The organism is Mesorhizobium sp. NZP2234, from assembly GCF_013170765.1.
GTDB lineage: Bacteria > Pseudomonadota > Alphaproteobacteria > Rhizobiales > Rhizobiaceae > Mesorhizobium > Mesorhizobium loti_D.
In genome coordinates, this window is record NZ_CP033364.1 from 3,794,972 (window position 1) to 3,849,794 (window position 54,823).

59 protein-coding genes, 2 tRNA genes and 2 pseudogenes (2 of these 63 cut by a window edge) are annotated in these 54,823 nt (G+C 62.7%); 35 read left to right on the plus strand and 28 right to left on the minus strand.

Translation table 11 applies throughout. The features are described from left to right. Nucleotides 1-306, minus strand: the start of a protein-coding gene (locus EB230_RS18720) for an ATP-binding protein (protein WP_056572356.1). It extends 585 nt beyond the left edge of the window; 306 of the gene's 891 nt are visible here — the first part of the coding sequence; its start codon is at nt 304-306; the stop codon falls past the left edge of the window. A 290-nt stretch (nt 307-596) separates the two neighbouring features. Here EB230_RS18720 and yajC point away from each other — a divergent pair, with 290 nt between their 5' ends. The 6 genes from yajC (at nt 597) to EB230_RS18750 (ending at nt 6,279) form a co-directional block, all read left to right on the plus strand. After that, nucleotides 597-938 (plus strand): preprotein translocase subunit YajC, encoded by a 342-nt coding sequence (gene yajC / locus EB230_RS18725; protein ID WP_056572354.1) that lies wholly within the window; start codon nt 597-599, stop codon nt 936-938. A 51-nt stretch (nt 939-989) separates the two neighbouring features. Further along, nucleotides 990-3,539 carry a protein translocase subunit SecDF gene (gene secDF / locus EB230_RS18730; RefSeq protein WP_056572352.1) on the plus strand — a complete coding sequence of 850 codons (2,550 nt, stop codon included), beginning with the start codon at nt 990-992 and terminating at the stop codon, nt 3,537-3,539. A 25-nt stretch (nt 3,540-3,564) separates the two neighbouring features. Then, the gene (locus tag EB230_RS18735; protein WP_172373546.1) at nt 3,565-3,960 is read left to right on the plus strand and encodes an Mth938-like domain-containing protein; all 396 of its coding nucleotides are present in this window, start codon (nt 3,565-3,567) and stop codon (nt 3,958-3,960) included. A 1-nt stretch (nt 3,961) separates the two neighbouring features. Next, nucleotides 3,962-4,813 carry a phytoene/squalene synthase family protein gene (locus EB230_RS18740; RefSeq protein WP_056572348.1) on the plus strand — a complete coding sequence of 284 codons (852 nt, stop codon included), beginning with the start codon at nt 3,962-3,964 and terminating at the stop codon, nt 4,811-4,813. Between the two features lie 81 nt (nt 4,814-4,894). Next, nucleotides 4,895-5,329 carry a hypothetical protein gene (locus tag EB230_RS18745; RefSeq protein ID WP_172373548.1) on the plus strand — a complete coding sequence of 145 codons (435 nt, stop codon included), beginning with the start codon at nt 4,895-4,897 and terminating at the stop codon, nt 5,327-5,329. Continuing rightward, entirely contained in the window at nt 5,329-6,279 is a 951-nt protein-coding gene (locus EB230_RS18750; protein WP_172373550.1) for a sterol desaturase family protein, read from the plus strand. The genes EB230_RS18745 and EB230_RS18750 overlap by 1 nt, the downstream gene beginning before the upstream one ends. Before the next feature lie 11 nt (nt 6,280-6,290). Here EB230_RS18750 and EB230_RS18755 read toward each other — a convergent pair whose 3' ends face one another. The 5 genes from EB230_RS18755 to EB230_RS18775 all read right to left on the minus strand — a co-directional run bounded on the left by EB230_RS18755 (nt 6,291) and on the right by EB230_RS18775 (nt 9,272). Then, nucleotides 6,291-6,572 carry a type II toxin-antitoxin system RelE/ParE family toxin gene (locus EB230_RS18755; RefSeq protein WP_320412013.1) on the minus strand — a complete coding sequence of 94 codons (282 nt, stop codon included), beginning with the start codon at nt 6,570-6,572 and terminating at the stop codon, nt 6,291-6,293. Nucleotides 6,573-6,604: 32 nt separating this feature from the next. Continuing rightward, entirely contained in the window at nt 6,605-6,895 is a 291-nt protein-coding gene (locus EB230_RS18760; protein ID WP_056572344.1) for a type II toxin-antitoxin system ParD family antitoxin, read from the minus strand. A gap of 64 nt (nt 6,896-6,959) precedes the next feature. Beyond that, the gene (trmFO, locus tag EB230_RS18765) at nt 6,960-8,372 is read right to left on the minus strand and encodes a methylenetetrahydrofolate--tRNA-(uracil(54)-C(5))-methyltransferase (FADH(2)-oxidizing) TrmFO (protein WP_056572343.1); all 1,413 of its coding nucleotides are present in this window, start codon (nt 8,370-8,372) and stop codon (nt 6,960-6,962) included. Between the two features lie 568 nt (nt 8,373-8,940). Then, nucleotides 8,941-9,081 carry a DUF1127 domain-containing protein gene (locus tag EB230_RS18770; RefSeq protein WP_065005581.1) on the minus strand — a complete coding sequence of 47 codons (141 nt, stop codon included), beginning with the start codon at nt 9,079-9,081 and terminating at the stop codon, nt 8,941-8,943. A gap of 50 nt (nt 9,082-9,131) precedes the next feature. Beyond that, nucleotides 9,132-9,272 (minus strand): DUF1127 domain-containing protein, encoded by a 141-nt coding sequence (locus EB230_RS18775; RefSeq protein WP_013531315.1) that lies wholly within the window; start codon nt 9,270-9,272, stop codon nt 9,132-9,134. A 235-nt stretch (nt 9,273-9,507) separates the two neighbouring features. Between EB230_RS18775 and EB230_RS18780 the strand changes: the two genes are divergently transcribed. Both EB230_RS18780 and EB230_RS18785 read left to right on the plus strand, forming a co-directional pair. Then, entirely contained in the window at nt 9,508-10,626 is a 1,119-nt protein-coding gene (locus tag EB230_RS18780; protein ID WP_056572342.1) for a DUF2157 domain-containing protein, read from the plus strand. Beyond that, entirely contained in the window at nt 10,623-11,207 is a 585-nt protein-coding gene (locus tag EB230_RS18785) for a GDYXXLXY domain-containing protein (RefSeq protein WP_056572339.1), read from the plus strand. The genes EB230_RS18780 and EB230_RS18785 overlap by 4 nt, the downstream gene beginning before the upstream one ends. A 20-nt stretch (nt 11,208-11,227) precedes the next feature. On the opposite strand, the gene EB230_RS18790 is transcribed toward EB230_RS18785, so the two are convergent. Beyond that, nucleotides 11,228-11,310: transfer RNA gene (locus tag EB230_RS18790), tRNA-Leu, on the minus strand. 358 nt (nt 11,311-11,668) lie between these two features. On the opposite strand from EB230_RS18790, the gene tig reads away from it, so the two are divergent. From tig to EB230_RS18805, 3 genes and pseudogenes are all read left to right on the plus strand, one after another. Then, on the plus strand, nt 11,669-13,153 hold the full coding sequence (gene tig / locus EB230_RS18795) for a trigger factor (RefSeq protein ID WP_056572338.1): 1,485 nt from the start codon (nt 11,669-11,671) through the stop codon (nt 13,151-13,153). A 165-nt stretch (nt 13,154-13,318) separates the two neighbouring features. Then, a complete protein-coding gene (locus EB230_RS18800) occupies nt 13,319-13,843 on the plus strand; it encodes a hypothetical protein (protein WP_056572336.1) in 525 nt (174 codons plus the stop codon). 114 nt (nt 13,844-13,957) lie between these two features. Further along, nucleotides 13,958-14,095: pseudogene (locus EB230_RS18805) on the plus strand (UbiA family prenyltransferase); the annotation flags it as partial. A 74-nt stretch (nt 14,096-14,169) separates the two neighbouring features. Here EB230_RS18805 and EB230_RS18810 read toward each other — a convergent pair. The 10 genes from EB230_RS18810 to map form a co-directional block, all read right to left on the minus strand. Then, entirely contained in the window at nt 14,170-15,489 is a 1,320-nt protein-coding gene (locus tag EB230_RS18810) for an ArgE/DapE family deacylase (protein WP_246738814.1), read from the minus strand. Beyond that, on the minus strand, nt 15,486-16,445 hold the full coding sequence (locus EB230_RS18815) for an ABC transporter permease (protein ID WP_056572334.1): 960 nt from the start codon (nt 16,443-16,445) through the stop codon (nt 15,486-15,488). Before EB230_RS18815 ends, EB230_RS18810 begins: the two co-directional genes overlap by 4 nt. Next, nucleotides 16,442-17,428, minus strand: a complete 987-nt coding sequence (locus tag EB230_RS18820; protein WP_081295110.1) for an ABC transporter permease — start codon at nt 17,426-17,428, stop codon at nt 16,442-16,444. The genes EB230_RS18815 and EB230_RS18820 overlap by 4 nt, the downstream gene beginning before the upstream one ends. A gap of 7 nt (nt 17,429-17,435) precedes the next feature. Next, nucleotides 17,436-18,422, minus strand: coding sequence for an autoinducer 2 ABC transporter substrate-binding protein (locus tag EB230_RS18825; RefSeq protein WP_172373552.1), 987 nt, complete (start codon nt 18,420-18,422; stop codon nt 17,436-17,438). Nucleotides 18,423-18,456: 34 nt separating this feature from the next. Further along, nucleotides 18,457-19,227: an ATP-binding cassette domain-containing protein gene (locus tag EB230_RS18830; protein ID WP_172373554.1), complete on the minus strand. Its 771-nt coding sequence runs from the start codon at nt 19,225-19,227 to the stop codon at nt 18,457-18,459. Between the two features lie 36 nt (nt 19,228-19,263). Then, complete coding sequence (locus EB230_RS18835) at nt 19,264-20,040, minus strand: glutamine amidotransferase (protein WP_172373556.1); 777 nt, start codon at nt 20,038-20,040, stop codon at nt 19,264-19,266. Between the two features lie 60 nt (nt 20,041-20,100). After that, the gene (locus EB230_RS18840) at nt 20,101-21,282 is read right to left on the minus strand and encodes a PfkB family carbohydrate kinase (protein ID WP_056572325.1); all 1,182 of its coding nucleotides are present in this window, start codon (nt 21,280-21,282) and stop codon (nt 20,101-20,103) included. Between the two features lie 355 nt (nt 21,283-21,637). Then, complete coding sequence (locus EB230_RS32465; RefSeq protein WP_210261321.1) at nt 21,638-22,450, minus strand: hypothetical protein; 813 nt, start codon at nt 22,448-22,450, stop codon at nt 21,638-21,640. Nucleotides 22,451-22,805: 355 nt separating this feature from the next. After that, on the minus strand, nt 22,806-23,570 hold the full coding sequence (gene radC, locus EB230_RS18855) for a DNA repair protein RadC (RefSeq protein ID WP_056572322.1): 765 nt from the start codon (nt 23,568-23,570) through the stop codon (nt 22,806-22,808). A 55-nt stretch (nt 23,571-23,625) separates the two neighbouring features. Next, complete coding sequence (gene map / locus EB230_RS18860; protein ID WP_056573408.1) at nt 23,626-24,453, minus strand: type I methionyl aminopeptidase; 828 nt, start codon at nt 24,451-24,453, stop codon at nt 23,626-23,628. Nucleotides 24,454-24,653: 200 nt separating this feature from the next. On the opposite strand from map, the gene EB230_RS18865 reads away from it, so the two are divergent. The 7 genes from EB230_RS18865 to EB230_RS18895 all read left to right on the plus strand — a co-directional run bounded on the left by EB230_RS18865 (nt 24,654) and on the right by EB230_RS18895 (nt 28,647). Further along, on the plus strand, nt 24,654-25,070 hold the full coding sequence (locus tag EB230_RS18865; protein WP_172373560.1) for a hypothetical protein: 417 nt from the start codon (nt 24,654-24,656) through the stop codon (nt 25,068-25,070). A 109-nt stretch (nt 25,071-25,179) separates the two neighbouring features. Next, complete coding sequence (locus EB230_RS18870; RefSeq protein ID WP_172373562.1) at nt 25,180-25,419, plus strand: hypothetical protein; 240 nt, start codon at nt 25,180-25,182, stop codon at nt 25,417-25,419. A 180-nt stretch (nt 25,420-25,599) separates the two neighbouring features. Continuing rightward, nucleotides 25,600-25,896: a DUF982 domain-containing protein gene (locus EB230_RS18875; protein WP_172373564.1), complete on the plus strand. Its 297-nt coding sequence runs from the start codon at nt 25,600-25,602 to the stop codon at nt 25,894-25,896. A 162-nt stretch (nt 25,897-26,058) separates the two neighbouring features. Beyond that, nucleotides 26,059-26,322 (plus strand): DUF6074 family protein, encoded by a 264-nt coding sequence (locus EB230_RS18880; RefSeq protein WP_056573404.1) that lies wholly within the window; start codon nt 26,059-26,061, stop codon nt 26,320-26,322. A gap of 257 nt (nt 26,323-26,579) precedes the next feature. Then, complete coding sequence (locus EB230_RS18885) at nt 26,580-27,806, plus strand: pilus assembly protein TadG-related protein (RefSeq protein WP_172373566.1); 1,227 nt, start codon at nt 26,580-26,582, stop codon at nt 27,804-27,806. A 6-nt stretch (nt 27,807-27,812) separates the two neighbouring features. Next, nucleotides 27,813-28,253, plus strand: coding sequence for a TadE/TadG family type IV pilus assembly protein (locus EB230_RS18890; protein WP_056572312.1), 441 nt, complete (start codon nt 27,813-27,815; stop codon nt 28,251-28,253). After that, nucleotides 28,243-28,647, plus strand: a complete 405-nt coding sequence (locus EB230_RS18895; protein WP_056572310.1) for a TadE/TadG family type IV pilus assembly protein — start codon at nt 28,243-28,245, stop codon at nt 28,645-28,647. The genes EB230_RS18890 and EB230_RS18895 overlap by 11 nt, the downstream gene beginning before the upstream one ends. Nucleotides 28,648-29,593: 946 nt before the next feature. On the opposite strand, the gene EB230_RS18900 is transcribed toward EB230_RS18895, so the two are convergent. From EB230_RS18900 to phaC, 4 genes are all read right to left on the minus strand, one after another. Beyond that, complete coding sequence (locus EB230_RS18900) at nt 29,594-29,788, minus strand: hypothetical protein (RefSeq protein ID WP_056572302.1); 195 nt, start codon at nt 29,786-29,788, stop codon at nt 29,594-29,596. A gap of 1,502 nt (nt 29,789-31,290) precedes the next feature. Then, nucleotides 31,291-31,365: transfer RNA gene (locus EB230_RS18905), tRNA-Glu, on the minus strand. Nucleotides 31,366-31,787: 422 nt separating this feature from the next. Beyond that, nucleotides 31,788-33,032, minus strand: a complete 1,245-nt coding sequence (locus EB230_RS18910; protein WP_081295120.1) for a YcbK family protein — start codon at nt 33,030-33,032, stop codon at nt 31,788-31,790. 216 nt (nt 33,033-33,248) lie between these two features. Next, nucleotides 33,249-35,084, minus strand: a complete 1,836-nt coding sequence (gene phaC / locus EB230_RS18915) for a class I poly(R)-hydroxyalkanoic acid synthase (protein WP_172373568.1) — start codon at nt 35,082-35,084, stop codon at nt 33,249-33,251. 98 nt (nt 35,085-35,182) lie between these two features. Here phaC and EB230_RS18920 point away from each other — a divergent pair, with 98 nt between their 5' ends. The 8 genes from EB230_RS18920 to recJ all read left to right on the plus strand — a co-directional run bounded on the left by EB230_RS18920 (nt 35,183) and on the right by recJ (nt 42,390). Then, entirely contained in the window at nt 35,183-35,575 is a 393-nt protein-coding gene (locus EB230_RS18920) for a hypothetical protein (protein ID WP_081295121.1), read from the plus strand. 44 nt (nt 35,576-35,619) lie between these two features. Then, on the plus strand, nt 35,620-36,837 hold the full coding sequence (locus EB230_RS18925; RefSeq protein ID WP_056572292.1) for an LL-diaminopimelate aminotransferase: 1,218 nt from the start codon (nt 35,620-35,622) through the stop codon (nt 36,835-36,837). 36 nt (nt 36,838-36,873) lie between these two features. Then, nucleotides 36,874-38,187: a homoserine dehydrogenase gene (locus EB230_RS18930; protein ID WP_172373570.1), complete on the plus strand. Its 1,314-nt coding sequence runs from the start codon at nt 36,874-36,876 to the stop codon at nt 38,185-38,187. Between the two features lie 89 nt (nt 38,188-38,276). Then, nucleotides 38,277-38,636 carry a hypothetical protein gene (locus tag EB230_RS18935; RefSeq protein ID WP_056572288.1) on the plus strand — a complete coding sequence of 120 codons (360 nt, stop codon included), beginning with the start codon at nt 38,277-38,279 and terminating at the stop codon, nt 38,634-38,636. 71 nt (nt 38,637-38,707) lie between these two features. Further along, the gene (locus EB230_RS18940) at nt 38,708-38,875 is read left to right on the plus strand and encodes a Thivi_2564 family membrane protein (protein ID WP_081295122.1); all 168 of its coding nucleotides are present in this window, start codon (nt 38,708-38,710) and stop codon (nt 38,873-38,875) included. Nucleotides 38,876-39,077: 202 nt separating this feature from the next. After that, nucleotides 39,078-40,061: a class II fructose-bisphosphatase gene (glpX, locus tag EB230_RS18945; protein WP_056572286.1), complete on the plus strand. Its 984-nt coding sequence runs from the start codon at nt 39,078-39,080 to the stop codon at nt 40,059-40,061. Nucleotides 40,062-40,192: 131 nt separating this feature from the next. Further along, nucleotides 40,193-40,417, plus strand: a complete 225-nt coding sequence (locus tag EB230_RS18950) for a DUF6434 domain-containing protein (RefSeq protein ID WP_172373572.1) — start codon at nt 40,193-40,195, stop codon at nt 40,415-40,417. 191 nt (nt 40,418-40,608) lie between these two features. Continuing rightward, on the plus strand, nt 40,609-42,390 hold the full coding sequence (gene recJ / locus EB230_RS18955; protein WP_056573399.1) for a single-stranded-DNA-specific exonuclease RecJ: 1,782 nt from the start codon (nt 40,609-40,611) through the stop codon (nt 42,388-42,390). A 10-nt stretch (nt 42,391-42,400) separates the two neighbouring features. Here recJ and EB230_RS18960 read toward each other — a convergent pair whose 3' ends face one another. The 3 genes from EB230_RS18960 to folE form a co-directional block, all read right to left on the minus strand. Beyond that, on the minus strand, nt 42,401-43,372 hold the full coding sequence (locus tag EB230_RS18960; RefSeq protein ID WP_172375119.1) for a patatin family protein: 972 nt from the start codon (nt 43,370-43,372) through the stop codon (nt 42,401-42,403). Between the two features lie 84 nt (nt 43,373-43,456). After that, nucleotides 43,457-43,915, minus strand: coding sequence for a phosphoribosyl-AMP cyclohydrolase (hisI, locus tag EB230_RS18965; RefSeq protein ID WP_172375121.1), 459 nt, complete (start codon nt 43,913-43,915; stop codon nt 43,457-43,459). Between the two features lie 105 nt (nt 43,916-44,020). Beyond that, complete coding sequence (folE, locus tag EB230_RS18970; protein WP_172373574.1) at nt 44,021-44,656, minus strand: GTP cyclohydrolase I FolE; 636 nt, start codon at nt 44,654-44,656, stop codon at nt 44,021-44,023. Nucleotides 44,657-44,896: 240 nt separating this feature from the next. Here folE and EB230_RS18975 point away from each other — a divergent pair, with 240 nt between their 5' ends. Then, on the plus strand, nt 44,897-45,343 hold the full coding sequence (locus EB230_RS18975; RefSeq protein ID WP_056572283.1) for an iron-sulfur cluster assembly scaffold protein: 447 nt from the start codon (nt 44,897-44,899) through the stop codon (nt 45,341-45,343). Here EB230_RS18975 and EB230_RS18980 read toward each other — a convergent pair. Then, complete coding sequence (locus tag EB230_RS18980) at nt 45,340-46,257, minus strand: LysR substrate-binding domain-containing protein (RefSeq protein WP_172373577.1); 918 nt, start codon at nt 46,255-46,257, stop codon at nt 45,340-45,342. The two genes, EB230_RS18975 and EB230_RS18980, sit on opposite strands and share 4 nt — an antisense overlap. Nucleotides 46,258-46,347: 90 nt before the next feature. Here EB230_RS18980 and EB230_RS18985 point away from each other — a divergent pair, with 90 nt between their 5' ends. From EB230_RS18985 to EB230_RS19005, 5 genes are all read left to right on the plus strand, one after another. Then, a complete protein-coding gene (locus EB230_RS18985) occupies nt 46,348-46,506 on the plus strand; it encodes a hypothetical protein (protein ID WP_081295123.1) in 159 nt (52 codons plus the stop codon). A gap of 76 nt (nt 46,507-46,582) precedes the next feature. Further along, complete coding sequence (gene yidD, locus EB230_RS18990) at nt 46,583-46,957, plus strand: membrane protein insertion efficiency factor YidD (protein WP_056572280.1); 375 nt, start codon at nt 46,583-46,585, stop codon at nt 46,955-46,957. 148 nt (nt 46,958-47,105) lie between these two features. Next, the gene (gene blaOXA / locus EB230_RS18995) at nt 47,106-47,924 is read left to right on the plus strand and encodes a class D beta-lactamase (RefSeq protein WP_056572277.1); all 819 of its coding nucleotides are present in this window, start codon (nt 47,106-47,108) and stop codon (nt 47,922-47,924) included. 149 nt (nt 47,925-48,073) lie between these two features. Further along, a complete protein-coding gene (gene thrS, locus EB230_RS19000) occupies nt 48,074-50,050 on the plus strand; it encodes a threonine--tRNA ligase (RefSeq protein WP_056573390.1) in 1,977 nt (658 codons plus the stop codon). An 85-nt stretch (nt 50,051-50,135) separates the two neighbouring features. Then, nucleotides 50,136-51,080, plus strand: coding sequence for a GNAT family N-acetyltransferase (locus EB230_RS19005; RefSeq protein WP_056572275.1), 945 nt, complete (start codon nt 50,136-50,138; stop codon nt 51,078-51,080). 24 nt (nt 51,081-51,104) lie between these two features. On the opposite strand, the gene EB230_RS19010 is transcribed toward EB230_RS19005, so the two are convergent. Beyond that, nucleotides 51,105-52,067, minus strand: coding sequence for a hypothetical protein (locus tag EB230_RS19010; RefSeq protein WP_056572273.1), 963 nt, complete (start codon nt 52,065-52,067; stop codon nt 51,105-51,107). A gap of 154 nt (nt 52,068-52,221) precedes the next feature. Here EB230_RS19010 and EB230_RS19015 point away from each other — a divergent pair, with 154 nt between their 5' ends. Both EB230_RS19015 and EB230_RS19020 read left to right on the plus strand, forming a co-directional pair. Continuing rightward, nucleotides 52,222-52,806 (plus strand): nitroreductase, encoded by a 585-nt coding sequence (locus EB230_RS19015; RefSeq protein WP_056572271.1) that lies wholly within the window; start codon nt 52,222-52,224, stop codon nt 52,804-52,806. Then, nucleotides 52,807-53,267, plus strand: a pseudogene (locus tag EB230_RS19020) (flavin reductase family protein); the annotation flags it as partial. Here EB230_RS19020 and EB230_RS19025 read toward each other — a convergent pair. Further along, nucleotides 53,266-54,147: a CoA ester lyase gene (locus EB230_RS19025; RefSeq protein WP_172373579.1), complete on the minus strand. Its 882-nt coding sequence runs from the start codon at nt 54,145-54,147 to the stop codon at nt 53,266-53,268. The pseudogene EB230_RS19020 and the gene EB230_RS19025 sit on opposite strands and share 2 nt — an antisense overlap. After that, on the minus strand, nt 54,147-54,599 hold the full coding sequence (locus tag EB230_RS19030) for a MaoC family dehydratase (protein WP_056572267.1): 453 nt from the start codon (nt 54,597-54,599) through the stop codon (nt 54,147-54,149). The genes EB230_RS19025 and EB230_RS19030 overlap by 1 nt, the downstream gene beginning before the upstream one ends. Nucleotides 54,600-54,751: 152 nt before the next feature. On the opposite strand from EB230_RS19030, the gene EB230_RS19035 reads away from it, so the two are divergent. Then, a protein-coding gene (locus tag EB230_RS19035) for a DUF2336 domain-containing protein (protein WP_056572265.1) crosses the window boundary here: on the plus strand, nt 54,752-54,823 show its 5' end (the start). 1,053 nt of this gene lie beyond the right edge of the window; only the first 72 of its 1,125 coding nucleotides appear in the window; its start codon is at nt 54,752-54,754; its stop codon lies beyond the right edge, outside the window.

The window sequence follows — 54,823 nt, forward strand, 5'->3', positions numbered from 1 at the left end:
GACCAGCGACGATTTGCCCATGCCGCGCGCGCCCCACAACAGCACGTTGTTGGCCGGATGGCCGGCGGCGAAGCGCTCGGTGTTGTCGACAAGGATGTCGCGGACACGGTCGACGCCCCGGATCAGGCCGATATCGACGCGGTTGACCTTGCGCACCGGCTCCAGATAGCCCGGCTCCGCCTGCCAGACGAAGCAATCGGCCTCACCAAGGTCGGTTTCGGGCACGGGCGGCGGGGCGAGGCGGCTGACGGCCTCGATCAGGCGGTCAAGTTTCTTGTTGAGGGCGTCGATGGTGCTGTCGGTCATTTCAGGTCTTTTGGTTCGTTTCCTTGGGGCGGGCAGGTAAGACCCGTTCGATTCCGTCAGGTTCGAAACCGGTTCCAACCTTTTGTTCGAGCGTGATCTTTTCCGAAAACCGGCTCGCGCTTTTCGCGATCATGCTCTAACACGGCCCGGCAGGCCGGAAAAGCAGCCGATTTGCCCGGCCGCGCAGTTGCATTGACAACTTTACCGACTATATTCCGGCCAAATTTCAAGGGGCCGCCAAACTCCGCAGAACGGTTGGCGGCTGTTTTCAAAATTCAGGAGTACTCTCGATGTTCGTGACACCGGCATACGCCCAAGGCATCGGCGGCACCTCTCCCGATATGCTCATCAGCATTTTGCCGTTTGTCCTGATTTTCGTGATCATGTATTTTCTGATCATCCGCCCGCAGCGCACGCAGCTGAAGAAGCGCGGCGAGATGCTGGCGGCGGTCCGTCGCGGCGATACTGTCGTCACCGGTGGCGGTTTCGTCGGCAAGGTGACGAAGGTGATCGACGACAATGAGCTCGAGATCGACCTAGGCGGCGGCACCAAGGTGACGGCGCTGCGCTCGACGATCGCCGACGTACGCGTCAAGGGCGAACCCGTGGCGAACCAGAACGCCAAGAAATAACCTAATTCCAGGCGGAGCGATCCGCGGACACGCTCTGACGGACGACGCCATATGCTGTATTTTTCGCGCTTCAAGATGATCCTGATCTGGGTGGCCGTGGCCATCACAGTGATCCTCGCCGCGCCCAATCTGTTCTCCGCCAGCACGCTGGCCCAGCTGCCGAGCTGGGTGCCGAAGCGGCAGATGACGCTCGGCCTCGATTTGCAGGGCGGTTCACACATCCTGCTCGAGATGAACCAGAACGATCTGATCAAGGATCGGCTGGAGACGACGCGTGACGAAATCCGCACGCTGCTGCGTGACGCAAAGATCGGCTATACCGGCCTTGGCGGCACGGGGCGTACCTTGCAGGTTCGCATCACGGATCCGGCGCAACTCGATGCCGCCAAGAAGGCGTTGAAGACCTTGACCGATCCGGTCGCGGCCGGCCTGTTCACCGGCGGGTCGATCCAGGAAATGTCGCTGGACGATTCCGAGCCGGGCCTGCTCAAGTTCACCGTCACCGACGCCGGAATCAAGTACCGCACGTCGACCGCCTTGGCGCAATCGATCGAAGTGGTTGAGCGCCGCGTGAACGAACTCGGCACCACCGAGCCTATCGTGCAGCGGCAAGGCGACGACCGCATCCTTGTCCAGGTGCCTGGCCTGCAGGATCCGCAGCGGCTGAAGGAAATCCTCGGTCAGACCGCGAAGCTGACCTTCCAGATGGTCGACCAGTCGATGCCGGTGCAGGACGCGCTCAAGGGTCGCCCGCCCGCCGGCTCCTCGGTGCTCTATTCCCAGGACGATCCGCCGGTTCCGTATCTGATTGAAAACCGTGTCATCGTTTCGGGCGAAAACCTCGTCGATGCGCAAGCGACGTACAATTCGCAGAACAACGAGCCGGTGGTTTCATTCCGCTTCGATTCCAAGGGGGCCGCGCGCTTCGGCCAGGCGACGTCGCAGAATGTCGGCAAGCTGTTCGCCATCATCCTCGACAACCAGGTGATTTCGGCGCCGCAGATCCGTGAGCCGATCCTCGGCGGCACCGGCCAGATTTCAGGCAATTTCACCGCCCAGAGCGCCAACGATCTCGCCGTGCTTTTGCGAGCCGGTGCGCTGCCGGCGACGCTGACGGTGATCGAGGAACGCACTGTCGGTCCGGGCCTTGGCCAGGATTCGATCCATGCCGGCAAGGTCGCCGGCATCATCGGTTCGATCCTCGTCGTTGCCTTCATGTTCGTCGCCTACGGCTTCCTCGGCTTCCTCGCCAACATCGCGCTGGCGGTGCACGTGGCGATGATCGTCGGACTGTTGTCGCTGCTTGGGGCGACGCTGACCCTGCCCGGTATTGCCGGTATCGTGCTGACCATAGGCATGGCCGTCGATTCCAACGTGCTGATCTACGAACGTATCCGTGAGGAGCGACGAGCTGGCCGCTCAGTGATCCAGGCGATCGACACCGGCTTCTCGAAGGCGCTGGCGACCATCGTCGATTCCAACGTCACGTCGCTGATCGCCACCGTGGTGCTGTTTTATCTCGGCACCGGTCCGGTGAAGGGCTTTGCCATCACTTACGCCATCGGCATCCTGACCACGGTCTTCACCGCTTTCACCTTCACGCGCCTGCTGGTATCGATCTGGCTGCGCCGCGCTCGCCCGAAGGAGCTGCCGAAGGCGCCGGTGACCTTCATTCCGCCAGGCACCAAGATCCCCTTCATGGGCATCCGTCGCTGGACGTTCGCGCTGTCGAGCTTCCTGTCGGTGTTGTCCGTGGTGCTGTTCATGACGGTCGATATCAATTACGGCATCGACTTCAAGGGCGGCTCGATGATTGAGGTGAAGTCCAAGAGCGGCGACGCCAATCTCGGCGATATCCGTGCCAGGCTGATGGAACTCAACATCGGCGAGGTGCAGGTGCAGCAGTTCGGCGCGCCGAACGACGTGCTGATCCGCGTCGGCACGCAGGATGGCGGCGAGAATGCCGAGCAGACGGTCATCGACAAGGTGCGTGGCGAGCTGCAGGACCAGTATGATTTCCGCCGCGTCGAGGTTGTGGGACCGACGGTTTCCGGCGAACTTGCCAAGCAAGGCACCATCGCCATGCTGGTCGCGCTGGTCGGCATCCTGGTCTATGTCTGGTTCCGTTTCGAATGGCAGTTCGCGGTCGGCGCCATCGTTGCGACCGTGCACGACGTGGTCATGACGCTCGGCTTCTTCGTCATCACCGGCCTTGAATTCAACCAGTCGTCGCTGGCGGCGATCCTGACCATTATCGGCTATTCGCTGAACGACACGATCGTGGTCTATGACCGCGTCCGCGAGGATCTGCGAAAATACAAGCGAATGCCGCTACCGCAGCTGTTGAACAACGCCATCAACGAGACGCTGTCGCGAACGACGCTGACCTCGGTGACGACGATCCTGGCCTTGCTGGCACTGGTGCTGTTCGGCGGCGAGGTCATCCGCTCCTTCACCATGGCGATGCTGTTCGGTGTCGTGTTCGGCACCTATTCGTCGATCTTCATCGCCGCACCGCTGCTGATCCTGTTCAAGCTGCGGCCGCAGGCCACGGCCGACGAGGAGAAGCCGGTCGGCGGCGGCAAGGCGGTCGCGACCTGACGCGCGGCCCCGAAGGGGTGACTGAGTGGTGACCGGCAAAGGGATCGTCATCCGCGAGGCGCATTTCCCAGGCCGCGCTCCGATCGAGGCCTATGGCAATGGCGGGTTTCGCTTTGCCGACATGTCGCATCGCGGCTCGTTACTGTGCCTACCATCCGGCATCCATGGCTGGGAGCCGGCGGACGCTGCGGCGCTGACGGTGGCGGATTTCGACAAACTTCTGGCCGAGGCCGACAAGGTCGAGATCCTGCTGGTCGGCATGGGCAGGCATCTCCGGCCGTTGCCGGCAGCGTTGCGGGCGGCGCTGAAAGAGGCGGGCATAGCGTCCGATCCGATGTCGACCGGAGCGGCGGTGCGAACCTACAATGTCCTTCTGGCGGAAGACCGCGCCGTGGCTGCCGCGCTCATCGCCGTCGATTGACATGTCCCAGAATGCCAAAATCGTCATGGACGCGGTGCGCGCCGCCGACCATGACCGGTATCTCACGGCGCTCTACGCGCCGGCCGACAAGCGCGATGCGCTGTTGTCGCTTTACGCTTTCAATGCCGAGGTCGCGGGCATTCGCGACCGCATCCATGAAGCGTTGCCGGGTGAGGTACGGCTGCAATGGTGGCGCGATCTCATCGCCGCCGACAATGATGGCGCAGGCATCGGTCATCCCACCGCCGACGCGCTGAAGGCGACAATTTCCGTCCATCGCCTGCCGAAATTGGCCTTCGAGAACATGCTCGAAGCGCGCATCTTCGATCTCTACGACGATCCGATGCCGTCGCGCACGGATCTGGAAGGCTATTGCGGCGAGACGGCAGCCGCGCTCATCCAGCTTGCGGCGATGGTGCTCGATCCCGTCGACGCGCCGCGCATTGCGGAATTGGCGGGCAGGGCGGGCTGTGCGCAGGCGATGACCGGCCTGCTTCTGCTGTTACCGCTGCACCGCAAGCGCGGGCAATGCTTTGTCCCGGCCGACATCCTGGCGGCGGCGGGATCGTCGCCGGAAGAGTTTGTTGCCGGCGATGGCGGGCCTGGAGCGCAGCGCGCCGTGGCGGCGATGATCGCTCTGGCACGCGAACACCTTTCAGCCTTCGAGCGGGGCGCCGCGGAGTTGCCGGCGTCGTTGCGCCCGGCATTCCTGCCGCTGGCGCTGTCGCGCGCCTATCTCGACAAGATGGAAGGGTCGGGCCATTCACCGCTCGTCAGCGTCGCGCGGCTCTCTGCCTTGCGCCGGCATTGGCTCCTGTTGCGGCGCGCAAGCAAGGGCTGGCCGGCGCTTTGACGTAAACGTCAATCATGTTAAGGATCCGGCTGAGCCCGAAAACTGTCGCCGAAGACGACGGCCCGGGCCCGGAGGAAATCCATGAGCTTGCCCGTGCTGGTCGCGATCGTCGCCTTCGGCATTGCGCTGTCGGTTGCCGCGGTGCATTTCACCGGCGGCAGCAAGACGGCCACACTGGCCGGCGCGAATCAGGCGTTGCGCCGTTTCGCCGAAGATTATCCTGACGAGACGGCTGTGACGGTCCGCCTGACGGCGGATGCCAAGACGGCATTTATCGATCTTGGGCGAGGGCGTGTCGGCATTGTTCACGGCATCGGCGATCGGTTTTTGACCCGCATCGTCACGCCTGCAGACACAAAGGTCTGCGGCGCCGACGAGGCGCATACGATTCTGGTCCGGCTGACGGATTTCACCTGGAAGGGCGGTCGCTTCCGCTTCGCGAGTGCCGCCGATGCCCGGGCCTTGCTGATGGCTTTCGGATCGCATCATTCAAATTCCGCTGGGGAGGCCGCGTGATGGAGAGCTATGATTTCCCGCAGGTCACCCAACTCGCCATTCCGTTCTTCGTCGCCGCGATCCTGATCGAGCTCTGGCTGGTGCGCAGCGGCCGCGCCAAGGGCTCGTTCGAGACGCGCGATACGCTGACCAGCCTGATGATGGGTACCGGCAATGTCGTCGCCGGGCTGCTGCTTGGTGTCGTCTCCTACTGGGCGCTGCTGTGGCTATGGCAGTTCCGCGTCTTCAATCTCGGCCTGTCGGCCTGGGTGTTCCTGGCCGCCTTCCTGCTCGATGATCTGCGCTACTATGTCTATCACCGCATTGCGCACCGGGTGCGCTGGGTGTGGGCCGAGCATGTCAACCATCATTCGAGCCAGCACTACAATTTGTCGACGGCGCTCCGGCAAAGCTGGACCGGGCTGTTCACCTTCATGTTCGTGCTGCAGGCGCCGCTGGTGCTGCTCGGCTTCCATCCGGCGGTGATCGCCTTCACCTTCGGCTTCAACCTGGTCTGGCAGTTCTGGATCCACACCGAGACCATCGGCAAGATGTGGGGCTGGTTCGAATTGATCTTCAACACGCCGTCCCACCACCGCGTCCACCATGCCACCAACCCGCGCTATCTCGACGCCAACTATGCCGGAACGCTGATCATCTGGGACCGGATGTTCGGTACCTTCGTCGAGGAATTGGAGGAGGACCGCCCGCGCTACGGCATCGTCAAGAATCTCGGCACCTTCAACCCGCTGAAAGTGGCCTTCCACGAATGGATCGGCATGTTCAGGGATGCGTTTTCGCCGGGCCTGACGCTGCGCGAGCGCCTGAATTACTTGATCAAGCCGCCAGGCTGGAGCCATGACGGCTCGCGCGAAACTTCTGAAAGCCTGAAGGCTGCTTATGTCAGGCGAAATCCCGCCGAGGCGGGGAAGCCGGGACTGCCTATGGCGAGTGCCGAGCCGGCGGAGTAACTGCTTGGCTGCTAGGAGGCGTCGTTCGAACCGCCACCGCGCATCAGCGTCTCGTAGTCGCGGCCGCCGTAGAAGATATTGACGATGCGGACAACATCGCCCTCGATCACGTAGGCGATAACGGCCGAGTGTTCGAACGGGACGGTTCGCAGCCCCGGCACAATGTCGTCGCGCGAGCGGCCGCCGCGAGGTGCATTGCCGATGTTCTGGCAACGGCCTTCGATGCGCAGAACGAAATTTCTCGCGGCGTCAGGGCTTCCGCGCCTCGACGAGGTATCTGAAAATGTCTGCAAGATCGTTACTGGCGCTTTCGCGATATTCGACCTCAAGCCGCCGGATCATCGGCGCGGCTCGAATACTGTGCGAACAATCGTCCAAGGCGGTCGCGAACCTCCTCCCCAGAAAGATTCGGCCTTGTATCTTCGATCGACGCCTTCACCCGAGCCCTGATCGAGGCCATGCGCTCGGCATGCTCGTCCTCTTCGCGCTGGAAGGCGCGGAGCGCCGCACGGATGACCTCGCTCGCCGAGCCGAAGGAGCCGTCCTCGACTTTCTCGCGGATCATGCGCGCCATGGCGGGCGTGACGGTGACGGACAGTTTTTCGGCAGATTCCATAGAGCGGCTCCCTCAGGCAGGATAGTATCCTACTTTCCTGCCTGAGGTTCAATCCCGAGATTGCTTATTCCGCCGCCTGCGCTGCCTGCGCCGGCAGCCCCAGCCATTGCCGGCAATCGCCCAGCGCGCGTGACGTGATGGCGTGCCTTTTGGCGACTGTCTTGTCCTTGCCGCGCAGTCGCTTGCCTTCGGTCTTCGGCGCTTCCATCGGGGGGAACAGGCCGAAATTAACGTTCATCGGCTGGAACGAGCGCTTGCCTGGCTCATCGTCGGAAACAATATGGCCGCCTGTGATGTGGTTGAGCAGCGCGCCGAAGGCCGTGGTGAGCGGCGGCAGCGACGGCGCATAGCCGAGCCGTTCGGCGGCGGCGAAGCGGCCGGCGAGCAGGCCGATGGCGGCGCTTTCGACATAGCCTTCGCAACCGGTGATCTGGCCGGCGAAACGCAGGCCAGGGCGCGACTTCAGCTGCAGCGAGGCGTCGAGCAGCGTCGGCGAGTTGATGTAGGTATTGCGGTGCAGGCCGCCGAGGCGAGCGAAGTCGGCGTTTTCCAGGCCCGGAATGGTGCGGAAGATACGGACCTGCTCAGCGTGCTTCAACTTGGTCTGGAAACCGACCATGTTGTAGAGCGTGCCCAGCGCATTGTCCTGCCGGAGCTGGACGACCGCATAGGCCTTCACCGTCGGATTGTGCGCGTTGGTCAGGCCCATCGGCTTCATCGGCCCGTAGCGCAGCGTCTCGACGCCGCGCTCGGCCATGATCTCGATCGGCAGGCAGCCGTCGAAATAGGGCGTGCCTTCCCATTGCTTGAATTCCGTCTTCTGGCCGTCGATCAATGCCTGCACGAAGGCAAGGTACTGCTCCTTGTCCATCGGGCAATTGATGTAGTCCTTGCCGGTACCGCCAGGCCCGACCTTGTCGTAGCGCGACTGGAACCAGCAAATGTCCATGTCGATCGTGTCGAAATGGATGATCGGCGCGATGGCGTCGAAGAAGGCGAGCGCGTCGGCGCCGGTCGCCTCGGCGATCGACTGGGCAAGTCCAGGCGCGGTCAGCGGCCCCGTGGCGATGATCGCCTGGTCCCAGTCCGCTGGCGGCAGGCCTGGCACTTCCTCGCGCTGGATGGCGATCAGCGGGTGTGCTTCGAGCTTCTTCGTCACGGCCTCGGAGAAACCGTCGCGGTCGACGGCAAGCGCGCCGCCGGCCGGCACCTGGTTGGCGTCGCCGGCACTCATGATCAAGGAGCCGGCCAGCCGCATTTCGGCGTGCAGCAGCCCGACCGCGTTGTTTTCGGCATCGTCGGAGCGGAAGGAATTGGAACAGACCAGCTCGGCCAGGCCATCGGTCTTGTGGGCGTCCGTGCCCCGAACCGGCCGCATCTCATGTAGAACAACGGGAACGCCGGCCTGCGCCACCTGCCATGCGGCTTCGGAACCGGCGAGACCACCGCCGATGATGTGGATAGGATTTTTGCTCATGAGCGCCGGAATAGTCGCTTGCCGCCGCGATTGCAATTGTCGCTCTGCGGTGAGCGGGAATCGCCTGGTCGGGAGCGCCTGCCCTTGAAAACAACAACACCCGCCGGGGGAGGAGGTCCGGCGGGTGTCGTTTTGGAGGTCGACCCTCGGGAGGAGGTGAAGGTCGACCGTATTCGTCATTGCCGGGGAGGAGGTCGGCTTTGACGAAATCTCTTTCGCCTTTTGAAGAGGGGCGAAACCTCTGGGGCAACTTTGCCACCTGGGAAACAGCGCCCGCCGCGGGAGGAGGTGCGGCGGGCGCCGTTTGGTTGGCCAACCCTCGGGAGGAGGTGAAGGTTGGGCCTATTCGTCATCGCCGGGGAGGAGGTCGGCTCTGACGAAATCTCTTTCGCCATTTGAAGAGGGGCGAAACCTCTGGGGCAAAATTCGTTTTTGCCGCCTGGGAAACAACGCCCGCCGCGGGAGGAGGTGCGGCGGGCGCCGTTTTGGTGGTCAACCCTTGGGAGGAGGGTAAGGGCCGACCGTCTTCGCTGGGCTCGGGGAGGAGGTCGATTCCAGCGAAATTCCGTTAGATCGCCTTGCGGGCGATGATCTTGATTTCGTCGCGGACGATACCGAGATCATGCAGCTGGCGGTTCGAAAGGCGACCCAGCTCGGTAACCGTCTCGCGATAAACGCGCCAGTTACGATAGTTGCGGATCAGGTTCATTGTGGTTCTCTTTTTTAGAAACTTGTTCGGACCATTCGCGGCCCGAAGAATTAGACCGCCTTGCGAGCGACGTAAGGAATGTCGCTGCGGCTGATGCCGAGGTCGGTCAGTTCGCGGTTGCTCAGGCGGCTCAGCTCGGACACGGTGTCCCTGTAGCGGCGCCAGTTGCGGTAGTTGCGGATCAGGTTCATGGTAGTTCTCGTTTCGTCTTTCTTGCGGATCATTCCGTTTGTGTACGAACCATAAATAGGCGGGCCCATATCGATTTAAAAGCGCTATGGCTGCATGGCAGCAATGCAAATTGTGCAATGCAACATTAACGCGCCTTCACGGACCTGACACAAAGAAGCCAGAATCAGAAAGTGCCGTAACGTCAACGGTTTGGCTGGTTCGGCTAAAAAAACGACCTAGCGGGGGAGGCAGGGCATGGCAGGGTACTCGACACGGGTCAGGTCCGACATCGCGCGGTGGCTGCAGACAGGCCTGATCGACGCCGCGACGGCCGATTCCCTTACCCGTGACGTCGAGGCCAACGAGCGCAAGTCGCTGAGCTTCGGTTCTATCCTGGCGATGATGGCGGCGCTGCTGTTTGGCGCGGCCATCCTGATCTTCGTCGCCGCCAACTGGGATGCGATCCCTCGGCTCGCTCGAGTGGCCGCGCTCTTTGCCATCATTCTTGGCGGCTATGTCGGCGGCGCGGTGCTGAAGACGCGCGACCATGCGGCGATCGGCGAAGCGCTGTGGATCGTGGCTGCCGCTGCTTTCGGCGGTTCGATCGCGCTGATCGGCCAGATGTATCATTTGTCCGGCGACGAGGCTTCCGCGCTGGTCACCTGGGGCGCCGGCACGGCGCTGGCGGCGGTGGCGCTGCGGTCGAACCCGCTGACCGTCGCGGCGGTCGGTATCGCCGACGCCTGGCTGTTCCTGAAAGGGTTCGATTACTACAGCCGCACCAACTTTCCGCATGCCTTCGTCGTCATGGCGGTCGTGCTCTTTGCCGTCTCGTTCTGGACCCGCAGTCAGCCGGCGCGGCACCTGATCATCCTGTCGCTGCTCTTCTATCTCGTGCTGTTGGCCGGGAATCACGCGACGCTTCCGGTGGCGATCCCCCTTGTCATTGTCTCCGCCGTGCTTTTCGCGGCTGCCGTCTTCGCACCGGAACCGGTCGACCGGATCGTGCAGCTTGGCGGCCGCTTACCCTTGCATGCTCTGCTCGGCTTCCTCACCGGCCTGGCAATCATCCAGTTCGAACTGGCGGACGAGAGCACCTATAACAGCGGCTTCGCCATCGCCTCGGTCGTCGCGCTCGCCGGCATCGTTGCCGCTATCGTGCTGGCGGGGCGGGAAAGCCGAGGCCTGCGCTGGCTTGCCTATCTCGGCTTCGCCTTCGAACTCGCTATGATCTATGTCGTGACCTTGCAGTCGATGCTCGACACGGCCGGCTTCTTCCTGGCCGCCGCGGTGCTGCTCGGTATCCTGGCAGTCGTCATCATCCGCGTCGAAAAACGCATGAACGGTCCAGCCATCGGGGGAGCCACGGCATGATGACCGGAAAGAGACTTGTCATCTCGGCGCTGGTGCTGGCGCTCGTCCAGATAGGATTCCTGAGCTGGATCATCGCCGGCCGGGCGGCGATCCTACGCAACGGCAAGGACGTTCTGTTGAAGATCGAGCCCGTCGATCCGCGCGACCTGCTGCGCGGCGACTACATTGTCCTCGGCTACGACATCTCGCGCATTCCGGTGAAAATGATCGCCAATATTCCCGCCGGAAAGTTCTCCAGCGACGACACCTCGATCGTGGTCCGCCTGAAGAAGGGTGCCGACGGCTACTGGACGCCGACCACCGCCTGGTTCGGCAAGGCGCCGACGCCCGCAGCGGCCGACGAAGCCGATATTCTGGGCCATGTCGCCGAAGGCTGGGATCTGCGCGGCGAAGGCATGACGATCGCGCCGGAGTACGGCATCGAGCGCTTCTACCTGCCGGAGGGCGAGGGCATCGCGATCCAGAACGACATGCGGGTGCGCCCGTTCGGGATACGCCTTGCACTCGCCAGCGACGGTACCGCGCAGATCAAGGCGCTGGTCGATGGCGACAAGACGTTGTTCGAGGAGCCGCTCTATTAGTGATGTTGGATGTCGGTCATTGGTGCGGGTAGAGGGACTCGAACCCCCACGATCTCTCGCCAGAACCTAAATCTGGTGCGTCTACCAGTTCCGCCATACCCGCATGGTCCGGCAATCTCATGTAGCCATCATTCTGTCAATGTCGGAGACAAGATGGTGGGTCAGGGCCGAAATGCTGGTTGTTCGCCTAAACGCGAAGACTGTTGAAAATTAGCCTCGCCTGTGACAAAAGGCGTGTCAAATGTGACGGGACGCGACGATCCGCTTCTACAGAATGTGATAAGAAGTAGGAAAAACAAGAACTTATTCACATTTTGGAACGCAGTTTGGGAGAGTTTGAGCCGTAATTTCGGTCAAATCGCCAGGTTCCGTACCAAAAGCCATTCCCGGCAAGATTATACCGGCAGGCTGTAAACGGCAGAGGCCGTGCCAGTCTCATTGGTGAAAACAAAGGTTTTACGATGCAGGTCACCGAAACGCTCAATTCCGGTCTCAAGCGCGAGATCAAGATCACCGTGCCGGCCGGTGACATGGAAGCCAAGCTGATGGCGCGGCTGTCTGACGCGCGCAACAAGGTCCGCATCAACGGCTTCCGCCCCGGCAAGGTGCCGGTGCAGCACCTGCGCAAGGTCTACGGCAAGTCGTTCATGGCCGAAGTGGTCAACGAGATCCTCAATGATTCGACCCGTTCGATCATTACCGGCCGCGGCGAAAAGGCCGCCATGCAGCCCGAGGTCATCATGACCGAGGACGAGAAGGAAGCCGAGAAGATCCTGGCCGGCGGCACCGACTTCGAATTCCGCCTCAACTATGAGGTCATACCGGCGATCGAGATCAAGGATTTCTCCGACATCAAGGTGACGCGCCAGGTGTTCGACGTGCCGGACAGCGAGATCGACGAGCAGGTCAAGCGTGTCGCCGAGTCGGCACGCAGCTACGAGCCGAAGACCGGCAAGGCCGCCGAAGGCGACCGCGTCAGCATCGACTATGTCGGCAAGATCGACGGCGAGGCCTTCGCCGGCGGCGCCGGGACCGATCAGCCGCTGGTGCTGGGCTCCAAGGAGTTCATCCCGGGTTTCGAGGACCAACTCATCGGCGCCAAGGCGGGCGACGAAAAGCAGGTCACCGTGACCTTCCCGGAAAACTACCAGGCAGCGCATCTGGCCGGCAAGGAAGCGACCTTCGACGTCACCGTCAAGGAAGTGTCGAAGCCGGGCGAGCTGGAAATCAACGACGAGACCGCCAAGAACCTTGGCCTGGAATCACTGGAGCGCCTGCGCGAGATCGTACGCGGCCAGATCGAGAACCAGTTCGGCTCGATGACGCGCCAGAAGGTCAAGCGCCAGCTGCTCGACCAGCTCGACGCGGCCTATTCGTTCGAGGCGCCGTCGAAGCTCATCGACGCCGAGTTCAACAACATCTGGGCGCAGGTCAATCGCGATCTGGAAGCCGCCGGCCGCACCTTCGCCGATGAAGAGACGACCGAAGAAGAAGCCCGCGCCGAATATCTGCGTCTTGCCGAGCGCCGCGTGCGTCTTGGCCTGGTGCTCGCCGAGATCGGCGAGAAGGCCGGTGTCACGGTGTCGGACGAGGAATTGCAGCGCGGCCTCTTCGAGCAGGTTCGCCGCTTCCCGGCCAACCAGCAGCAGGAAGCCTTCGAGTTCTACCGCAGCAACCCCGAGGCGCTGAACGCGCTGCGCGCACCCATGTTCGAGGAAAAGGTGGTCGATCACCTGCTCGGCCAGATCTCGGTCACCGACGTCAAGGTCAGCAAGGAAGAGCTGATGGCCGATGACGAGGAAGCGGAGACCACGACCAAGGCGAAGCCCGCGAAGAAGGCGGCGGCCAAGAAGGCCGAAGCCAAGGCGAGCGAGGCTAGCGACGAGGCGGAAGAGCCGAAGAAGAAGGCCGCGCCGAAGAAGAAGGCCGCCAAGGACGCCGAATAAGTTTCCCGCACTTCATGGAATCGACGAAGGCCGCCCTCAAGGCGGCCTTTTTCGTTGCGAAACTGCAACAGCCGGTTCGCTTCTCGGGACGCGGCACTTGGCGATACCGGGCGTTGATCATTATCTGCGCTGCTGCTGCAAACCGTATGGTTCCTGGAGGGGGCGTTGAGCCTATTCTTTGAAACGGGGCGTGCTGTCGCCCTGGCGCTCGTTCTAGCCTTCGCCTGTGATCTTGCCCAAGCCGACGCGCTTGCCGGCGATTGGCGCTTCGGCACGGATGACGCCGGTCTTGTCACTGCTTCGCTTCATGCCACCAACAAGCTGATCACCGGCGGCGGCGCCTTGAGCTACAGCCCGGTGCTGACCATTGCCTGCCGGGCGGATGGCGAACCGCGCTGGACCGAATGGCTGCAGTTGAATGACGGGGTTTCGGCCAGCCGCAAGATCACCATATCGGTTAGCGTCGACGGCGGCGGCAAGTTCGACGAGAGCTGGTCGGTCGGGTCACGCGGCCGAATGCTGGTGCGCGACGGCGCCGACGGCATCAAGCGCCTTGTTCCCGCAAGACGGCTTTCGCTTTCCTGGCGGTTTGGATTGTTGTCAGGCCGCGGCCAGGCGGATTTCGACCTTGCCGGGCTTGAAGAGGCGGTCGAGCAGATCGCCGAGACCTGCCGAACCGATCCGCCTTGAGCGCGGCCGGGTTCTAAACCTTCGCAAAGCTTGGGTTTTCTACCCTCGGCCTGGATTCCATGGTATGTTGGTGCTGCAATTCCACCGGGGAGATATTCCGCCCAGGCGCGATCGTATGACGCCGACATCGACGCGCTGATGTCGCGCACGTCAAGGCGGCCGGTTCCGTCGGGCCGCGTCACGCCGGACGAAGCGCTCGGATTCGGCCTTGTGCTCTTCGCGCTTTCGGTCATGACACTGGGCGTGCTGGTGGGTCGGCCGGGTGAGGGGCGCGCTTTTGAGGCAATTCCGGACGGAAAACCGCTTCATACTTTCCTGGAATTGCTCTACCGGCACCATTTCTCGACGGCGATCGCAATCGCCTTTGTGCAATCGACGAGATCGCGCACTGAAACGCGTTCGTTCGGCTGATGAGCCTGTGCCGGATCGCCCGGACCGAAATTTACGGTCGGCGTGTTGCCAAGCCCGGTCGGCAGGCCGATGTCGCTGTGCGCGCCGAAACCGCTGAGGACCGGTGACAGCTTGGCTTCCTCGACCGCCTGCTGGAAGACGCCGACGAACGGATTGTCCGACGGGATCTCGGCGCAGTCGGCGTCGAGGATCCATTCGACGCGGGCCGGTTGCTTTCGCAGATAGGGGTCCGCCTGGCAGATATTGGCGATGTGTTCTTCGATTTCGCGTTTGACGTTGCCGCCCAGCCTGAACTCGTCATGCTCGCTCGGCAGATACTGCGCGTCGATTATGATCTCGCCGCGTCCTGCCATGGAGGAGGGGTGTTCGCCGGCATTGATCTGGGTGACGATGATCTGGTTGGGCAGGTCCATCAGCGGGTGGTTCTTCCTGGGATCGAACATCCAGCGCCGGTTGAGAATGTCGATGCCGTCGAGGATTTGCCGGCACAGCTGAACGGCATCGACCGGGCCGCTGGAATACCAGGCATTCGGCGTGAGTTCGGCGTGGCCGCCTATGCCGTCGATGATGATCCTGCCCCACAGGATGCCGTGGCAGAGCGGCGCTATTCTGTTTGCCGTCGGTTCGGTCATGATGCCGGCGTCGGCGTGAAAGCCGCGATCGACCATGGCGAGCGAGCCCATGCCGCCGATCTCCTCGTCGACGACGGTGGTGAAGACGATGTCGCCGGACAGGGGAATGTCTAGCTCCTTCAGGATTTCGACGGCCATCAGCATGCAGGCGACGCCGCCTTTCATGTCGACCGTGCCGCGGCCGTGCAGAAATCCATCCTTGAGGACGGGCTTGAACGGGTCGGTCGTCCAGTGGCTGGCGGCGCCGGGCGGCACGACGTCGATGTGGCCGGTGAGCATGATGGAACGCCCGCCGCCGGTGCCTTTCAGGACGCCGCCGAGATTGGGCCGGCCGTCGAAGGTCCGGCCCTTGTTGGCGCCGGCGCGGCCTTTGTATTTTTCATAGAGCGCCGGACCGTCCGGATCCCAGAGATCGGTCGTGAAGCCGAGCGCTTCGATGCGTTTTTGCAGATAGAGCTGGCAATCGCGCTCACCCGGCCCGGCCTCCCTGGGATTGGATTTTACAATCGAGGGGAAGGCGACGAGATCGCTCAGCGTTGCGACGATGCGGTCGGCTGCTGCCTCGACGCGTGCGGCGATGATCTCTTCTTTTGACGGCATCATGATCTCCAACGTTGGGAAAGTCGGTCGGCGAGAAGGACGAAAACCAGAAGGGCGCCGACAATCCCCACCTGCCAAACCGTGTTGATGTTCAATTGCAGAAGACCGGTCTTCAGCGTGACCAGCAGCAGGACGGCCGCGAAAACGCCGCCGACGCCACCGCGCCCGCCGGTGATGACGATGCCCCCCAACATGGCGGCGGTCAGAGATTCCAGTTCGAGGTTCTGGCCGATATTGGGCCTGCCGCTGCCGAGCCAGGCGAGCGAAACCAGACCGGCGGCACCGGCGAGCGCTCCGCTCAGGCAATAGAGAATGAAGCGCACGCGATCGACCGGGATGCCGACCAGCTTGGCCGAGCGTTCATTGAAGCCCATGGCGTAGATCCAGCGCCCCCAGGCAGTCGAGATCAGCACCAGGCCAGCCAGGACGAAGCATGGGATGGCAAGTGTGAGGAAGGGCATGGGAATGCCCATCACGACGCCACGCCCCCAGACAAGCAGCCATGACGGCACGCCGGCCTGGGCGGCACCGCCGGTGACGGCCAGTGCCGCGCCTGAATAGACGAAGAATGTGCCGAGCGTCGCTATGAAGGGAAGCAGGGCGAGCCCGTTGACCAGCCATCCGTTCAATGCGCCGAGCACCGCCCCGGCCAGGATGCAGACGACCGGCAGCAGGACAGGTGGCAGGCCAAGCTTGACGCAAAGCATTGCGATGATGGCGGACAATGAGACCGCGCCGCCGACCGACAGGTCGATGCCGGCGCCACCGGCCAGGATGACCAGCGCCTGGCCGAGGCCGACCAGCGCCAGGATCGTCGAGAACTGAAGAATGGTGGTGACCGTGCCGAGGTTGAAGACCGAAGGCCTGAGCGCCAGCAGACCGACGATCACGATCAGCCAGAGCGCGCAGAGCAACGCCAAGGTGAGGGCTGGGCCCTGCAGGTTGCGGAGCGTCTTCATGCGCGGGCCCGCTGTATCAGGCCAAGCGGCAACCGGTTGGAGACGGCCTCGAAGCCGAGCACGCCGATGATGAGAACGCCGGTGACGACGGGCTGCCAGAGCGAGGGGACGCCGACCAGCAGCAGCCCGTTCTGGAGGATTCTCAAAAGCAGCACGCCGAGCACGGTGCCGATCAGGCTGCATTTGCCGCCCAATATGCTCGTCCCGCCGAGAATGACCGCGGCAATGGCATCGAGCGCCAGCGTGCTGCCGACCGTCATTTCCACATTGCGGTAGGTGGCGACATAAAAGGTGGCGGCAATGCCGGTCAGAAGGCCGCTGATGAGGAAGGTCATGAAGCGGGTCTTGATGACCGGTATGCCCGACAGCCGCGCCTTTTCCTCCGAATTGCCGATCGCCAGCAGATGCAGCCCGTAGGGCGTCCGCCGCAACGCCAGCCAGACGATGAGATAGGCAATAGCGATCACCAGGGCGGGAACAGGGACGCCGAGTACGGTTGTCGCAAGGATGTTGGTGAGGCTCGAGGGCAGGCCGGAAAGCCATTGTCCGCCGAGCAGGACGAAGACGGCGGTGCGGTAGACGCCGAGCAGGCCAAGCGTGCCGACGATGGCGGGCACGCGGCCGAGGACGACGACAATTGCCGTCACGCCTCCAAGCAACGCCCCGACCAGCGGACCGGCAATGATCGCCAGCAGCGGACTGCCATCGGCACCGAGCACGCGACCGATGGCAATGGCCGCCAGCCCCATGACGATGCCGATCGACACATCGATGCCGCCCATTGCCAGCAGCAAGGTCATGCCGAGGCCGATCAGCAGCAGTTCGACGCTGTTGCGCAGTACCGTCGCCGCATTGCCAGGGGTGGCATAGTGAGGCGATGCGACGGAAAAGATGAGGATCGCCAGCAAACAGGCGACAAGCAGAGACCACTCTCGTCCGTTCATGGAGAAGACACCGTTTGCAGACTGTCGCACCGCGCTCATGTCAGGCTCAGAAGTTGAACTTGTCGACATTGTCCTTGGTGAAGACAGCCGGCGGCCCGAGCAGCAGGATGCCCTTGGCGGAGTCATAGGTAGCGGGCTTTTCCAGGCCGACGATCTTGTTCTCCGCCTCGAAGGCCTTGCCGTCGATCAGCTGTTTGCCGGCCCACACCGTGAGATAGCCGAGCTGCTCGGGATCCCACAGAACGGTGAAGCCGAAGGCGCCGCTCTTCAGGTAGGAGCGCGCCGTGTTCGGGCTGCAATAGCCGGCGCCGATGACCGAGCCGATCTTGCCGGCGGTCTCGATTGCCTGGGCGACGCCCGGGCAGGTCGAGGATGCGACGGCGATGATGGCCTTGATGTCGGGGTTGGCGGCCATGAGATCGCCAGAGATCTGCGCGGCGCGCTCCGCGGTGCCGCCGGCGAATTGCGGGGCGAGCAGCTTCAGCTTCGGATATTTGGCCGTGGCTTGCTTCTGCATGAAGCCGATCCAGGCGTTGAGGTTTGACGCCGTCGCCTCGCCGGAGACGATGCCGATCGTTGCGTCCTCGCCGACGCGCTTGACGAGCTCGTCGATGATCGTCGTGCCAAGGCCCTCGTCGGTTGCCTGGGCCACATAGACCGCGCGGCCGCTGTCGGGCGCATCGCTGTCGCTGGTGAACAGTTTGATGCCCTTGGCCTTGGCGCTCTCGACCACTGGGGCGATGCTGGAGGCATCAAGCACGCTGACCGAGACCGCCTCGACGCCTTGGTCGATCAGGTTCTGGACGATCTGCAACTGGTCGACCGGATTGGTGTCGACCGGGCCGGAATAGATGAAGTCGACGCCGAGATCATTGGCGGCGCGATTGCCGCCGGCTTCCATGGCGTTGAAATAGGGGATGCCGATCAGTTGCGGGACAAAGGCAACCTTGTGCTTGTCCGCGGCATGCCCTGCGGTGGCAACGACGAGTGACAATGCGGAGGCGGCGAGCACTTTCTTGAGTTGTGAAAGCATTTTGGTTTGATCCTCTCTGGAAATGACGTGCGTTTCAGTTTGTTTTTTCGAGCGCCCGCACGTCGGGATGAGCGCCTGTTATGAGCGAAACGACTTCCTCGTGATTGGTCTCAGTGGCCAGCCGTTCGGCCACCTTGCGGCCGCGCCGGAACACGACGATGCGGTCGGCAACCTCGAAGACTTCGGAAATGTTGTGGCTGATGAGGACGACGGCGCAGCCGCGCGCGGCGAGCCGCCGTGTCAGCGCCAGCACCTTGCGGGTCTCGGCGACGGCAAGGGCCGCCGTCGGCTCGTCCATGATGACCAGCTTGGCATTCAGATTGAGCGCCCGGCAAATGGCGACCGCCTGGCGCTGACCGCCGGACAGGCTGCCGACAGGCGCTTCCGGGTCGGAGATATGGGCATCGAGTTCTTTCAGCAGGACGTCGACGCGCTGGCGCATTTCCTGGCGCTTCAGGAACGGGACACCAAAAATGGAGCGTTTCAATTCCCGGCCGAGAAAGACGTTCTCCGCGATCGAAAGGTTCTCGGAAAGCGCCAATTCCTGGAAGATCGTCGCGATCCCCGAGGACGCCGCATCCTTGGGAGAGGAAAAGGTGACTGGTTTGCCTTCGATGACGAGTTCGCCGTCGCTCGGCGCATGAGCGCCTGCCAGGATCTTGATGAAGGTCGATTTGCCCGCGCCATTGTCGCCGAGCAGCGCCAGCACCTCGCCGGAATGGATTTCCAGGTCGACATTCGCAAGCGCGGTCAGCGCGCCGAAGCGCTTGGCGATGTTTCTGGCCACAAGAAACGGTGCAGTCATGGCGGTTTCCCAGCTGTTTCTGATCGGGCTGAGCGGCTAGATGGTCTTGCTCACCCAGCGCAGCACATTGGTCCAAAGGCGCGCATAGCCGGGCCACTCGACAAAGCTGTTGGGCAGCCAGTGCGGGCCGATGTCCGATGTCCAGACCAAGGTGCGGCCTTCGCCATGGCGCCCGGTGACCAGCAGGGGGTGGCCGCCCTGGTCCTGCGGCAGCCGCGCCAGGACTTCGACATCGTCCCGCTCGCGGGCAACGACCTCGTTGGCGCCGAGAAGAATGGGCCACTCGCCGTCGATGCCGGCAAAGAGCGGATGATCCCTGGGGCCGGTGATCTCGGGCCGAAAGCCCTCTGGGATTTCCAGCCGGTCGTCATTGGGAAGACAAGTCACCGGCAGCGCATCCTCGACAGCCGTGCGATGCCAGCGCGCCTTGCCGTCGATGCCCTGGAAGGAGAAATAGCCGCCGATCATGATCAGGCCGCCGCCGGCCAGCGTCCAGTCGCGCAGAAGCTTGAGCCGGTTGGGAACCGTCTTGCCGTGCAGCCAGACATCGGGATGGAGCAGCAGCGAGTTCGCACCGATGTCGGACAGGATGATCGCCCTGTATTGCGACAGGCCTTCCATGGTGAAGGGCAGCTTTTCGACGGCCTCATGGGCCGGCATATAGTCGAGATCGAACTCGCTGTCCTTCAGGGCGGCAACGAGCGGTGTTGCGCCCAGATGAAAGGTGACGCTGCCGAACTGATCGAAACCCTTGTAGTGGGTTGCCGAACTCATCCAGCTCTCGCCGACCAGAAGGACTTTTGCTCTCGCCATGATCATATTCTCCCGATTTCGCCTGATGGGCTGATGTCCAGAAATTGATAAGTCTTTGATTTAACTTGCCATAACAGTGTCGCCCGCCAAGGCGGTGGCCTTCAGGGTCGCGAAATCGGCGATGTAGCCCTGCGCGCCTTCGACCGTGGTCGTCAGGCTCGCGCCGATCGCTGCATAGCGGGCGGCGGCGTCCAGCGACGCGCCATGCAGCCACAGGCTCAGGAAGATGCCGGCGAAGCTGTCGCCGGCGCCGGTGGCATCGACGCGGTTGACCGGAAGTGCCGGCACCTCGATCTGTGGGCCGCCGCCAGCCGGGAACACGACCGCGCCAAACTCGCCAAGGGTGAGCACGACGGTTCCACGCGGCTTGATGCGTGACAGCCTCAGCCGCACCTCTTCGATCATGCTTGCCATTCCGGTGCGAAAGCCGAAAATCTCGCGCATCATCACGTCGTTGATGAAGGTCAGATCGATCTGCCTGACCATCTGCGCGAAGGTTTCGGGCGTGCGCGCACTTTTGGGCAAGCCGGCCGAATGCAGGCTGACCTTCCAGCCGGCCTGATGAAAGCGCGTGATGGAGGCGGTCATCGTCTCATAGTGAAAGCCTTCGATATGCAGGCAGGCCGGGCGCTGCTCGGACTGGATGTCCAGATTGGCGGTCAGGTCGACCTCACCCAGTTCGAACGGTTCGCTGATGATGGTGCGGCTGCCGTTGCGCTCGATGATGACGATCGCCTGCGAAAGCCGGTTGTTGGGCGTGCTGCGGATGGGGAGGGCGTGGACGCCTAGCTTGGAAAGTTCGCCCAGCGCCCAGTCGCTTTCCGCATCCCTGCCGACCGCCGTCGCCAACTCCACGTCAAGAGCGTAGGGCGCCCCGACGCCGGCCGCGGCAACCGCGAGATTGGCGGCCGGGCCACCCAGCGCCTTTTCGATATGGCTGGCAGTGATCCGGTCGTCTCTATGCGGCAGCACGTCGACGCGGCACAGGAAGTCGACGCTGACGCGTCCGGCGACCAGAAGTCTCGGCAGGTGATCGAGGTTTTTTGGCCTGCGCAGTGCGCGGCCGGGCAGGGAACGCGCGAAGGAACTCGGCCGGTACATCAGTGCGGCGACCGCCTTCTCGATGCGGTCGCGCGTGTCTTCCCTGAGGCCGGCAGTGCCATTGATGAAGTTCGAGACCGTGCCGATGGAGACACCGGCGGTCCGTGCGACATCCGCTATAGTAGGGCGCTTGCGTTGCAATTGCCTGGTTCCGATTGAAGCGTTTCAAACGGTAACAGCGGAAGCGCGGCGCCTCAACGAAACTATTTTCCAAAAAACTGAATGTGGCGCTTGCTGATTGGAAGATTGATCCAATCGTGTCGGTGTGATTGGACTGATCTTTCCGGGATTGAACGATTTTCAAATTTCGGCATTTCGCTCGATTAGCCGCGCTTCATCGGACGTACATCGCAGCGCCTTTCAGCAACCCAGCAAGCAGCTGCCACGCTTGAATGGTCCCCGGGCGTTTTGCCTGCGGCCAGAACAGCAATGCCGCCGGGCGAACCCGACGGCATTGTCTTCGGCAAATCAGGATACCGCCGTTTTTGGTGGATGCCTAAGGCGTCGTCTCCGCGTTTATCTTGGCCGCCATCTGGTCGATCTTGCCGGCAAGGACGCCCTGGGCCCATGCCGTGACCTCGGCGTCGACCGGTTTGTTGGCTATGTCCGTCAGTGCCGCGTCGAGCGACGCCTGATCGGTGCCGACGGTGGCGGCGGCGGCCGCCGCTTCTGCCTGGGCAGCCGCCGCGTTGTCGGCGTCGACAACGGCTTGCTGCGCCGAGATCTGATCGTTCACAGCCTGGATTTGTGCGGCCGTGGCGGTCGGATCCGCCTGCAGCGCGGTCAATTGCGCATTCAGCGTATCCAGTTGGGCCTGGGCAGCGGCGGCCGTGGTGGCAGCCGCCTCAGCCGCGGCCTGGGCGTTCTTGGCTTTCGCCGACTGCGTCACAAAGGCCTGAATGGCAGCGAATTTCTTGCTCTTGGAATTCATATAGGCGTTGATGTTGCGCTGCAGCGAGTTCAGCCGACCAAGCTTGGCATGGATGTTCTTGTCCTTGGGCACGGACGCTACCTGGGTGTTGTCGACCGTGGTATCGACCGTGGTATCGGTTGTTGTGTCCGTTTCCGCCTTGGCTGCTTGTCCTGGGGCTGACGCAGACTTTCCATGCGAAGCGCCGCTCTTGCCATGGTCATTGCTGCCAGCATTGCCATTGCCGCCGGCATTGCCGTTACCATTGCCGCCGGCGTTGCCATTGCCGCCGCCGTGCCCGTTGCCTCCACCGTGCCCGTTGCCGCCCCCGGCGAGCGCCGGCGACGCCAGAAGCGCCAGTGCGGCAAGCGCCGCGAACAAAGTTTTCCGGTTTGTCATGATGTCTCCTCGGTGAATCGCCACCTCCGCCACCGCTAGGGCAGCGTAATATGAGAAACCGCTAACCGTACGGAGTAAACTTTAGACAAATGCGGTCGCAATGCGCGAGGCTGGTAACCGCAGACGGCGCAATTATTTGATATTCCACGCAAATCAGCGCCATGAGACGACCATGGCACTGAAGTCCCATCCCGGCCGGACCATGGTCTTAGCTCGCCGCAATAATGGTCGAGCGGCCTGTCGAAGGCGCTGGAACACGGGAAGCCGGTGACGAAAGCCTGGTCGGATGCGTTGCGCGCGAACGCCCTGGCTTCGCTCTCGGCGAAGATGACTTGTTCGCCATATCGGCCGCCGCTCAGATCAGCAGCAGGCCCTTCATGCTGGCATATCCCTTGCGCCCGATGATGATGTGGTCGTGCACGGCGATACCCAGCCGTTTGCCCGCCTCGATGATCTCTTTCGTCATCTCGATATCGGCGCGCGACGGCGTCGGGTCCCCTGACGGGTGGTTGTGCACCAGGATAATCGCGGTGGCCGACAGTTCGAGCGCGCGCTTGACCACTTCCCTGGGATAGACGGGCGTATGGTCGACAGTGCCGGTCTGCTGCACCTCGTCGGCAATCAGCGCGTTCTTCTTGTCGAGGAACAGGATACGGAACTGTTCGCGTGCCTCGAAGGCCATGGCAGAGCGGCAATAGGCGAGAAGCTGCGTCCAGGACGACAGGACTTCGCGGCCATGCACCTCGCCATGCGCCATGCGCTGCGCCGTCGCCGCGACGACTTTCAGGTCGAGCGCCACCGCCGGGCCGATGCCCTTGACCTCCTGCAACAAGTTGACGGGCGCGCCAAGCACCTCGGCCAATGTACCGAACCGCGCGAGCAACGCCTTGGCGGCCGGCTTGGTGTCTGCGCGCGGGATCAGCCGGAAGAGCAGGAGCTCCAGAAGTTCATAGTCGGGCAGGGCGTCCGGACCGGCTGAGACGAAGCGCTCGCGCAAGCGGTCGCGATGGCCGAGATATCCAGGTTTCTCGGCTGAGGCCGGCTTGGCCTTCGCCGCACGCCGGACCGGTACCTCGGAGAAGAAACTCCGCTCGTCGTCTTCGTCGTTGGCTTTCCCCATCCGCCCCCGCATCCGGCAATCGATCGGGCGCAGCAGTCGCCCGACGGTCAAAAAATCAGGCCGGCAGGCCGGGGCGGTCGAGCTTGTTGGGCGAGAGCGTGAAAATCTCGCAGCCGGCGTCGGTCACGCCGATCGTGTGCTCGTACTGCGCCGACAGAGAGCGGTCGCGGGTTACCGCCGTCCAACCGTCCGACAGCACCTTCACATGCGGCCGGCCGAGATTGATCATCGGCTCGATGGTGAAGATCATGCCGGGCCGCATTTCCACGCCTTCATTGACGTTGCCATAGTGCAGGATGTTCGGGGCGTCGTGGAACAGCTGGCCGACGCCGTGGCCGCAGAAGTCGCGCACCACCGAGCAGCGCTCCGCCTCGGCGTAGGTCTGGATGGCGGCGCCGATGGCGCCGGTGCGAGCCCCGGGTCTGACCGCGGCGATGCCGCGCATCAGGCATTCATGGGTGACTTCGAGCAGCCGTTCGGCGGCGCGCTTGATGGTGCCGACCGGATACATGCGCGAGGAATCGCCATGCCAGCCATCGAGAATGTAGGTGACGTCGATGTTGACGATGTCGCCGTCCTTCAAAGGCTTGTTGTCGGGAATGCCATGGCAGACGACATGGTTGATCGAGGTGCAGGACGACTTCGTGTAGCCGCGATAGTTGAGCGTCGCCGGCAGCGCGCCGTGATCCATGCCGAACTCGAAGACGAAACGGTCGATGGCATCGGTGGTGACGCCGGGCGCGACCATGGGCACCAGCTCGTCGAGGCAACGCGCGGTGAGGTCGCATGCCTTACGCATGCCGGCAAAACCGTCCTCGCCATAGAGGCGGATCTGGCCGGTGTTTCTGAGGGGGGCGGTGGCGGCGTCGAGATAGGTGACCATTTTGTCCGTGTGGAAGGTGGGGCGCTGCAGGTGTGCCAGCGTGAAAATCACACCAGATTTGGCACTTGGGGGCAAAAGGTTCAAGGAAGAACTGCCTGATGCAATCCGAACCGGCGGGATATTCGTCGCGTCGGCGCGGTCTTTTGCCGGTTTTTCACGGTTTGCTTTCCTTTCCGGTCATCGTGCGCTAGGGCGGAACGATGTTTTGGAGATCGCGAACAGCCCTGAAGCGCGCCCGATCGCTTGAAGCGCCGCTGACGGCAGCCTGCTCATGTCTGATGGGCCTTGTGCTGCTGGCGATGCTGTGCCTCGGCCGGCCGGATGTCCCAACTTTCGCCGACCCCGCCCAGGGCAGCGCCAGCGTTGGCGTCGAACGGTCGGGCGAAGCCGCCGCGCTGCTGCGCGTCACCAACAAGGCACAGGCCGTTGAGGTTCGCACCGCCAGGCCGGTGCTGGCCAAGTTCGCGGGCGGCCATCCGGCGTTACCAGCTCCAGAAACTGTTTTCCTTTGGCTCGCCCCGACGTCGCCGGCAGTGGTCGTCGCCGGCCATGGGACCGTCTCGGCTCCGTGCACCAGCACCAATCAGCCGCGCGCGCCGCCGTTCGCGCAAGCCTGAGCGGTCCAAGACCGCGTTCGCCATCATACCAAGCCATTCGCGTCCGCGATCCGTGCGCCGGCCATAGCCGCGCACTGGTGGCGCGGTGCGTCATTTCCGGATCATCGCAATGCAACAACGTATCAAGACATTCAAAAGCCTGTCGCGTGCGGCCTCGGCTGCTTCATTTTTGTCCGTTCAGGCGTTCATCTGTATCGGAACCGTTTACTGGGCGATCGCCGAGACGCTCTATCTGTCGGGAACCGGAGCGCTCGTGCTCGGTGCCCTGTTCGCCTTGCCGTCGGCCTATATTCTGGTGATGGTGGTGCGCATGGCCTTCGACGCCGAGACCGACCCCGCCAACCAGTGAATTGCGCCCGTCGGATCGGAACGTTCTGCCGGGCATCCTGGTGCCGGCAGAACTTTCCTCGCCTTTGCAGCAAAGGCGGCCGCTTCCGCAGTGACGACACATTTCCGTGGCACAGACCGGTCAAAGCAACTTTTGACGACGGACGGCGTTGCTGGGCGACGCCAGTTCGGGAGATTTCGGATGGACAGATTGCAGTTCGAGGTGCCGGTGCGCATCGCGCCAGGGCCTGGCTTGCCGGTCGAGGAGATTTACAGCGTCGAGCAGGCGTTGGATTTTCTCCAGGACTGGCCGGCGCGCCGGCAGGGACCGGTGTATCAGAAAGCCTTCAACGCCTGCTTTGGCGCCACGGTGGACGTGGTCAAGACCGAGGATGCCTGCCGGGCATTCATGGCGTTCTGCCGCGTTACCGGACTGATGGCCGGCGACATGATGGCGCCGCGCAAGCGCGGCGGCGAGGCGAGGGCGCTGCAGGCCTGAGGGCAGATGCGCTTGCCTCGATAGCCGGCTCGGCTCGAGTGCACTGTCTCGTGCCGCGGATATCCATCAATAGCGTCGTTAAGCTTCCGTTTCCACCTTCGCGGCTACGCCATTGCCTGTTCAGCAATGTTGATTCGTTGCGTCAGTCTCATGGTTCGGAAGATGTCTGCAGAAAAAATCCGTGCGTTCCCGATCGACCGTCAGTTATTCCTGGTCAGAGAAGTTGCGGCCAAGCTCGACAATCTGCATGGCGAGACCGCGGCCTCGTTCTGGAGGGCCAAGGCAGCGGAACTGCTTGACCTCGTTGTCGGATCGGGCAGGGACAGAGCCACCGCCGGTGACGAAGTCCGCAGATTTTTTCTGGCCGTACAGAAAGAGTTGTCGGCTGGAGTGGCCTCAGAGCCGGTGCCCGTCCTTTCCGCCTGAAGCCAAGACTGCCGGCGCTCTGGATTTGACCGCATCCAAATGAGTTGGATCGCTTCCATTCGCCGGAGCTGCCCAGCGTATCCTGCAATCGGCGTCATTTGTCGCTGGAGCGCTCCCGTGCCGTCAGGAACGGCATCGCCGTCTTCCGCGCACCGGTCAGCAAAGCGCCGGCTGTTTGAAGCCGATCGAAGCCGTGATCAAAAATGAACCGAACTTCTTAGCCGTTCGTTCATATATGCGTGCTTTCTAATTAAACTATGGCTTCCAGCTGCTTCACTCGAATTCGGCTCATGGCGACCGGTATACGCCGGAGTACCAGGGCCAATGTTGCCACTATCTTCGCCCTCAGCCTGCCGATCGTTGTCGGCGCCGCCGGCTTCGGCGTGGAGACCTCCTACTGGTACTACAACAGCTTGAGACTGCAGGCCACGGCCGATGCCGCCGCCTATGCCGGCGCGCTTGAACAGATCTCAGGGTCCGACAAGCCGACGATCGTCGCGGCCGCGACACAATCGGCCGCGTCGAATGGGTTGGGCTCGGGCACCATCGTCGTCAATACGCCGCCAGTGTCCGGACCAAATACGGCGAAGAAAGCGGTCGAGGTCATCGTCGGCCAGAAGCTCGACCGGATGTTCACCTCGATCTTCACGCAGGGCCAGGTGCCTGAACAGGCGAGGGCGGTGGCCCTTATAACCAATGCCTCGAAGTCCTGCATGACCGCGCTGGATCCGACCGCCTCGCAGGCTGTACTGTTTTCCGGCAGTACCAGCGTGAAGGTCACCGGCTGCGTGGTGATGTCCAATTCGAATGCTTCGGACGCCATCAAGCTCCAGGGCTCGGCGGCACTGCAGGTCGATTGCCTGATATCGGCGGGCGGCGTTTCACTGAACAATCCGGTCACCACCGTTTGCCCAGCCCCGATCACCCAGGCGCTGCCTGCCGCCGATCCATTCGCCGACCTGCCGACCCCGGCGGCTTCAAATCCCTGCCAGAACACCAACAAATCGACGCTGAAACCCGGCACCTACTGCGGCGGACTCAGCCTTAGCGGCAGCGTTACCCTCCAGCCGGGCGTCTATGTCGTTCAGGGCAATCTCAAGATAAACGCCAACGCTTCCGTCACCGGCAGCGGGGTGACCATCTTCATGTCAGGCAGCTCGACGGTCAGCATGAATGGCAATGCCTCCGTGCAGCTCAGCGCGCCGACTTCGGGCGCCTATTCAGGTGTTCTGTTCTATGGCGACAGGGCCGGCAGCAGTGCATCCAGCACATTCAACGGCACAGCCGACTCGCTGCTGACTGGGGCCATCTACTTCCCAAGACAGCAGGTCAGCTATCTCGGCAATTTCTCGGGCAACGGCGGCTGCACCCAAGTCGTCGCCGATACGATACAATGGTCAGGCAATTCAACCATCAATCAGGATTGCACCAGCCTCGGGATGCGCGACATTCCGGCCGCGCAGTCCGTGGCATTGGTCGAGTAGCCTCCCGTGGAACGCCGATCAAAGCCGATTCTTGGCGACCGTTCGGGTGTCGCGGCGGTCGAGTTCGCCATGATCCTGCCCTTCCTGTGCGCGGCGCTGCTCGGCATCATCGACGGCTGGTCCTATGTGACGAGTTCGCTGTCGATGCGCGCCGGCGTGAAGACCGCCGCGAACCTGATCATGGAAGGCTCGACCAATGACACGGCGACGCAGGCCGTTGCGATTTCGAGCTGGGAGAAGCGGCCGGCGGACGGCCAGGTCACGCTAAGCCGAATCTATATGTGCGGGACGACCGTGGTCGACGCTTCCGCCCTGTGCAGTGGGCCGAAGGTTCCATCGGTCTATGTTCAGATCCAGGCATCGGCCACCTGGACGCCGCCCTTCACCTTCGGCGTTTTTTCCACTTCCAGCGTTATCGGCCACCTGGAGGTGATCCGTGTCCGTTAAGGCAAGCGCCTTCAAGTGGGATCGATCGGGTGGAGCGGCATTGGAGTTCGCGCTGATCGCGCCATTCCTCATCATATTGCTGTTCGGAATCTTCGCTTTCGGCTGGTCGATGAACTCGGTTTCCAGCGTTCGCTATACGCTTGAGACATCGTCGCGCTCGCTGCAGCTTCAGAACACATTGACCCAGGCCGACATCCAATCGATCGCCACGCAGAAATTGCAGGCCCTGGGTTTGAAGGATGTGAATGTGACGATAGCCATCGACCCGGCGAGCGGCGGCTTCCGCATGGCGCATCTGACCGCCACCTATGCCTTCGTCGTCGACTTCCCTTACCTCAGCGCCTTCCCGATCAATTACGCGACCACCGTTACCGTGCCGCTGGTTGGCGGCTAGGCGTGTCAGCTGGCAGGTTTTTGGCAGTCAAGTGACGCAGGCATGCTCGAGTTCCCGGGCGCTATCGGTCAATGAGCAGAACAAGCGAACCCCCAAAAGGCACCATTGATTCAACCCATCTGCCGACCACCGACGCAAGAAGATGGTTTCGAGCGGTTAACGAGGGGCATGGGATCGATCCTGCCGCCGGAACATTCTTCGCCTGGTGAAGTTCTGAATCTGCCTTGGTTTTGATCCCCGTGGGCCAAGGCCAGGAAGCTGCCTCTATCAGCCTCCAGCGAGCCCGCCTCGGACGGGGGCAAGACTGTCTGGGGCGGGCTTCGTTCAGCCTTGTCGTCGCGGCAAGCAGTTTTCCACCGTTAACTCCAGCCTGTGGATCGAGTTTTCTTGCACGAGCTTCGATGTGTCGCTTATTAGAGACCTCTTATGGAGCGACGGCACGCAATACGGAGAGTCAGGGATGGGCTCTGGGAGGTCTACGACATAGACAACAACAAGGTTGTGCGCGTGGGCGGAGTGCCTTTGACAAACTTGTTGGATGAAGACGCGCTCGACGCCTTGGATCTGATAAGGGATGGTTTTCTGACACCGGCCAAATCCGCGAGGACGAAGTCCTGAAGCAAGGCTCCAGTTCGGCATGCTAGTCGGGCGTTGGAGATTTCAATCCCAGACGCAAACGCTGATCTTCAGCGAAGACGACGGCATCTGGCTCACGTTCGAAGGCTCTGGAATAGGTGTTGCCGTCCCTTCCTACGATCCTAACAACCCACTCGCCTAAGGACGGGCTGATTTCTACAGCTGGGGAAGACGGTTTGTTATAGGCCATGCCATTGCGCTGTTGCAATTGCAATGCCAGCTCAAGCTGACCCAAAACGGGACGCTTTTCGCCTGATCGAACCTCGAAACAAGAACATTCACCAACCCACGACGGTTGCTGGTGCGGCCCCTAACCTATGGCGTGCTGCTCACCCCACAAGCCGACATTGTGAGGAACTTGCGGAGCGGATGTTGAAGCGCCGACCAGAGCGACGATAATACCCAGGCCTATCGCGACGGCCACGGCGACCACAGCGACGCTGGCTCCAGGCGTGTGCTGGTTGCGTTCCAGAGCCTTGCCGAGATCGTCGAAGGTTGTTTCCATTCGCCGAAGCTAACAGACGTCAGGCAAACAAGGCGTTAACGGGCGAGCGTAGGCCGGGAGTCGTAAGAAATCCCCATGCACGACAGCGGCGGAAGTCGCGTTTTTCCTGTGGCACACCACGGGGCCGACGCGGCCCTACAACCGCACCTTACGCGGAACATTAGCCGTCTCTAAAAGTTGATCCGTGCGGCAGGTAGGTGCCCTCCATCGTCCTGCCGAAGATCGGGCCTCCGATCGGGCCCGCGCCTTTTCGCCGCCAGAGGGGCGCGGGCTTCAACTTGCCAGGGTATGACGATTTCCAGCAACTTTGTGGACAGCGGACTCGTAGAGCAATTGGTCGCTCTGTTTATGTCCCTCATGCCAGGGCGGCTGGCTCGCTGAGATTTCGTTGGGGTTTCTCGGCGAGCCTACCCAAGGAGGGGATAAAATGGCCGGCGCCCGTCGGTTGGGGACCGTTGGGGTGGGGTGGACGCCGGCCAAGCGGACAATCAGGTCCGCCGCATGAACGGCATGACCGATTCAAGAAGCCTGCGATATGGTGCGATCACGGACTGCTGGCGCATGACCTAGCCGACTTGGGGCCTAGCCGACTTGTGGCCTAGCTGACTTGGGGCCTAGCTGACTTGTGGCCTAGCTGACTTGGGGCTTCCTTATGGGCAAGCCGGCTATTGCTTTTGCCGGCCCACGTATCGCCAGGAGGGGCGTCGGCTCCACAGGGGAGCATGGTGCTGATCCGCCGTGTTGTCTGACATCACCTTCCAAACCCCGCGCAGCTTTGATCACGGCCTTGCGGCTGTTGCCGTGTTTGAGGATCAACTCCCAGACCAGGTCCGCGGTCAAACCGTTCTCCGAAGCGAAACATTCGACCTGATGGTCGTGAATAGCATCACACCAGGGCTTATAGCCGCCCATTTGGGCCTCCGCTTTAGGCGCCGCATGCAAAATATGCACTTCTGTCTGATGTGGGTGAAACATGCGAACGAAGGACGCAGCACGGCGCCAGGCGCCAGCGAGCATCGAGGCAGTGATCGGGGCGATGTAGCGCGGAACGCCTACCTCCAGTCAGCCTCCGTGTTCTTTTGGAACGCGACCGCGCCGCTGCGGAGAGGGCGAACCAGCAACCCGAGGATGATGTCGCCGAATAGCCAGAGCCCAAGCAACATGCCTACCGCGGAGGTTCCTCCGGTGGATGGCAGTGCCGGGTTGTCCGGCGGCATCAGAGGTGGTGAGGTACTGCTCGCCCGATATCTTGATCGCGTATATCCACAGGCCCGTCAGGGCGCGTTGAAAGCCAAGGGGCGGCCCTGCAGCCAGGTTGGGCCATTTCCGGGGTGGACTTCATCCACGCCGCGATGCCTGACGAGACTGACACCTGATGGCCACGCTTTTGGATCATGACTGCCGCCGACGGTGGCCGCTGGCTTCAGGTCTGCGATTCGGCGCGGATACTGGCCAAACTTTGGACGGGGAACGGAGGTTTTTGGCTAAGTGCTTGAAGTCGCTGGTACGCCCAAGGGGAATCGAACCCCTGTTACCGCCGTGAAAGGGCGGTGTCCTAACCGCTAGACGATGGGCGCGCTCAGACGAAGCGGCTTATACTGGCGTTGCGCGCAACCGGCAACCCGTCAAGTGCAGCCCTGGACAACTTTTTTCCGACCTTTGGAAACACAGGGCTTCATCACGGCTGCACGGCTTGGTGACTAGCGGAAACGCCCATCGCTTCGTCATTCCAGGGCCGAGCGAGGAGCGAGGCGACGCGGCCTAGCCCTTGGGATCCATGCCGCGACTTCAAGGCGTTGCAACAGTGCGGAATTCTGCCCCTACGCTTCAACCAAGTCACGGAATGGATCCCCGGGTCTTCGCGACGGAGCTTCGCTGCTGCTCAGCCCATGGTTGGCGAGGTTGGGAATGCTCAGGCCAATATCGAAAGTCTAGAATTGTCCGCTGAAACGATATTTGCGGCACGACCTGGCCGCTCCGGCCCGTGAAATCGCGCCCTTCAGCCGTCGCCGCCACCGCTGCGCCGGCGGCAGCGCCAGTTCCAGTCGCGCTCGGGGCCGACGTCGACGTGGACCGATTCGGTGTGGCAGTAGGTGCCGACGCCGCCACGGCCGGGCATGGTCCTGATGTAGTTCGCCAGTTCCCATTTGGAGACGCCGGGCACCTGGATGTCGGCGGCGGCGCAGTACATGTGCAACGAATTCTTGGCGCCGTTGGCGCGGCGGTTGCGGGCGGGGTCGCGGTAGCCTGACGTCACCATCATCTTGCGGCCGTAATGGCCTTCGATCGTCTTCAGCACGCGCACCAGCGACGGCTTCAGACAGGCGACATCAACGCTTTCGTTCTGCTTCAGCAGCCCGTTGGGCGCGAGCCGGGCCATGCCGGCGGCGGACGCTACCTGATAACTGCCGCCTTCGTCCTCATTGAGGTCGACGTCGCTTTCGTCGTCGAGGCCGGATTTGCGCTTGATCTCGAACAGCGCCGTCTGGCGCACGCCGGGCAACGCATCGCCACCCGTGATGTGGCCGGCTTCGTCGCCGGTCGAAGCCAGCTGTATCGGCTTTGCGGTGGAGTCGGCCGAGGCCAGTGTGATGATGGGCTTTGCCGGTGCCGACGCGGACTTGGCCTGCACGGCCGGCTGTTCGCCCGTGCGTGTTTTGACAAGCGGAGCAGGGGTCGCGGAAGCCGGCGTGGCGCCGAACATCGAGGCCAGGAAGCCCCGTTTCTTCGGTGCTTCGGCTTGTGGCATCTCACCCGCAGTCACATAGACCGGATTGTTCATCGCCGGTGCCGCGGCAGGCTTCGGCGCCGTCACCTCGGCATCGGCGGCGGCGATCTTCTGGGCGACCGCGTCGGTCTGTTGCGCCGTCTGGGCCGGCTGCTGCAGGGCCTGTGGCGTTTGTCCCGCGATCGTTTCAGCCCCGGCCGGCGTTGTCAGTGGAAAGGCAATCTCGGGCTTGGCGATCGGTACGTAAGCGACCGTTTCGGGAAGCGCCGTGTCACCTTCGCTCATCACGGTCGTCTGGGTGGTCGTGGTCTGCGATGTCGAATCGGCGGTGGCCATGGGCGTGCCGGTGGCGGCCGCATTGATGTTCGAGGAAGAGGCATTGTAGCCAGGCATTCCGACCGACATTGTCGGGTCGCCAGCCGAGGTGCAGGAGGCCAGGAGCACGGAGCAGAACGCTGCCACGATGGCGCGGCGTTCTCCCTTTGCGAGGCTCCATCCTGCTGATTTCAAAGTCAAATTCCCCCTCGATACCCGGCCGGTAACTCCTTGGCGCAGCATTGGCCGCCGCAGTCCAGGGTGACCTTTGTCTCCGATCCGGAAACGAGACCTGTGTCAAATCCGCAAGCTCGAAAGTATCTTTGCAGCGATTGCCGAATTACGGCCGCTCGACGGTTGACGACACCATTTCGCCCGCTTTTGGCAGGCCGTCAACTCACCAGACATTACAGTCCGTTACACACGCACCCTGACATAGGTACCCGGAGCATCCCCCAAGGTTTTCATATGCTTGCCGGGTTTGCGGGCAGGCACGCGGGTGTTGTCCTTGGCTTCTATCCAGCTTTGCCAGTGCGGCCACCAGGATCCGGGATGCTCGGTAGCCGTGGCTATCCACTGGTTGAAATCGCCGATCGGCGCGCCGCCGGTCCAGTACTGGTACTTGTTGGATGCGGGCGGATTGACGACACCCGCTATGTGGCCGGATCCGGCCATCACATAGTCGACCTTGCCGCCGAAATACTTCGAACCGACGAAGACGGACAGCGCCGGCGCGATGTGATCTTCCTTCGAGGCGAGGTTGTAGATCGGGATGGTGACATCGCCGAGCGAGACGGTGCGGCCCGCCAACTCCATCGTGCCGCGCGAGAGGTTGTTCTCGAGATAGCAGTTGCGCAGGTAGAAGGAGTGGTTGGCCGCCGCCATGCGGGTCGAATCGGCATTCCAGTAGAGCAGGTCGAAGGGCAGGGGATCCTTGCCGCGCATGTAGTTGTTGACGACATAAGGCCAGATCAGGTCACCGGATCGCAGCATGTTGAAGGCGGTCGCCATCTTGGTTCCGTCGAGGTAGCCCTTTTCGTTCATCGACTTTTCCACCGCCGCGACCTGTTCCTCGTCGACGAACACTTTCAGGTCGCCGGCATGGGTGAAGTCGACCTGCGTGGTGAAGAAGGTCGCCGACTTGACGCGGTCGTCGCCTTCGCTGGCCATCAGCGCCAATGCCGCCGCCAGCAGCGTGCCACCAACGCAGTAGCCGATCGCGTTGACGTCGCGCTCGCCCGTGGCCTTTTCGATCGTGTCGAGGCCGTATTGCAGGCCTTCCCTTATATAGGCTTCCCAGTTCTTGGCGCCGTGGCGCTCGTCGGGATTGATCCAGGAGATGACGAAGACGGTATGGCCCTGCTCGATCGCCCAGCGGATGAAGGATTTCTGCGGGTTGAGGTCGAGTATGTAGAACTTGTTGATCCAGGGCGGGCAGATCAGCAGCGGCCGTTTCAGCACCGTCTCGGTGGACGGATCATACTGGATGATCTCCGCGACGTCGCTGCGGCCAACCACCTTGCCGGGCGTGGTGGCGATGTTGCGGCCGATCTCGAAGGGCGAATAGTCGGCCTGGCGCAGTTTCAGGTCGCCCTTGCCGGCGGCGATGTCCTCGGCCAGCATCTTCATGCCGCGCACTAGGTTCTCGCCGTTGGAGGCGACGGTTTCGCGAAACAGTTCCGGATTGGTCAGGATGAAATTCGACGGCGAGATGGCGTTGGACACCTGCTTGACGTAGAAGCTCGCCTTGTGGCGGGTGTGCTCGTCCAGACCTTCGGCGTGCTCGACCAGTTCGGACGCCCAGCGCGAGGTGACGAGATAGGCCTGCTTGAGAAAATCGAAGAAGGCGTTGCGGCCCCATTCCGGATCCTGGAAGCGCTTGTCGCCGCGCTCCGGCTTGACGGCATCGTCGGCACCCTCGGCGCTGGGGCTGACACGCTGAATGGCGTTCGCCCACACGGTCATATAGCCGGCGAACAGCCGCGTCTGCGCTTCGAGCGCGCGCTGCGGATCGGCAAGCCAGTATTCGCTGAGCTTGGAGAAGGTCTTGACCATGTCGACGACCGGTTCGGCGACGTGGTCGCGCACTTCGCCTTTTTCGCGCGGCTCGGCCCAGGCGGACGCCGCCTTCCCGGCCTGTTCGAGCATGCGCGCCATGTTCAACGCGAAGCGTTCCGGATCCTTCACCAGATATTGCTCGACGGTCGAAGGCTCGTCATCTTCCGTTTTGCCCGAATCGGGTGTTTTGGACATGGTTCGCGGGGTTCCTCCCGAAGCGTTTTCTTGACATATTAACATGGGACATCCGACAGGGTCCAATCTCGCTCTACCTCGGCTGCCAAGGAAACAATATGACGATTAATATTGGCGAGACTGTTTTTTTTGGTGCCGCACGCTTTTGCCGCATCGGCGTGGCGATCGTCCTCGTGGGGATCGCCGGATGTTCGAGCACGAATACCAGCGGACCGGTGCCGATGGCCGAGAATGCGGGGCCGAAGGACACGGGCACCTTTCCGAACCTGAACATCCCGCCGCAAGTGGCGAACAAGCAGTTCACCGAGGCCGAGCGGAACGCCAAGCTCGCCGAACTCAAGGCCGACAAGAGCGGGCAGGGTGCCAAAAGGGGCGGCGGCTCCGTCACCGATCAGGCGGCGCTGACGGATCTGGCCAAGAAGCACGGCCCCCAGACGCTGAAGCAGATCGAAGGCAAATGCGATCCCACCCTCGACCCTACCTGCAAATGAGTATATAGCGCGCGCCCAATACCCCTTTGCTGTCTGGAACCGCCATGGAAGAGTTTCACAAGGTCCGTCGCCTTCCGCCCTACGTTTTCGAGCAGGTCAACCGGCTCAAGGCCAGCGCGCGCTCGCGCGGCGCCGACATCATCGACCTTGGCATGGGCAATCCGGACCTGCCGACGCCGAAGGCCATCGTCGACAAATTGTGCGAAGTCGTGCGCGATCCGCGCACGCATCGCTATTCCTCCTCGCGCGGCATTCCGGGGCTGCGCCGCGCCCAGGCCGCCTATTATCAACGCCGCTTCGGCGTGAAGCTCAATCCCGACACGCAAGTGGTTGCCACGCTCGGCTCGAAGGAAGGCTTCGCCAACATGGCGCAGGCAATCACCGCGCCCGGCGACGTCATCCTGTGCCCCAATCCGACCTATCCGATTCACGCTTTCGGCTTCATCATGTCGGGCGGTGTCATCCGTTCGCTGCAGGTCGAGCCCGATGACGGCTTCATTCCGGCGGTCGAGAGGGGCATTCGCCATTCGATCCCGAAGCCGCTGGCATTGATCCTCAACTATCCGTCGAACCCGACGGCGCTGGTCGCTTCGCTCGATTTCTACAAGGACGTGGTGGCGTTCGCGAAGAAGAACGACATCATCATCCTGTCCGACCTTGCCTATTCGGAGATTTATTTCGACGGCAATCCGCCGCCTTCGGTGCTGCAGGTTCCGGGTGCCATCGACATCTGCGTCGAATTCACCTCGATGTCGAAGACCTTCTCCATGCCCGGCTGGCGCATGGGCTTTGCCGTCGGCAACGAACGGCTGATCTCGGCGCTGACGCGGGTGAAGTCCTATCTCGACTACGGCGCCTTCACGCCGATCCAGGTGGCGGCGGCCCATGCGCTCAATGGCGACGGCGCCGATATCGCCGAGGTGCGCGACATCTACCACAGGCGCCGTGACGTGATGGTCGATGCCTTCGGCCGTGCCGGCTGGACCATTCCGGCCCCTGCTGCCTCGATGTTCGCCTGGGCGCCGATCCCTGAGCCGTTCAAGCATCTCGGCTCGCTCGAATTCTCCAAGCTGCTCATCGAGCACGCCGACGTGGCGGTGGCACCCGGTGTCGGCTTCGGCGAACATGGCGACGATTTCGTGCGCGTGGCGCTGGTGGAGAACGAGCACCGGATCCGCCAGGCGGCGCGCAACATCAAGCGCTTCCTGTCGACCAGCGCCAAGCAGCCCAACAATGTGGTGCCGCTCTCCGCTCACCGGTAAGCAAAATTCGATCTGATTTGAGGGACGTCGCCTTCCATGGCTGAAGCACTGCGTGTTGGAATTGCCGGCCTCGGCACGGTCGGTGCATCGGTGGCACGTGTGCTGCGCGACAAGGCGGCGGAACTGACCCGGCAATGCGGGCGCGACATCATCGTCGCAGCGGTTTCGGCGCGCGATCCGAAGCGCGACCGTGGCGTCGATGTCAGTTCCGCAAGATGGTTCGACGACCCGGTCAAGATGGCGCAGACCGCCGAGATCGACGTGTTCATCGAACTGATCGGCGGCGATGAAGGGCCGGCGCGCCTGTCGGTGAAGGCGGCGCTCGAAGCCGGCCGCCATGTCGTCACCGCCAACAAGGCCCTGCTCGCCAAGCATGGCGTGGCGCTGGCCGAGATCGCCGAGAAGAAGGGCGTGCTGCTCAACTACGAAGCGGCGGTGGCGGGCGGCATTCCCGTCATCAAGACGATGCGCGAGGCGATGGCCGGCAACTCGGTCACCCGTGTGTTCGGCATTCTCAACGGCACGTGCAACTACATCCTGACCCGCATGGAGGCCGAGGGCATCTCGTTTGATGCCTGCCTGAAGGACGCGCAGCGGCTGGGTTACGCCGAGGCCGATCCGACCTTCGACATCGAAGGCCATGACACCGCGCACAAGCTGTCGATCCTGACCAGCCTTGCCTTCGGCACCAAGATCGCCGCCAACGACATCTACATGGAAGGCATTTCCAACATCACCCAGGCCGACATCCGTGCCGCCGGCGACCTCGGCTACAGGATCAAGCTGCTGGGCGTTGCCCAGCGCACCGAAAGCGGCATCGAGCAGCGCGTGCATCCGACCATGGTGCCGACCGCCTCCGTCATCGCGCAGGTGCATGGCGTCACCAACGCGGTGGCGATCGAGACCGACATCCTCGGCGAACTGCTGCTTTCGGGCCCCGGCGCCGGCGGCAACGCCACCGCCTCGGCCGTCATCGGCGACATCGCCGACATCGCCAAGAGCCGGCCGGGCTTCCAGCATGGGCCGGTCTTTGGTCGGCCGGCAAAGGAGTTGAGGCCTTACAAGAAGGCGCAGATGCGCAGCCATGCCGGCGGCTATTTCATCCGGCTGACCGTGCATGACCGCATCGGCGTGTTCGCCGCGATCGCCAAGCGCATGGCCGACAACGATATTTCGCTGGAATCGATCGTCCAGCATGCGGTCAGCGGCGAGGCGGCGGCACAGAAGACGGTGATCCTCGTCACCCACGAGACCACCGAGGCCGCCGTGCGCAAGGCCGTCGACGGCATCACCAAGGACGGTCACCTGACCGACAAGCCGCAGGTCATCCGCATCGAGCGGGCAGGGTAGCTCCGCCCCCACCGTCGCGCAGCCGCGATCAACCGGAACGAATCCGTGCCGGCCCCGTTCTCTTGGTCAGCAACCAAGGGAGCCACTCCATGGCCGATACCAACAAATCCGATACCCCTCAGATCGACGACATCCAGAAAACGCTGGAAAAGCAGATCGCCGAACTGCGCAAGGAGATCACCAAGATCAACAAGAGCATTTCAGCGCGGGGCGCGGAAATGCTCGACGATGCCAGCGAGCAAGCTTCGGATTTGTATGAGACGGCCGCGGCGCGTGCTTCGCGGACAGCACAGCAATTGCGCAGCCAGGCCCAGGCGGTTTCGGACGTGGCGCGCGAAAATCCCGGCACCACGACTGCCGTGATCGGCGTGATCGGCCTGCTCGGCTTTCTGGCCGGGATCGCCGTCGGCCAGTCGTTGAACAACGACACCCCGCGCCGCTGGTATTGACCGCGCCGGCATCGAGCCGGCGCTGCCGGTTCGTTTCGCGGTTTCTCAGGTAATCATTTTAGGAGGGCACCATGGCTTCATCCGTGCTGATCGGCATTCTGATCACATTCCTCGTCATCATCCTTGTTCTTTATCTTGTGCAGCGCCTGCCTCTCGATGCCCGGATGCGGCAGATCGTGCAGATTATCGTCATCATCATCGGCATCATTTCGTTGCTCAAATACCTGGCGGTTTTCTAGATCCCGGCGTTATCTTCATGCGTCTTCAAGTGCGGCCCGGCTGTTCCCAGCCGGGCCGCAATCTTGTTCGCAATAAGGTTCAATCGATTGATATTGCTTATCTTTCGATAAAACTCGCGGCAGGTCTTGCCGTTGTCATGCTCGTTTGACAAAACAAGCCCGCCTCCGGCGGGAGGTGGCATGCAAACGAGGATTTGCCGAAATGAATGTGGCCCAGAACATTGTCGCCGGCCTTGACCGGATACTCACCATGGAACTGGTGCGCGTCACCGAAAGGGCCGCGGTCGCGGCAGCCAGGCTGCGTGGGCGCGGCGACGAGAAGGCGGCTGACCAGGTCGCTGTCGACGCCATGCGCCAGGAGCTCAACCGCCTTGCCATCAAGGGCACGGTGGTGATCGGCGAGGGCGAACGGGACGAGGCGCCGATGCTCTATATTGGCGAGGAGGTCGGCACCGGCAAAGGCCCGGCCGTCGATATCGCCCTTGATCCGCTCGAGGGAACGACGATCTGTGCCAAGAACCTCCCGAACGCGCTTGCCGTCATCGCGATCGCCGAGAAGGGCAGTCTGCTGTTCGCGCCCGACGTCTATATGGACAAGATCGCCATTGGTCCGGGTTATGCCGAAGGCGTCATCAACCTCGACGCTTCGCCGGCCGAAAACATCGCCAGCCTGGCCCGGGCCAAGGGCGTCGCGGTGTCCGACATCACCACCTGCATCCTCGACCGGCCGCGCCACGCCAAACTGATCGATGCCGTGCGCGCCACGGGTGCCGCGATCCGGCTGATCGGTGACGGCGATGTCGCCGGCGTCATCCACACCACGGATCCGGACGAAACCGGTATCGATATCTATCTCGGCACGGGCGGCGCGCCCGAGGGCGTGCTGGCAGCGGCCGCACTGCGCTGCACCGGCGGCCAGATGCAGGGCCGGCTGATCCTCGATACGCCGGAGAAGGTCGCCCGCGCCGCGAAGATGGGCATCTCCGATCCGAAGCGGATCTACCATGCCGAAGACATGGCGCGCGGTGATGTGCTGTTCGCGGCCACCGGCGTGACCGACGGCAATATGCTGGCCGGCGTCAAGTTCGGCGGCACATACATCACCACGCATACGATCGTCTTGCGGTCGTCGTCGCGAACCGTGCGGGAGATCAAGGCCCGGCACCAGGATCTGGATAAGTTCTAGAGTTCTTTGTTTTGACGCAATTCCGGACGGTTTCATACTTTTCCTGGAATTGCTTTAAGCCTGCTTGCGAAGCCTCGCCGCAGTTGTTAGCCATTGGCTGCATCTGAACCCTGGCCGCGCAAGGACCGAGGATGAAAGCGTTCGACTGGCACGCGGATCCGGTTTCGCGTGCCACGCCCATCACGAAGTCCTATCGCAACACCCAGAATGTGCGCCGCTTTTTCATCCGCGAATGCGGCGATAAGTTCAGGTTCGATCGGCCTTTCATGGCCTGGCTCAAGAACGATTGGGAAAAGACAATGGGGGATGCAGCCGAGGAATGGGTCCGGCGCCAGGCTGAAAAGCGGAAAGCGTAGTTATTCTTGAATTCTCCTGCGACGCCTACCGCCGCGAACCGCTTGGCTTTGCCCGCCTTTGGCCTTAAAGCCCGTCGTGTCCACGCGACGCTTTTTTGGGCCGTTGTTTGTGCATGTCGTCATCCCAAAACCGCTGCGCACTTTTGGGCGGCATGCATAATCCTGCGGCCAATTATGAGTTGGCAAAGCGCATGATGGGCGACAGGCGCCTCTTCCTCGATGTCAGGCAGTCGGCTACCGGTCTCTCCTGGGAGCATCGGCTGACCGAACGACAGGACATGATCGCGCTTGCCATCGCGCAAGGCCATGGCGTGCCCGACATTGTCGCACGCGTTCTTGCCGGACGCGGTGTTACCGCCGAGCAGACCGAGCGGTTCCTCGATCCGACGATCCGCGACCTGTTGCCGAATCCCGCCTCGCTGACCGACATGGACAAGGCCGCCACCCGCATCGCGGCGGCGGTGATGGCGAGGGAAAAAGTGGCGATCTTCGGCGACTACGATGTCGACGGTGCGGCCTCGTCAGCCTTGCTGAAGCGGTTTCTGACGCATTTCTCGGTGCCATCGGAAATCTATATTCCGGACCGTATTTTCGAGGGTTACGGCCCCAATCCCGATGCCATGCGCGAACTCGTCTCGCGCGGCGCGACGCTGATCGTCACCGTCGATTGCGGCACCAACAGTGCCATTTCCGTCGATGCAGCCAATGCCGCCGGCGCCGATGTCGTGGTGCTCGACCACCATCAGGTCGGTGGCGCCTTGCCGGCCGCGATTGCCGTCGTCAATCCAAACCGCGACGACGATCTTTCCGGCCAGGGTCATCTCTGCGCCGCCGGCGTCGTGTTCCTTGCCCTGGTGCAGACCGCAAAGGTCCTGCGTGGCTTGACCGAGACCACGCCGCCGGATCTGCTTTCCATGCTCGATCTCGTCGCATTGGCCACGGTGTGCGACGTGGTGCCGCTGACCGGCGTCAACCGTGCCTTCGTCGTCAAAGGGCTGCAAGTGGCGCGCCAGCAGAAGAATGAAGGGCTTGCCGCATTGGCGCGGGTTTCCCGCATCGGCGAACCGATCGGCACCTTTCATCTTGCCTATCTGATAGGGCCGCGCATCAACGCCGGCGGGCGCATTGGCGATGCGGCCCTTGGCAGCCGGCTGCTTGCGACAGACGATCCGGTCGAGGCGCGAACCATCGCGGAGACGCTGGACCGGTTGAACCAGGAGCGGCAGCTGATGGAGCAGGAGATGCTTGCGGCAGCGCGCGCCGAAGCCGATGCCGAGCTTGCCGGCGGCAATGGCCCGGCCATCGTCGTCACCGCCAGCAACAACTGGCATCCCGGCATTGTCGGCTTGCTCGCTTCACGACTGAAGGATCATGCGCGGCGGCCGGCTTTCGCCATCGCCTTCAACGCTGTGGGCATCGGTACCGGTTCGGGCCGTTCGGTGTCGGGCTTCGACCTCGGACGGCTGGTGCGTGAAGCCGCCGACGCCGGGTTGATCGTCAAGGGCGGCGGCCATGGCATGGCGGCCGGCATCACCGTGGAGCGCGCCAGGCTCGGCGAACTCAGGGCGTTTTTCGAGGAGCGCGCGGCCGCCGACGTGTTTCGGCTGCAGGACGAGGAAAGCCTGGCAATCGACGGTGCGCTTGCCGCCGAAGGCGCGACGCTCAGCCTGCTCGACGCGCTGGAAAGGGCCGGCCCCTTCGGCGCCGGCCACGTCGCACCGGTTTTCGCGCTGCCTCGCCATCGGCTGGCCGACGCCCGCCCGGTCGGCACCAACCATATCCGCGCCGAATTGCAGTCGGAGAGCGGCGGCCGCATCCAGGGGATCGCCTTTCGCGCCGTCGACACCGCACTTGGCGAATTCCTGTTCAAGAACCGGGGCAAGACGGTGCATGTCGCCGGCTCGCTGTCGGGGAACTACTGGAACGGCAACCGCACCGTCCAGTTTCGCATTATCGACGCGGCGCGGGCGTGAGGGTGGCTGGCTAAGCCAAAACCGTCTGCAGCCGGCTCAGTTCGCCGATCTGCGCCATCGTCGCCTGGTAGCCGAGCTGGATCGCCTCGTCGGCACGGTGGAACTCGGTCAGGCCGATATGGCTGAGCTTGGGCTGGAGCGACATGTCGGGCGGATCGCCGGCAAGCCTGGCGCGCGAGATGCGGTCCTGGATGATGTTGAAGGCTTCGACCATGACGCCGGTGATGCCGAGGCGGGTCTGATGCGACTGGTGGTCGGGGTCCGGGTGACCGGCGCGCGGCGCGTCCTTTTCGACAACCAGTTCGCCGGCGCTGTGCTTTATCACCGCGGCGCGACCGAACAGGTCGTAGTGAAGATTGACCGCCACGACGAGGGGCTGTTCGTAGGCGCGGCAGACCGACACCGGCACCGGGTTGACCAGCGCGCCGTCGACCAGCACCCGGCCGTTGCAATTCACCGGCTCGAACACGCCGGGCAGTGCGTAGGACGCGCGCATGGCTGTGATCAGCGAGCCGCTCGACACCCAGATTTCGTGGCCGGTGCGGATTTCCGACGCGACACAGACAAATGGCTTGGGCAGATCCTCGAAACGAACGCCTGCCACATGCTCACGCAGGCGGGCGTCGAGCTTCATGCCGCCGAACAGGCCGCTGCCGCGCAGATTGAGATCGAGCAGCCCAAAGATGCGACGCTTGGTCAGGCTGCGTGCAAACTCTTCCAGTTCGTCCAGTTTGCCGGCGAGATAACAGCCGCCAACCAGCGCGCCGATGGAGGTGCCGGCTATCATCGACACTTCGATGCCGGCTTCGTCGAGCGCACGCAGCACGCCGATATGGGCCCAGCCACGAGCGCAGCCGCCACCCAATGCCAGTGAGATGCCTGTCTTCTTTTCGGGTTTTGGTTGGGGTGCGCCGCCGGACGAGGAGAGGCCGTTGGCTTCTCGAACGTCTGATCTGTTACGCAATGACGCCCACTCGAGCATCATGATCTCCCTTGTCCCGCATCCTTTGTATCAGAAGGATGTTTGAGAATAGTGAACATGAGTGGTTTGTGAATATGGAATGGTTCACACAGGCTTCCGATACGTCTTTTCCGCATCGAACAGCGGTTTGCTGCCGTCGTCGACAAGCGTCCCCTTGCCGTCGACCAGCCCCACCGTCCGATAAAAGCATGAACGCCGGCCGGTGTGACAAGTTGCGTCGTGGCCCAACACTTTCACGTGCAGCCACAATGCATCCTGATCGCAGTCGGTGCGCATCTCGACGACATGCTGGAAATTGCCCGAGGTTTCCCCCTTCTTCCAAAGTGCGTTACGCGAGCGCGACCAGTAGTGGGCGATCCCAGTTTCCAATGTCAGCGCGAGCGCTTGCGCATTCATATGGGCGACCATCAGCAGCATGCCGTCTTCGGCATCGGTGACGACCACCGTGACAAGACCGGCCGCGTCGAAGCGCGGCGAGAACACCGCGCCTTCTTCGAGGGCCTTTTTGTCTGACGGAGCTTCGCGAAATTCCAGTGCCGACATCGCCGGTGCATTTTCCTGTTTGACCATGATTCCTGGACAAACGTTTTCGCTTGTCCGCGAAAACCGGTTTTCCGGGATCATGGTTGGGCGACGCCGGTGCGGGGCTTACGCCCCGCCGCCGCGCACCATGGTGACAAAACGAACCTGCTCTTCGGGGGTATCCTTGAAGACGCCGGTGAAGGTGGAGGTGAGCGTGGTGGAACCCTGCTTGCGGATGCCGCGCATGGCCATGCACATATGCTCGGCCTCGATCATCACGGCGACGCCGCGAGGGTTGAGCACGTCCTGGATGACGCCGGCGATCTGCGCGGTCAGCGCTTCCTGCGTCTGCAGCCGATGGGCGAAGATATCGACGACTCGTGCGATCTTGGACAGGCCGACGACCTTGCCGTCCGGCAGGTAACCAACATGCGCCTTGCCGATGATCGGCACCATGTGGTGTTCGCAATGCGAATGGAACTGGATGTCCTTGACGATGACGAGGTCGTCATAGCCTGCGACCTCCTCGAAGGTGCGGCCGAGTTCCTCTGCCGGGCACATGTCGTAGCCACCGAACATCTCGCGGTAGGCCTTGGCTACGCGCTTGGGTGTGTCGATCAGCCCTTCGCGGTCCGGATTGTCGCCGGTCCAGCGCAGCAGCGTGCGCACCGCGGCCTCGACCTCGGCTTCGCTCGGCCGGTCGGTGATCGGCTTTTCCATGTAAGCGGACTGGGGCATGAATTTCTTGATGACGGCATCCATAAAAGGCGTCTCCCGTAGTTCCTCTCCAAGGAGGAACGAGTTGAACGGACCACGACCTTTCGGTGTCGGAAACTCGCCCCGTTTCCAGCCCCGTAAGCGGCGTGACTTTCCCGGCCAGGACCGCGGCGCTCATCGCCTTGTCGTTACCGGACTGCCAGCATTATATAAGGTCGTAGCGAGCGAAAGGAAGACGCAGCAGCGGCAATCGCTGTTCGCTTGGCGGCGACGGATTGGAAAATAATGATCAACGACGTCTATAACGCGAAAATTCTCGGCTTTGCCGGAAACATTGAACGCATCGGCCGGCTCGACCATCCGGACGCGACCGCCAAGGCGCATTCCAAACTGTGCGGTTCGACCGTTACCGTCGACCTCAAGATGGAAGACGGCGTGGTAACCGACTTCGCCCATGACGTGAAGGCCTGCGCGCTCGGCCAAGCGTCGTCCTCGATCATGGCGCGCCACGTTGTCGGCGCGAGTGCCGAGGAATTGCGCGCTGTGCGCGACACCATGCTGAAGATGCTGAAGGAAAATGGCGAGCCACCGCAAGGACGCTTTGCCGACCTGAGGTATCTGGAACCGGTGCGCGACTACAAGGCGCGCCATGCCTCGACCATGCTGACCTTCGACGCCGTGGTCGACGCCATCGGCCAGATCGAGAAGAAGCGCGCCGAAGAAGCGGCTTAGGCCTGCTCCCGCAGCTTGCGTCTGCTTTCGGCAAACTCGGCTCTTAGCCAGTCGGCGAACGCGGCGGCCGGTTCCGAAAGATCCTTCAGATTCCTGGCCACCAGCCAGTAGGCGCCAGACGCAACGTCGATGTCGAACGGCTTGATCAGCGCTCCGGACGCGACTTCCCCGCCGATCTGCAAGAGATCACCCAGCGCCACGCCATGTCCGAGCAGCGCGGCCTGCTTCGACAGCGAGGCATCCGCCAGCATCGGACCTCGCGCCGGCACGGCGTCGGCGGGCACGCCGGCCGCCTCGAACCAGCGCGCCCAGCCCTGGCGGTTTTCCTCGTGCAAGAGCGTGTAGCGGGCGAGGTCGATCGGCTTCTCGAGGGCAGGGCCCGAGGCGAGCAGCACCGGCGATAGAACCGGGGAATCGACCGTCGAGGCAAGCCGCTCGGCCTGGCTGCGAGGCCACGAGGTGGCATGGGCGCTGAAGCGCAAGGCAAGTTCGGGCTGGTCGCCGCGGAAATCGATCAGCCTTGGATCAACTTCCAGGGACACGTCGATATCGGGCCGCAATTGGCGGAATCGGTTGAGCCGGGGCACCAGCCATACGGATGCAAGCGACGGCTCCACACTGACGCGGACCAGGGACTGCGCGGGGACCGCTGCCAGTTCCGACAGCAGCCGGTCGATATCGTCGAAGCTTCTGACCAGTTGGGCAAGCAGCCGGCGACCGGTATCGGTCAGTTCGACACGGCGATGATGACGTTCGAACAGAGGTTGGCGCAGGAAGGTTTCGAGCTCGCGGATCTGCCGGCTGATCGCAGCCTGGGAGACGAAAAGTTCCTCGGCGGCCCGGCTGAAACTCAGATGCCGCCCCGCCGCCTCGAAACTCCTCAATGCCGTCAACGGCAGGCGCCCGCGCTTCATTCGCATAATCCAGGGTTATCCGAAATGGAAATTATACTCGTTTGAAGGCCAAGGCCAGCGGCGGTCTAATCGCGTCAAAGGAGACCGACCATGAACCAGTTCCTGAACATCTTCGGCGATGTGATGCGGATCGCGACGTTCCAATGGCGTGACGAAAGGCTGCATACAAAGTGTGGCCAGGAGCCGATCCGCCCCGACCGCTGGGTGCCTCCGGTTGACCGGCAGCCGTTTCGCCGCTTCCGCCCATGACGCACAAGGGGTGGGGATTGCGTTCTCCCGGCGAAGCTCACATCTATCGCGGGAAGAACGCGATACGGAGATTGCGGTGCACGACCCGCATGGGCATGCCCACACTGCCAGGCCGCCGGGACGCGGCCGCAACTGGCCCGGCCCATGGCGCAAGACGCCTGGCCGTCTCTTCGGCACGTCGCTCGTGCGCCTCTACCAACTGACGCTATCCGGCTTTGTCGGCAATTCCTGCCGGCATCTGCCGACCTGCTCCGAATACGCGCATGAGGCGATCGCCCGCCACGGCCTGTGGGCCGGTGGCTGGATGGGCCTTTTTCGCGTGCTGCGCTGCGGTCCATTCGGCACGCACGGCGTCGATTTGGTTCCGGAAGTGCTGGCGGACCGTTATGTCTGGTTCATGCCTTGGCGCTATTGGTGGATAGGCAGAAAGGGCGGCAAAGCCAACAACTGAGGATAGTGCTGAAGGCCGTTCATCCTCTGGGCGTTTACGATCCGGTAGGGTTAACGCAAGCCTGCACAAAGACTGCGCATTTGAGACAAAATCGAGACAAGAGACCTCGCTAAGCCCGCTCGCGAACACCCTTCTGGAGCGAGCATCAATGCGTAACATCGACCGTCTTCCCTTTATCCTGGCTGGAGTCCTGTTCCTGCTCGCCTGGCTGCTGGGGTTCCCGATGCGCGCGCAATCGGCGCCGCTTGGGGATGTGCACTGCACGCTGATCGCCGACGCGGCGACCGGCAAGACGCTTTACCAGGACGGGACCTGCGATCAGCGTTTCAGCCCGGCCTCGACGTTCAAGGTACCGCTTTCGCTGATCGGCTACGACGCCCGTATCCTGAACGATGAGCACACGCCGACCTGGGATTACAAACCCGAATTCAATGCGGTGAAGCGTGACCAGAAGACTGTCGACCCGGTGATCTGGGAACGCGATTCGATTATCTGGTATTCCCGGGAGATCACCCGCCGGCTGGGCGGCGAGAAATTTGCCGGCTATGTATCGAGGCTCAACTATGGCAATGGCGACGTTTCAGGCAATCCCGGCAAGGATGACGGGCTCACGCGTTCCTGGGTCAACTCCTCGCTCAAGATCACGCCGGTCGAACAAGTTGCCTTCCTGCGCCAGCTGCTCGCTGGCAAGATGCCGGTGTCGGCGAAGGCGCATGAGATGACACGCGCAATCATACCAAGCTTCAAGGCCGGTGATTGGGCCGTTCAGGGCAAGACCGGCAGCACGAGGCTCGGCGAGGGCGGCAAGGACAAGCGCTCGCTCGGTTGGTTTGTCGGCTGGGCCCGGAAAGACGGACGCCAGATCGTGTTCGCCCGGCTGGTTGTCGATGCCAATCGGACTGATATGCCGAAAGGGTTGGCGACGCGGGCCGCGTTCCTCAGGGATCTGCCGCAACTGATCAAGTAGGCTGGGCTTTACGGCGGCGGCATCTGCTCATAAAAGACTGCCGCCGCCGGACGCCTCCGGCCAACCTGATGCAGGTCGCGGCCGCAAGCCGCCGGTGACCTGCATTTTACCACCCGCGCTCGTTTGCGGGACTGGATAGGAGATACATGATGCTGAATTCCGTTTCCCTGACATTCCCCGATGGCTCCGTCCGCGACTACGACGCGGCGATGACCGGTGCCGGCCTGGCCGAATCGATCTCGAAGTCGCTGGCCAAGAAGGCCGTCGCCTATGCCATTGATGGCACCGTGCGCGACCTCAGTGACCCGCTCGGCAAGTCCGGAAAGGTCGAGATCATCACTCGCGACGATGCGCGCGCGCTTGAGCTTATCCGTCACGACACCGCCCACGTGCTGGCGGAAGCCGTGCAGGAATTGTGGCCGGGAACGCAGGTGACCATCGGGCCGGTGATCGAGAACGGATTCTATTACGACTTCGCCCGCAACGAGCCGTTCACGCCGGATGATTTTCCGGTGATCGAGAAGAAGATGCGCGAGATCATCGCGCGCAACAAGCCGTTCACCAAGGAGGTCTGGTCGCGCGACAGGGCCAAGAAGGTGTTCGCCGACAAGGGCGAGCGCTACAAACTTGAACTGATCGACGCCATTCCCGAGGATCAGGATCTCAAGATCTACGCCCAGGGCGACTGGTTCGATCTCTGCCGCGGTCCGCACATGGCTTCGACCGGCCAGATCGGCAATGCCTTCAAGTTGATGAAGGTGGCTGGTGCCTATTGGCGTGGCGATTCGAACAACCCGATGCTGACGCGCATCTACGGCACGGCCTGGGCCGACCAGGCGCAGCTTGATGCCTACCAGACGATGCTGGAGGAGGCCGAGAAGCGCGACCATCGCAAGCTTGGCCGCGAGATGGACCTTTTCCATTTCCAGGAAGAGGGACCGGGCGTCGTCTTCTGGCATGCCAAGGGCTGGAAGATGTTCCAGAACCTGGTCAACTACATGCGCCGCCGGCTCGACGAGCAGGGCTACCAGGAGGTCAACGCTCCGCAGGTGCTCGACAAGAGCCTGTGGGAAACGTCAGGCCACTGGGGCTGGTATCGTGACGCCATGTTCAAGGTGACGGTTGCCGGCGACGACACCGACGACGATCGCGTTTTCGCGTTGAAGCCGATGAACTGTCCGGGCCATGTGCAGATTTTCAAGCATGGGTTGAAGTCCTATCGCGATCTGCCCGTAAAACTTGCCGAATTCGGCAATGTGCATCGCTACGAACCATCGGGCGCGCTGCACGGGCTGATGCGCGTGCGCGGCTTCACGCAGGACGATGCGCACATCTTCTGCACAGAGGAGCAGCTGGCGTCGGAATGCCTGCGCATCAATGATTTGATCTTGTCGACCTATGCCGATTTCGGCTTTGACGAGATCAGCGTGAAGCTGTCGACGCGGCCGGACAAGCGTGTCGGCACCGACGAGGCGTGGGATCACGCCGAGGCGATCATGGGCAGCGTGCTGGAGACGATCAGGACGAGGTCCGGCAATCGGATCAAGACTTCGATCAATCCGGGCGAGGGCGCCTTCTACGGGCCGAAGTTCGAATATGTGCTGAAGGATGCCATCGGCCGCGAATGGCAGTGCGGCACGACGCAGGTCGACTTCAACCTGCCGGAACGCTTTGGAGCCTTCTACATCGGCTCCGATTCGGAGAAGAAGCAGCCGGTCATGGTGCACCGTGCCATCTGCGGCTCGATGGAGCGTTTCCTCGGCATCCTGATCGAGAACTATTCCGGTCACTTCCCGCTGTGGTTCGCGCCGCTGCAGGTCGTGGTCGCGACGATCACGTCCGACGCCGACGGCTATGCGACCGAAGTGGTGGCAAAACTCAAGGCCGCGGGCTTGTCGGCCGAGGCCGATCTGCGCAACGAGAAGATCAACTACAAGGTCCGCGAACACAGCCTGGCCAAGGTTCCGGTCATCCTCGTCTGCGGCAAGCGCGAGGCGGAAGAGCAGACGGTCAACATGCGCCGGCTTGGATCGCGTGACCAGGAGTCGCTGGGCCTTGCCCAGGCAATCGATCGGCTGACCGAAGAAGCGGTCACGCCCGATCGCCGGCGCAAGCGCGCCGCCTGATTTGAGCAGCACCTTTGATGGTGGCGGTGGAGCGATCCACCGCCATTTTCATATCCCTGTCACGCCGATCTTGTAACGAGCCCCCATGCTCAAGCTGAAATTGCGCGAACGGTCCTTTCCCGAACTTTCCTACGCCAATCCGCACCAGCCGGTGCTGGCGCGGTGGTTCATTCATTCCGTCGAAGGCCTTTCGGGCCGCGATCGTTTTGCGGCACTCTACGATTTCTGGCGCCGTGAGGTCGTACCGACCGGTGAGCGCGTGTTCAGCCGCATGCTCGACCTGATCGATGTCGGCGTGCGAACCGCCGATCAATGGCCGCCCGCACAATTGCCCGATACGCCGCTGGTGATCGTTGCCAACCATCCCTTCGGCATTGGCGACGGCATTGCGGTGCTCTCGCTGGCGGAGCAGCTCGGGCGGCCTTTCCGGGTGATGATCCACAAGGATCTGCTCAGGATTCGCGAAATGGAACCCTATTCGCTGCCGATCGACTTTTCCGAGACCAAGGACGCGCTGAAGAACAATATGGCGGTGCGCCATGAAGCGGTGCGGCTGCTGAAGGAAGGTGTCACCATCGTGGTGTTCCCGGCCGGCGGTGTTGCCACCGCGCCGAAAGGGTTCGGCAGGGCGCGCGACCTGCCATGGAAGATGTTTCCCGCCCGCCTCGTCCAGGAAGCGAAGGCGTCGGTCGTTCCCATGCATTTTTCCGGGCAGAACGGCAGGCTGTTCCACTTGGTCAGCGGGCCGATGAACATGGCCGAGCGCGACGGCCGGGTGGCCAAATTCGTCGGCAAGGCCTCGTTGACATTGCGCACGTCGCTGCTCATCCGCGAATTCGCACGGCTGTCCGGCAAGGCGATCGACGTGCGCGTCGGCGATGTGCTGAGCTGGAGTGAGCTGGAGCCGCTGCGCGACCGCAAGGCATTGCTCGAGCGGCTTTACCGCGGCGTGTTCGACCTGGCGCCACAGCTGCCACGCCGCCGGATTCCCTTCCTGCCGGCACGGACAAAGCTAAAGCTGGCAGCCTGAAATCGGGGAATGGGCCGTAGAAGGCTAATCCGCGCCTTCTTCCGGGTCCATCGCCGCCGCTTCGGTGGCCAGAACCTCGATCTCCTGGTTCTGACCGGCCACGACCGTGAAATCCTTCTGGTAGATGCGGTCGCGGTTCTTGGCGATGATGGTGTAGTCGCCCTCGGCAAGCACCATCGAGGCGAAAGCGCCGACGGTTTCCTTGATCGGATCGCCGGATTCGTTGAGCAGCGACCAGGACGTGTCGGCAATCGCCTCGCCGCCGGTTTCGCGCACCAGCTTCATCGTGATCTCGGCGGCGTGATGCTCGACGGTGGCCTCGGTCAGCTTGCCGGCCTCGACGCGGATGTCGGAGCGGATCACCGCGTTGACCGCGCCATAGGTCGAGACGACGTGGTAGATGCCGGCATTGAGCCGCACGACGCTGTTGGGTTCGACGTCGGGAATGATCAGCGCGCGGTCGCCATTGGCCTCGGCGGTGCCCTCATAGATCGAGAAGCGCAGTTTTTTCGGGGGAATGCGCACGCCGCCGGACAGAACCGCGTCGAGCTTCAGGCCTCCGGCGTCGAGCACCAGGCTTTCCCGCTTGGCTTCCTTGCCGACAGTGATGCGCTTGGTGGCGCCGGCGCGGCCATAGGAGGCATGGACCAGATAGCTGCCAGGCTCGAGCTGGAAGACGGCACTGCCGCCATGCGCGGAGGCCACCATCGGCAATTTGCCGTTGACGGGTTCGGGCTTGAAGACACGCCAGACAAGGCCACGGGTGATGTCGGTGCCCTTGTCGGTCAGTTGGGCCGACAAAGTGATGGCGCCACCGCCGCCAAGCGCCAGCGGGGCTTCTGTCCTGGGCGTCGCATAGCTCGAAATCCCGGGAAGTTTCAGGTCGCTGACGCCGTCCTTTTCCTGCGCAGCAGCGAAGGAGACCGGCAGCAGGAACAGCGCGGCGCAGAGCCAAACCAGGAAAAGACGCAGTCGCCCCTCAAACATGCCTTGCGTTGAAGCCCATGGCGGTGGCAATTTCAAGGCTTAAGAGTCCGATCCACGACTCTTCAGCCCGGCGCTCGCGCGCCTTTGCCCGAGCCGCCCGAATTCCCAATGGTGCGCTTCAGCTCAAAACAGAGTGTCTAGGAGACTTGCGCCCATGGCGTCGCCGATCATCGACTTCCTGCTGACCCGAAATTCAGCACCGATTCCGGACCTCAAGGAGCCGGCACCCAGCGATGCCGATATCGCGACGATGATCGCCGCCGCCACGCGCGTGCCCGACCATGGCCGGCTCGAGCCCTGGCGCTTCATCCTCTATCGCGGCGATGTCCGCGTCGAGATCGGCAAGAAGCTCGCGGAGCTCGCCGAACAGCGGGAAGGGCCGTTGCCCGAGGGCCGCCGCAACCAGGAGCTGGCGCGCTTTTCCCGTGCGCCGCTGGTGATCGGCGTGGTGTCGGTGCCGAAAGAGAATCCCAAGATCCCGCAATGGGAAATGTTCCTGTCCGGCGGCATGGCGGCAATGAACCTGATGATTGCTGCCAATGCACTGGGCTATGGCACCAACATGATCAGCAACTGGTATTCCGACGTGCCGGAGGGCAGGGCAATCCTCGGACTGGCGCCGCGGGAGCGCGTCGTCGGCTTCATCCACATCGGCTCTTATGCCGGCCAGGCGCCGGAGCGGCCACGGCCCGATCCGGCCAAGCTCTTCGCCGATTACTCAGGACCCCGGGCGGGCTGAATGTTCTATGAGCCGTCCATGGGACACGGGTTGCCCACGATCCGTCGAAGGCGATCGTGGCGCCGCGCCCGGTCGGCTGGATATCGACGCTGAACAAGGCGGGCGAGATCAATCTCGCGCCATACTCTTTCTTCAATGCGGTTTCGACACGGCCTTTCATCGTCTGGTTCTCGTCGGAAGGAGAGAAGGACAGCGCCTCCTTTGCCCAGGAGACCGGCGAGTTCGTCGCCAACCTGGTCAGCCGCGATCTCGCGGAGAAGATGAACTACACGTCCGTCAACGCGCCGCCTGGCGTCAACGAGTTCGTCTATGCCGATCTCGCCATGGCGCCTTCGCGTCTCGTCAAGCCGCCCCGTGTGGCGGCAGCGCCCGCCGCGCTGGAATGCCGGGTGACGGAAGTCTTCCGCCCAAGGGCGTTGGACGGAACGCCAACCAGCGCCGTCGTCGTTGCCGGCGAGGTCAGGCGGAAATGCCTGCCGCCCTCGCGCGTGCAAGCAGCCTTTCGGCCAGCCGCAGATGCGGGCGGTCGTACATCTTGCCGTCGATACCGACGACGCCGGGATTGCCGACCGCCTCGAACGCCGCGACGATTGCCGCCGATTGCTTGACCGCCTCGGCGGAGGGCGTGAAGGCCGCATTGATGACCGGTACCTGGTCGGGATGGATCGCCATCTTGCCGGTGAAGCCGTCTCGCTCGGCCTCGGCGCATTCCGTGGCGAATGCCGCCATGTCGCGAAAATTCGGGAACACTGTGTCGATCGCGGCGACCTCTGCGGCTCCGGCCGCCAGGATAGTCGTCAGGCGGGCGTGGCGGAACACGTCGGTGTAACGGCCCTGCTCGTCGCGGGTGGAGCGCGCGCCGATCGCCGCCGACAGGTCTTCCGCGCCCCAGGTCAGACCGGCGAGCCGCGCGCTTGCGCCGGCATAGGTCGCCGCGGCGAGTATTCCTGCCGGGGTTTCGGTGATGATCGGCAGGATCCTGATCGAGCCGTCGGGCAGGCCGTTCTCCGCCTCCCGAACCCTGAGCTTTGCCGAGAGGTGCTGCACATCCTGGCCGCTGTTGGATTTGGGCAGCATGATGCCGTCCGGCTTTGCCGCAACGAGCGCGGCGAGATCGTCGTCGGTCAATCCGGTCGAAAGGTCATTGACCCTGACATAGATGGCCGAGGTGGTTTGCCCCCTGCGTTCGACGATAAAGCGTGCGGCGACCGCGCGCGCCGTAGCCTTGTTCTGCGGCGCCACGGAATCCTCGAGATCGACAATCACCACGTCGGCGCCGGCGCCGAAACCCTTTTCCAGCTTGCGTTCGGAATCGCCGGGAACGAACAGTAGCGAACGCATCAGGCGGCCTTCTTCAGCATCATCGCTTGCCTGGTGCATTTGGCGACGAGGTCGCCATGCTGATTGTAGGCGCGGTGCTCGAATTCGACGATGCCGCGATCGGGTTTCGACTTGGACTCGCGCACCGAGACGACCGAGGTTTCGACACGGATGGTGTCGCCGTGAAAGACCGGATGCGGAAACACGGTTTCCTTCATGCCGAGATTGGCGACCGTCGTGCCGACCGTGATGTCATTGACTGAAATGCCGATCATCAGGCCGAGCGTGAACAGCGAGTTGACCAGCGGCTTGCCCCATTCGCTCTTGGCGGCGAAGTCGAAATCGATATGCAGCGGCTGCGGATTCAGCGTCATCACCGAAAACAGCATGTTGTCGCTCTCGGTGACGGTCTTGCGCAGCGTGTGCTGGAAGACGTGGCCGACGACGAATTCCTCGAGATATAGCCCGGCCATTTGCTGTCTCCTCCGCTGTCCGACGGTTGATAAGCGCTGCATTCGGCAGTCGCAAGCCAGTTAATGAACATGGTGAACCGTTCGTAAACCATTTCTGCCTACCGTCTCACCGGGGCCGGAAATCTTCTGGCAAGGGGCATTAGCAGGCGGGCATGGTTGTTGTTTCGCATTTCCTGAAGTGGATCTACACGGCCAGGGTGTCCGAGCGTGCCGCCGCGGCCAAC

What these genes read in the sequence shown, in the direction of transcription:
- yajC (WP_056572354.1), top strand. Translation starts at nt 597, where the DNA reads ATGTTCGTGACACCGGCATACGCCCAAGGCATCGGCGGCACCTCTCCC.
- secDF (WP_056572352.1), top strand. Translation starts at nt 990, where the DNA reads ATGCTGTATTTTTCGCGCTTCAAGATGATCCTGATCTGGGTGGCCGTG.
- EB230_RS18740 (WP_056572348.1), top strand. Translation starts at nt 3,962, where the DNA reads ATGTCCCAGAATGCCAAAATCGTCATGGACGCGGTGCGCGCCGCCGAC.
- EB230_RS18745 (WP_172373548.1), top strand. Translation starts at nt 4,895, where the DNA reads ATGAGCTTGCCCGTGCTGGTCGCGATCGTCGCCTTCGGCATTGCGCTG.
- EB230_RS18750 (WP_172373550.1), top strand. Translation starts at nt 5,329, where the DNA reads ATGGAGAGCTATGATTTCCCGCAGGTCACCCAACTCGCCATTCCGTTC.
- EB230_RS18760 (WP_056572344.1), bottom strand. Translation starts at nt 6,895, where the DNA reads ATGGAATCTGCCGAAAAACTGTCCGTCACCGTCACGCCCGCCATGGCG.
- trmFO (WP_056572343.1), bottom strand. Translation starts at nt 8,372, where the DNA reads ATGAGCAAAAATCCTATCCACATCATCGGCGGTGGTCTCGCCGGTTCC.
- EB230_RS18770 (WP_065005581.1), bottom strand. Translation starts at nt 9,081, where the DNA reads ATGAACCTGATCCGCAACTATCGTAACTGGCGCGTTTATCGCGAGACG.
- EB230_RS18775 (WP_013531315.1), bottom strand. Translation starts at nt 9,272, where the DNA reads ATGAACCTGATCCGCAACTACCGCAACTGGCGCCGCTACAGGGACACC.
- EB230_RS18780 (WP_056572342.1), top strand. Translation starts at nt 9,508, where the DNA reads ATGGCAGGGTACTCGACACGGGTCAGGTCCGACATCGCGCGGTGGCTG.
- EB230_RS18785 (WP_056572339.1), top strand. Translation starts at nt 10,623, where the DNA reads ATGATGACCGGAAAGAGACTTGTCATCTCGGCGCTGGTGCTGGCGCTC.
- tig (WP_056572338.1), top strand. Translation starts at nt 11,669, where the DNA reads ATGCAGGTCACCGAAACGCTCAATTCCGGTCTCAAGCGCGAGATCAAG.
- EB230_RS18810 (WP_246738814.1), bottom strand. Translation starts at nt 15,489, where the DNA reads ATGATGCCGTCAAAAGAAGAGATCATCGCCGCACGCGTCGAGGCAGCA.
- EB230_RS18815 (WP_056572334.1), bottom strand. Translation starts at nt 16,445, where the DNA reads ATGAAGACGCTCCGCAACCTGCAGGGCCCAGCCCTCACCTTGGCGTTG.
- EB230_RS18820 (WP_081295110.1), bottom strand. Translation starts at nt 17,428, where the DNA reads ATGAGCGCGGTGCGACAGTCTGCAAACGGTGTCTTCTCCATGAACGGA.
- EB230_RS18825 (WP_172373552.1), bottom strand. Translation starts at nt 18,422, where the DNA reads ATGCTTTCACAACTCAAGAAAGTGCTCGCCGCCTCCGCATTGTCACTC.
- EB230_RS18830 (WP_172373554.1), bottom strand. Translation starts at nt 19,227, where the DNA reads ATGACTGCACCGTTTCTTGTGGCCAGAAACATCGCCAAGCGCTTCGGC.
- EB230_RS18835 (WP_172373556.1), bottom strand. Translation starts at nt 20,040, where the DNA reads ATGGCGAGAGCAAAAGTCCTTCTGGTCGGCGAGAGCTGGATGAGTTCG.
- EB230_RS32465 (WP_210261321.1), bottom strand. Translation starts at nt 22,450, where the DNA reads ATGACAAACCGGAAAACTTTGTTCGCGGCGCTTGCCGCACTGGCGCTT.
- radC (WP_056572322.1), bottom strand. Translation starts at nt 23,570, where the DNA reads ATGGGGAAAGCCAACGACGAAGACGACGAGCGGAGTTTCTTCTCCGAG.
- map (WP_056573408.1), bottom strand. Translation starts at nt 24,453, where the DNA reads ATGGTCACCTATCTCGACGCCGCCACCGCCCCCCTCAGAAACACCGGC.
- EB230_RS18865 (WP_172373560.1), top strand. Translation starts at nt 24,654, where the DNA reads ATGTTTTGGAGATCGCGAACAGCCCTGAAGCGCGCCCGATCGCTTGAA.
- EB230_RS18870 (WP_172373562.1), top strand. Translation starts at nt 25,180, where the DNA reads ATGCAACAACGTATCAAGACATTCAAAAGCCTGTCGCGTGCGGCCTCG.
- EB230_RS18875 (WP_172373564.1), top strand. Translation starts at nt 25,600, where the DNA reads ATGGACAGATTGCAGTTCGAGGTGCCGGTGCGCATCGCGCCAGGGCCT.
- EB230_RS18880 (WP_056573404.1), top strand. Translation starts at nt 26,059, where the DNA reads ATGTCTGCAGAAAAAATCCGTGCGTTCCCGATCGACCGTCAGTTATTC.
- EB230_RS18885 (WP_172373566.1), top strand. Translation starts at nt 26,580, where the DNA reads ATGGCTTCCAGCTGCTTCACTCGAATTCGGCTCATGGCGACCGGTATA.
- EB230_RS18900 (WP_056572302.1), bottom strand. Translation starts at nt 29,788, where the DNA reads ATGGAAACAACCTTCGACGATCTCGGCAAGGCTCTGGAACGCAACCAG.
- phaC (WP_172373568.1), bottom strand. Translation starts at nt 35,084, where the DNA reads ATGTCCAAAACACCCGATTCGGGCAAAACGGAAGATGACGAGCCTTCG.
- EB230_RS18920 (WP_081295121.1), top strand. Translation starts at nt 35,183, where the DNA reads ATGACGATTAATATTGGCGAGACTGTTTTTTTTGGTGCCGCACGCTTT.
- EB230_RS18925 (WP_056572292.1), top strand. Translation starts at nt 35,620, where the DNA reads ATGGAAGAGTTTCACAAGGTCCGTCGCCTTCCGCCCTACGTTTTCGAG.
- EB230_RS18930 (WP_172373570.1), top strand. Translation starts at nt 36,874, where the DNA reads ATGGCTGAAGCACTGCGTGTTGGAATTGCCGGCCTCGGCACGGTCGGT.
- EB230_RS18935 (WP_056572288.1), top strand. Translation starts at nt 38,277, where the DNA reads ATGGCCGATACCAACAAATCCGATACCCCTCAGATCGACGACATCCAG.
- EB230_RS18940 (WP_081295122.1), top strand. Translation starts at nt 38,708, where the DNA reads ATGGCTTCATCCGTGCTGATCGGCATTCTGATCACATTCCTCGTCATC.
- glpX (WP_056572286.1), top strand. Translation starts at nt 39,078, where the DNA reads ATGAATGTGGCCCAGAACATTGTCGCCGGCCTTGACCGGATACTCACC.
- EB230_RS18950 (WP_172373572.1), top strand. Translation starts at nt 40,193, where the DNA reads ATGAAAGCGTTCGACTGGCACGCGGATCCGGTTTCGCGTGCCACGCCC.
- recJ (WP_056573399.1), top strand. Translation starts at nt 40,609, where the DNA reads ATGATGGGCGACAGGCGCCTCTTCCTCGATGTCAGGCAGTCGGCTACC.
- EB230_RS18960 (WP_172375119.1), bottom strand. Translation starts at nt 43,372, where the DNA reads ATGCTCGAGTGGGCGTCATTGCGTAACAGATCAGACGTTCGAGAAGCC.
- hisI (WP_172375121.1), bottom strand. Translation starts at nt 43,915, where the DNA reads ATGTCGGCACTGGAATTTCGCGAAGCTCCGTCAGACAAAAAGGCCCTC.
- folE (WP_172373574.1), bottom strand. Translation starts at nt 44,656, where the DNA reads ATGGATGCCGTCATCAAGAAATTCATGCCCCAGTCCGCTTACATGGAA.
- EB230_RS18975 (WP_056572283.1), top strand. Translation starts at nt 44,897, where the DNA reads ATGATCAACGACGTCTATAACGCGAAAATTCTCGGCTTTGCCGGAAAC.
- EB230_RS18980 (WP_172373577.1), bottom strand. Translation starts at nt 46,257, where the DNA reads ATGAAGCGCGGGCGCCTGCCGTTGACGGCATTGAGGAGTTTCGAGGCG.
- EB230_RS18985 (WP_081295123.1), top strand. Translation starts at nt 46,348, where the DNA reads ATGAACCAGTTCCTGAACATCTTCGGCGATGTGATGCGGATCGCGACG.
- blaOXA (WP_056572277.1), top strand. Translation starts at nt 47,106, where the DNA reads ATGCGTAACATCGACCGTCTTCCCTTTATCCTGGCTGGAGTCCTGTTC.
- thrS (WP_056573390.1), top strand. Translation starts at nt 48,074, where the DNA reads ATGCTGAATTCCGTTTCCCTGACATTCCCCGATGGCTCCGTCCGCGAC.
- EB230_RS19005 (WP_056572275.1), top strand. Translation starts at nt 50,136, where the DNA reads ATGCTCAAGCTGAAATTGCGCGAACGGTCCTTTCCCGAACTTTCCTAC.
- EB230_RS19010 (WP_056572273.1), bottom strand. Translation starts at nt 52,067, where the DNA reads ATGTTTGAGGGGCGACTGCGTCTTTTCCTGGTTTGGCTCTGCGCCGCG.
- EB230_RS19015 (WP_056572271.1), top strand. Translation starts at nt 52,222, where the DNA reads ATGGCGTCGCCGATCATCGACTTCCTGCTGACCCGAAATTCAGCACCG.
- EB230_RS19025 (WP_172373579.1), bottom strand. Translation starts at nt 54,147, where the DNA reads ATGCGTTCGCTACTGTTCGTTCCCGGCGATTCCGAACGCAAGCTGGAA.
- EB230_RS19030 (WP_056572267.1), bottom strand. Translation starts at nt 54,599, where the DNA reads ATGGCCGGGCTATATCTCGAGGAATTCGTCGTCGGCCACGTCTTCCAG.